This window comes from Nostoc sp. LEGE 12447, assembly GCF_015206985.1.
In the GTDB taxonomy this organism is placed as follows: domain Bacteria; phylum Cyanobacteriota; class Cyanobacteriia; order Cyanobacteriales; family Nostocaceae; genus Nostoc.
In genome coordinates this window covers 1-41,221 of record NZ_JADEXT010000053.1, presented here as the reverse complement: position 1 = coordinate 41,221, position 41,221 = coordinate 1, and the positions used below count along the sequence as shown (strand labels likewise).

Annotated in this window: 28 protein-coding genes, 2 pseudogenes and 1 riboswitch; of the genes and pseudogenes, 17 read left to right on the top strand and 13 right to left on the bottom strand. The window is 41.6% G+C overall.

What is annotated here, in order from left to right; all coding sequences use genetic code 11:
- Positions 1-128: 128 nt before the first annotated feature.
- Positions 129-1,037, bottom strand: a pseudogene (locus IQ274_RS31480) (DEAD/DEAH box helicase); the annotation flags it as partial.
- A 143-nt stretch (positions 1,038-1,180) separates the two neighbouring features.
- Between IQ274_RS31480 and IQ274_RS31475 the strand changes: the two are divergent.
- Both IQ274_RS31475 and IQ274_RS31470 read left to right on the top strand, forming a co-directional pair.
- Positions 1,181-2,482, top strand: a complete 1,302-nt coding sequence (locus IQ274_RS31475) for an adenylate/guanylate cyclase domain-containing protein (RefSeq protein WP_194144588.1) — start codon at positions 1,181-1,183, stop codon at positions 2,480-2,482.
- 296 nt (positions 2,483-2,778) lie between these two features.
- Complete coding sequence (locus tag IQ274_RS31470; protein ID WP_194144587.1) at positions 2,779-5,898, top strand: PAS domain S-box protein; 3,120 nt, start codon at positions 2,779-2,781, stop codon at positions 5,896-5,898.
- A 532-nt stretch (positions 5,899-6,430) separates the two neighbouring features.
- On the opposite strand, the gene IQ274_RS31465 is transcribed toward IQ274_RS31470, so the two are convergent.
- The 3 genes from IQ274_RS31465 to IQ274_RS31455 all read right to left on the bottom strand — a co-directional run bounded on the left by IQ274_RS31465 (position 6,431) and on the right by IQ274_RS31455 (position 9,120).
- The gene (locus tag IQ274_RS31465) at positions 6,431-7,249 is read right to left on the bottom strand and encodes a type 1 glutamine amidotransferase (protein ID WP_163930768.1); all 819 of its coding nucleotides are present in this window, start codon (positions 7,247-7,249) and stop codon (positions 6,431-6,433) included.
- Positions 7,250-7,330: 81 nt separating this feature from the next.
- Positions 7,331-8,668 carry a MurT ligase domain-containing protein gene (locus IQ274_RS31460; RefSeq protein WP_163930766.1) on the bottom strand — a complete coding sequence of 446 codons (1,338 nt, stop codon included), beginning with the start codon at positions 8,666-8,668 and terminating at the stop codon, positions 7,331-7,333.
- A 152-nt stretch (positions 8,669-8,820) separates the two neighbouring features.
- On the bottom strand, positions 8,821-9,120 hold the full coding sequence (locus tag IQ274_RS31455; protein WP_163930764.1) for a hypothetical protein: 300 nt from the start codon (positions 9,118-9,120) through the stop codon (positions 8,821-8,823).
- A 191-nt stretch (positions 9,121-9,311) separates the two neighbouring features.
- On the opposite strand from IQ274_RS31455, the gene IQ274_RS31450 reads away from it, so the two are divergent.
- The gene (locus IQ274_RS31450; protein ID WP_012411093.1) at positions 9,312-9,590 is read left to right on the top strand and encodes a hypothetical protein; all 279 of its coding nucleotides are present in this window, start codon (positions 9,312-9,314) and stop codon (positions 9,588-9,590) included.
- A gap of 369 nt (positions 9,591-9,959) precedes the next feature.
- Here IQ274_RS31450 and IQ274_RS31445 read toward each other — a convergent pair whose 3' ends face one another.
- Positions 9,960-10,421: a hypothetical protein gene (locus IQ274_RS31445; protein WP_163930760.1), complete on the bottom strand. Its 462-nt coding sequence runs from the start codon at positions 10,419-10,421 to the stop codon at positions 9,960-9,962.
- Between the two features lie 558 nt (positions 10,422-10,979).
- Here IQ274_RS31445 and IQ274_RS31440 point away from each other — a divergent pair.
- The gene (locus IQ274_RS31440) at positions 10,980-14,609 is read left to right on the top strand and encodes an AAA-like domain-containing protein (protein ID WP_194144586.1); all 3,630 of its coding nucleotides are present in this window, start codon (positions 10,980-10,982) and stop codon (positions 14,607-14,609) included.
- Positions 14,610-14,696: 87 nt separating this feature from the next.
- On the opposite strand, the gene IQ274_RS31435 is transcribed toward IQ274_RS31440, so the two are convergent.
- From IQ274_RS31435 to IQ274_RS36945, 3 genes are all read right to left on the bottom strand, one after another.
- Entirely contained in the window at positions 14,697-15,440 is a 744-nt protein-coding gene (locus tag IQ274_RS31435) for a cobalt-precorrin-6A reductase (protein ID WP_163930755.1), read from the bottom strand.
- Entirely contained in the window at positions 15,440-15,859 is a 420-nt protein-coding gene (locus IQ274_RS31430) for a DUF1636 domain-containing protein (RefSeq protein WP_163930792.1), read from the bottom strand. Before IQ274_RS31430 ends, IQ274_RS31435 begins: the two co-directional genes overlap by 1 nt.
- A 21-nt stretch (positions 15,860-15,880) precedes the next feature.
- A riboswitch (cobalamin riboswitch) is annotated at positions 15,881-16,046 on the bottom strand.
- A gap of 202 nt (positions 16,047-16,248) precedes the next feature.
- Entirely contained in the window at positions 16,249-16,557 is a 309-nt protein-coding gene (locus IQ274_RS36945; RefSeq protein WP_228058494.1) for a hypothetical protein, read from the bottom strand.
- Here IQ274_RS36945 and IQ274_RS31425 point away from each other — a divergent pair.
- The 4 genes from IQ274_RS31425 to IQ274_RS31410 all read left to right on the top strand — a co-directional run bounded on the left by IQ274_RS31425 (position 16,484) and on the right by IQ274_RS31410 (position 19,242).
- Complete coding sequence (locus IQ274_RS31425) at positions 16,484-16,681, top strand: SemiSWEET transporter (protein ID WP_228058493.1); 198 nt, start codon at positions 16,484-16,486, stop codon at positions 16,679-16,681. The genes IQ274_RS36945 and IQ274_RS31425 overlap by 74 nt on opposite strands.
- Before the next feature lie 143 nt (positions 16,682-16,824).
- Positions 16,825-18,480, top strand: coding sequence for a radical SAM protein (locus IQ274_RS31420; RefSeq protein WP_194144585.1), 1,656 nt, complete (start codon positions 16,825-16,827; stop codon positions 18,478-18,480).
- A 104-nt stretch (positions 18,481-18,584) separates the two neighbouring features.
- Complete coding sequence (locus IQ274_RS31415) at positions 18,585-18,773, top strand: CPXCG motif-containing cysteine-rich protein (protein WP_163930749.1); 189 nt, start codon at positions 18,585-18,587, stop codon at positions 18,771-18,773.
- A gap of 19 nt (positions 18,774-18,792) precedes the next feature.
- A complete protein-coding gene (locus tag IQ274_RS31410) occupies positions 18,793-19,242 on the top strand; it encodes an SRPBCC family protein (RefSeq protein ID WP_163930746.1) in 450 nt (149 codons plus the stop codon).
- Between the two features lie 26 nt (positions 19,243-19,268).
- On the opposite strand, the gene IQ274_RS31405 is transcribed toward IQ274_RS31410, so the two are convergent.
- Complete coding sequence (locus tag IQ274_RS31405; protein WP_194144584.1) at positions 19,269-20,087, bottom strand: SDR family NAD(P)-dependent oxidoreductase; 819 nt, start codon at positions 20,085-20,087, stop codon at positions 19,269-19,271.
- An 835-nt stretch (positions 20,088-20,922) separates the two neighbouring features.
- Here IQ274_RS31405 and crtW point away from each other — a divergent pair.
- The 6 genes from crtW (at position 20,923) to gshB (ending at position 28,370) form a co-directional block, all read left to right on the top strand.
- Complete coding sequence (gene crtW / locus IQ274_RS31400) at positions 20,923-21,684, top strand: beta-carotene ketolase CrtW (RefSeq protein ID WP_163930744.1); 762 nt, start codon at positions 20,923-20,925, stop codon at positions 21,682-21,684.
- A 210-nt stretch (positions 21,685-21,894) separates the two neighbouring features.
- On the top strand, positions 21,895-22,866 hold the full coding sequence (gene cofG, locus IQ274_RS31395) for a 7,8-didemethyl-8-hydroxy-5-deazariboflavin synthase subunit CofG (protein ID WP_194144583.1): 972 nt from the start codon (positions 21,895-21,897) through the stop codon (positions 22,864-22,866).
- A 156-nt stretch (positions 22,867-23,022) separates the two neighbouring features.
- Entirely contained in the window at positions 23,023-24,768 is a 1,746-nt protein-coding gene (hflX, locus tag IQ274_RS31390; protein ID WP_194144590.1) for a GTPase HflX, read from the top strand.
- A 969-nt stretch (positions 24,769-25,737) separates the two neighbouring features.
- Entirely contained in the window at positions 25,738-26,556 is an 819-nt protein-coding gene (locus IQ274_RS31385; RefSeq protein WP_322745398.1) for an XDD4 family exosortase-dependent surface protein, read from the top strand.
- 372 nt (positions 26,557-26,928) lie between these two features.
- On the top strand, positions 26,929-27,192 hold the full coding sequence (gene grxC, locus IQ274_RS31380) for a glutaredoxin 3 (protein ID WP_163934385.1): 264 nt from the start codon (positions 26,929-26,931) through the stop codon (positions 27,190-27,192).
- 212 nt (positions 27,193-27,404) lie between these two features.
- Complete coding sequence (gene gshB / locus IQ274_RS31375; RefSeq protein WP_163934383.1) at positions 27,405-28,370, top strand: glutathione synthase; 966 nt, start codon at positions 27,405-27,407, stop codon at positions 28,368-28,370.
- Positions 28,371-28,968: 598 nt separating this feature from the next.
- Here gshB and ftsZ read toward each other — a convergent pair.
- The 3 genes from ftsZ to IQ274_RS31360 form a co-directional block, all read right to left on the bottom strand.
- A complete protein-coding gene (gene ftsZ / locus IQ274_RS31370; RefSeq protein ID WP_194144582.1) occupies positions 28,969-30,273 on the bottom strand; it encodes a cell division protein FtsZ in 1,305 nt (434 codons plus the stop codon).
- A 54-nt stretch (positions 30,274-30,327) separates the two neighbouring features.
- Entirely contained in the window at positions 30,328-30,618 is a 291-nt protein-coding gene (locus tag IQ274_RS31365) for a hypothetical protein (protein ID WP_228058491.1), read from the bottom strand.
- 553 nt (positions 30,619-31,171) lie between these two features.
- Positions 31,172-32,026 (bottom strand): cell division protein FtsQ/DivIB, encoded by an 855-nt coding sequence (locus IQ274_RS31360; protein ID WP_194144581.1) that lies wholly within the window; start codon positions 32,024-32,026, stop codon positions 31,172-31,174.
- 701 nt (positions 32,027-32,727) lie between these two features.
- Here IQ274_RS31360 and IQ274_RS31355 point away from each other — a divergent pair.
- Both IQ274_RS31355 and IQ274_RS31350 read left to right on the top strand, forming a co-directional pair.
- Complete coding sequence (locus IQ274_RS31355) at positions 32,728-34,059, top strand: P-loop NTPase fold protein (RefSeq protein ID WP_114086114.1); 1,332 nt, start codon at positions 32,728-32,730, stop codon at positions 34,057-34,059.
- 109 nt (positions 34,060-34,168) lie between these two features.
- On the top strand, positions 34,169-39,220 hold the full coding sequence (locus IQ274_RS31350; RefSeq protein WP_194144580.1) for a hypothetical protein: 5,052 nt from the start codon (positions 34,169-34,171) through the stop codon (positions 39,218-39,220).
- Positions 39,221-39,320: 100 nt separating this feature from the next.
- Here the strand turns inward: IQ274_RS31350 and IQ274_RS31345 are convergent, their stop codons facing one another.
- A complete protein-coding gene (locus IQ274_RS31345; protein WP_163934371.1) occupies positions 39,321-39,671 on the bottom strand; it encodes a hypothetical protein in 351 nt (116 codons plus the stop codon).
- 831 nt (positions 39,672-40,502) lie between these two features.
- On the opposite strand from IQ274_RS31345, the pseudogene psbO reads away from it, so the two are divergent.
- A pseudogene (gene psbO / locus IQ274_RS31340) lies at positions 40,503-41,102 on the top strand (photosystem II manganese-stabilizing polypeptide); the annotation flags it as partial.
- Positions 41,103-41,221 lie beyond the last annotated feature (119 nt).

Sequence of the window (41,221 nt, the reverse complement as noted above, 5' to 3'; positions counted from 1 at the left end):
CTTCTCCCACCAGTCCAGCATTGCTTGTCACCTTTAGCACTCGATTGCAATTACTTTACCGTATTTGCGGTGCTGTTTCTTAAATCCTTTATTAGTAAGCCTTTCAAGACTTAACGGGAAAAGTCAGGTCCAGATTGCGATCTAGCACTCATTTGCACGAACATTTGCCAACCTTGTAGACTCCCCAAAGAAATCTTTGATTGCTTCAAAAAGTCGTTGCGGGTTTGAATGAGTTGATTGTATCTTTCTCGCTCAAGTTGCGATAACTTTACTTTAATTTGGACAATTTCATGTTCTGCTAACGCCTGACCCGCCAAATCTTCGGCGCGTTTGCGATATACTTCTTCACCAATCAGAATATTTAAATCAGCGTGTTTACCATCAGTGCGTTCTGGTGTAGCAGAGAGTCCCAGACGATAAGGTGCGATCGCATATTCAGCGATAACCCGATTAAAATCTGTCGGTAAATGGTGACATTCGTCAAAAACAATCAGCGCATATTGGTTCCCCAAGGTTTCGGCGTGAATTGCGGCACTATCATAAGTTGCAACTAAGATAGCTGTTCTATCCCGCGAACCACCTCCCAGCAATCCCACCTCAGCATCGGGGAAAGCTGCTACCAAATGTGCATACCACTGATGCATTAAATCTAGAGTTGGCACCACAATCAGCGTCGTGCGCGGCGTTGATTGCATCGCCATTTGTGCTAAATAAGTCTTTCCCGCCGCCGTGGGAAGCACAACTACTCCCTGCCTACCCGCCAGTTTCCAAGCCGCTAACGCCTCAGTCTGGTGTGGATAGGGTTCCATTTCCAAAGTCGGAACCAAATCTACAGGATAAAATTGCTTGGCCTCATCGATAAAATTCACATCTTCCGCTTGTAGTGCTTCTACTAGCGATCGGTATCTAATTGCTGGAATGCGGAATTTTTCAACTCTATCATCCCACGTAGCATAATCCATCCAACCTTTGCCGCGTGGTGGTGGATGCAAAATTAATGTGCCACGATCAAAATTTAGTGTAGGGGTACGAGCCATTTATGGGAATTGGGTATTGGGAATTGGGCATAGGGATTAGGTTACAGGTGACAGGTGATAGGGAATAATCTGTACCCTGTAACCTGTACCCTATTCCCTTCTTTACTCCCTAGTCCCTTGATTACTAATAACGCAAAAAGTGCATGATTCATCCAAGTAACTCAGATAAAACCCAACTAGATGCGCTCATTAGTCACGGAATGTCCAATCGGCAAACCAACAATAACCTTGCCGAATCCTACAAAGAACAGCGACAGAGCTTTCTACTGAAACGGCTACAATTGCAGGCGCAAATTATGCTAGTAGTTGGCTTGACTTTAATCGCTTTTTCCCTTTGGGAAAATTCATATCTAGAAGCCAAGATATACGCCTTTAAAATTGGGATTGTCGTAGAATTATTCACTCTTATTTGTTGGGGTTTATGTAAAACTCCTATCGGTCGTCGCCATCCTGATTTAATTTTTTTGAGTTTATGCTGGGCTGTAACTTGTGTTGTCCAAATTGATATAGCTTTATTGTTTAATAATCTGGAACCTAGAAGCAATATTTGGACTCTGATGTTTCTCACTCAGGCTACAATTATACCAGTTCAATGGTGGATGCATTTAATATCTCAATTTGGAACAATAATTTGCTATTTAACCTTATATTTCTTATATAATCCTATATTGAAGAATCCATCAGCTTTTTATGCTGAACAAGGATTATACTTTTTTTGGACTTGCATAATTTGTGTATTTTCTGTATTTTTATACGAACGCTTGCGAAAAAAAGAATTTTATGCGCGTAAAGCAATGGAACTGGCGCAGCAAAAATCGGAACGGCTGCTACTAAATATTTTGCCAGGGATGATTGCAGAACAATTAAAACAACAGCCTACAACTATTGCTGATAGTTTTATGGAAGTTACGGTATTATTTGCCGATATTGTTGGTTTTACAGAGCTTTCAGCTCGTACATCTCCTACGGAATTAGTTGAGTTATTAAATACAATATTCTGTTTGTTTGACCAATTAGCAGAACTTCACGGAGTAGAGAAAATCAAGACTATTGGCGACGCATATATGGCTGTTGCCGGATTGCCAAATCAGTCTAACGATCATGCTTCAGCAATAGCTAATATGGCGTTGGATATGCAAAATTCTATAGCTATCTTTAATGCAGAAAATAATCAATTATTTAGCATCCGTATTGGCATTAGTACAGGGCCCGTTGTAGCGGGAGTGATTGGTCTGAAAAAGTTTGCTTACGATCTCTGGGGAGATACAGTAAATACTGCTAGTAGAATGGAATCACATGGAATAGCCGATAGTATCCAGGTCTGTGAAGCAACTTATCAGCTTTTAAAAGATAAATACTTATTCGATAAACGAGGTTTAATTCAGGTTAAAGGCAAAGGAGAAATGATGACTTATATCCTAAAAGAAGTTAATTTTAAAAATTAATTAAAGCTATGCTATTTGACGGATATAGAGAAATATAAAATATATAATTAGAGCGATAAATCTTAGCTATTTAACCTCTGCTAAAACTAAGCTTTAATCCTTTAGATAGATTCACAGCAAATAACTGCTTTAATGTGTATTATTTCGATGCATAATAAATATTGAGCGATGTCTACGACGGGCTGTGACGCTCTCTACGAGACGCTAGAAGCGAACGCAGACTGGCTAACGCATCGCATTCTCTAGCTGATTTTGGGAATAATCCTTTAGCTAGCTGCATAAAAGGAGAAGCCACATTGAAAGGAACACGTTCCCTTCTAGCGCCCTATGCTGTTGCACTATTGGCTGTTGGTAGCGCATTGCTACTAACACTATTGCTACAGCCACTACTGAAACCAACTATTTTCCTGCTGTTTTTTGCTGCCGTAGCGGTTAGTGCTTGGTATGGTGGTATGGAAGCAGGATTGCTGGCTACTGCTTTGTCTACTTTAACTGTTAGCTATTTTTTCTTAGAGCCAGTGTTTTCGCTCTCGGTTGCGAGTCTAGACAACATAAGACGGTTAGGCTTGTTTGTCCTGGTGACAACATTCATCACCTTGCTAAACTCAGAGTTACGCACTGCCAAACAACATCTTCAAATGAGTTTGCAGAAGTTAAAAGTGAGCGAGGCAAAGTTTAGAAGGTTGGTAGAGTCCAACATTATTGGGGTAATTGTAGCCAATATGGATGGGGCGATCGCAGAAGCTAATGATGCTTTTTTACGAATGGTAGGTTATTCGCAAGAAGATTTACTTGCCGGGCGGGTTCGATGGCGCGACATGATCTCACCAAAATATATTGAAACAAACAACAGTGCGATCGCAGAACTCAAAGCCAAAGGAGTATGTCAGCCTTTTGAGAATGAATACATCCGCAAAGATAACACTCGCGTTCCCATCCTGTTAGGTTCTACTTTGTTAGAAAATAATTCTAACGATATTATCTCTTTTGTCCTTGATTTAAGCGAACGCAAACAGGTAGAGCTTGCCCTATGCCAAAGCGAAGAACGCTACCGCGCTTTTTTAGAGCAGAGTTCAGAAGGTATTTGGTGCATTGAACTAGAAGTACCAATTTCGGTGGACTGTCCAGAAGATGAGCAAATTCAACATTTTTACCAATATGTTTACTTAGCCGAATGCAACAATGTGATGGCACAGATGTATGGCTGTTCTCGTGCCGAAGAAATTATCAACGCCAGACTAGGAGATTTTCTCATTGCCTCCGATCCACATAATATTGCATACCTGCGTAATTTTATCCGTTCTAACTACCGATTAATCGATGCAGAGTCTCACGAAATAGATAAGCAAGGTAATTCCAAATATTTTTTGAATAATCTAGTGGGAATTGTCGAAAATGGGTTTTTAGTCAGAGCGTGGGGAACTCAACGCGATATCACAGAACGCAAACGAGCAGAAGCAGCACTGTGTCAACGAGAAGATCAACTGCGGCTAATTACAAATGCTGTGCCCGTCCAGATTTCTTATGTCGATTCCCAGCAGCGTTATCGCTTTAATAACAAGGGATATGAAGACTGGTTTGGGCTTCCCGCTTCCGAAATTTATGGTAAACACATTAGAGAAATTCTGGGAGAGTCGGTTTATCAGTCAATTCTTCCTTATGTAGAAGCAGTACTTTCTGGAGAGGAAGTCACTTATGAAACCCAATTACCTCATAAAGATGGCACAAACCATTACATAAATGTAAGTTACGTTCCCCAGTTTAGTGAGCAAGGAAAAGTTGAAGGATTTGTTGCCCTAATCACAGATATTACACTTCACAAGTTAGCAGAATTCGCTCTAAAACAGAGCGAGAAACGGTTAAAGACGCTCACCGAAAAAGTCCGCATAATTCCTTGGGAGGTGAATGCCACTACTGGAAATTTTACTTATGTAGGGCCGCAAACCGTTGAGATTCTTGGCTATCCATTATCAGACTGGTACATCGATGATTTCTGGCAAAAACACATGCATCCAGAAGATTGCGAGTGGGCTATTCAGTATTGCCAAGAATCTTCGCTGTCACTAAATAATTACGAATTTGAATACAGAATGTTGGCTGCTGATGGCAGAGTTGTGTGGCTGTATGACATTGTTAATGTTGTGCGGGATGAGAATGGGCCACAGCTACTACATGGGTTTATGCTCGATATTACCGATCGCAAGCAAGCAGAGCAAGAACGCGAACAACTGCTTGAGCGCGAAAAAGCAGCACGCGCCGATGCAGAAGCAGCAAATCGGATGAAGGATGAGTTTCTCGCCACCCTCTCCCACGAACTCCGCACACCCTTAAACGCCATATTGGGTTGGACGCAGCTACTGAGAAATCGCAAGTTTGATGAGGCTACTACTGCGCGGGCGCTAGAAACAATTGAGCGTAACACTAAATCCCTGACGCAACTAATCGAAGATGTCCTAGATGTGTCACGGATTATTAGAGGCACACTTCATCTCAGTATCCATCGGATAAAACTTGTACCACTTGTAGAGGCGGCAATCGATACTGTACGCCCAGCAGCTGAGGCTAAAGAGATTAACATCAAGTGTAGATTCGATCCTGAAGTTGGGGTAGTTGTGGGTGATACCAACCGCTTGCAACAGGTTGTGTGGAACTTGCTCTCCAACGCCGTCAAGTTTACACCCAAGGGTGGAAGAGTTGATGTGCAATTAGAGCGGATCGAATCTTCCGTGCAAATTCGGGTAAGCGATACGGGAGCGGGAATTGCTGCCGAATTCCTCCCCCATGTATTTGAACGCTTTTGTCAAGCTGACAGTTCCAGCACGCGATCGCATGGCGGACTAGGATTAGGGTTAGCGATCGTCCGTCACTTGGTAGAATTACACGGTGGCACAGTCTCTGTTGAAAGTCTAGGAATTGGACAGGGAGCGACATTCATTGTCAATCTGCCGATGAAAGCCGTTTATGTAGAGGCTAATACAGCAGAGCTGCCTTCATCTCTGGTGGATGTCCCAGAGGCTAATAATTACCTGCCAAGATTAGATGACTTGCGAGTGCTAATTGTCGATGATGAGGCAGAAGCGCGTCATTTACTCACCACCATTCTGGGACTGTATGGGGCGCAAGTCATAGCAGCAGCATCTGCTTGTGAAGCTCTGCTTGCTTTGCAACAATTTCACCCCCATATAATGGTGAGCGATATCGGTATGCCACAACAAGATGGCTACGCACTAATTCGTCAAGTGAGGGCGCTACCAACAGATCAAGGAGGGCGGATTCCAGCAGTAGCGCTGACAGCCTATGCTAGGGCAGAAGATCGCACGCAAGCGTTGTTAGCAGGCTTTCAACTCCACGTCCCCAAGCCAGTAAATCCCGCCGAGTTAGCAGTTGTAGTTGCCAACCTCACCGGACGCACTTGAAGAATTAAAAATTAAAAAGTAAAAATTCAAGATGAATTTAATATTTCTTTTGCTTTTTACTTTTGCCTTATTTGATGAATTTTTATAATGGTTTACGAGTATTAAAGGCTTATGAATGAGCCTTTAATACTCGTGAACGGAGTTCAAAGGTGGATTCATCCGGTTCAAATACTCGGCGACGGAGTTTTCCTGATTATCCTGCGATCGTAAATTCAACTTAAGTTCTAACGCTTATCCTACAAGCGTTTTACCCCACCCTAACCCTCCACTTTACAAGGCTACGGTGTACACACAAGTCTTCTAGAGTTGCCCCAGAGCCTTTTGATCCCCCCAACCCCCCTTAAAAAGGGGGGCAAAAACCTCTCAAAGTCCTCCTTTTTAAGGAGTATTTAGGAGGATCTACACAATTTTGGTTTTGTATAGAGATGTGTGTACACCGTAGACTTTACAAGGGGAGGGTTAGAGGGGGTGAGAAGGACTTGTGTGTACACCCTGCCCCGACACGGAGAGAGGCTTAATCAGCGAACTGAGGTTAAACTTTCGCTGCCGCAGCACCTGGTAAACTGACTTTCAACCGCTTAAACATCGCTTCTCTTGCTTGTGCAGCGAGGCTATCGTCAAAAGGTTTTAAGGTAATTTCCTGCTGATACTTTAGCCGCAATGCTGTTTGAATTAACCAATCGGCGACAAAGGGATTTTTCGGTAACAAAGGGCCGTGGGAATAAGTAGCGATCGCATTCTGATAAAATGCTCCTTCTGTCCCATCTTCACCATTATTTCCCAAACCGTACACCACGCGCCCTAAAGCTTCCACTTTTCCCAGTTTGGTACGTCCGCCGTGATTTTCAAAGCCTACCAAATACGGTGTAGTACCAGTCATCTCTTTTAAATCTTGTGCTAGGCGTGAAGCTGTCACTTCAATTACCAAGTTACCAATACAGCGCTTAGTATTTTCACCAGGATGAACCGAGACTAAATCGAGTATTCCCAAACCATCAATCCGTTGTCCTAAGCCTGGTTCATAATAATGTCCCAGTAATTGGGGGGAACCACAGGTAAATACTCCCGGTGTTCCATTTTCGATTTTTTCGCGCATTGCATCAGCTTTCGCACCTTGCAAATCACGCATGACAATTTCTTGCTGACGATCTTGTGCGCCACCACCAACTATGACATCTACAGTTTTAATATCTGCGGCTGTGGCATTTTGATCTAGAGGTAATACTTTAACATCGTATCCCCGCCACTCGGCGCGACGTTCTATAGTAATTACATTACCGCGATCGCCATAGGTACTCATCAGCGTCGGATAAAGCCAACCTATTGTTAATTCCAAATTTTGAGAACTCATAAATTTTGGGAAAGGGGAAAGGGGAATTGGGAATGGGGAATTGGGACGAGAATAACTACTGACGAATGACAAATGACAAATTTAAAGAATTTTTCGCCCAGTAAGAACTTCTCGCACTTCTAGCATGGCTGAGTAGGTGGGCAGAATATGCAGAGTTTCATTCTCTGGTGTATGTTCTAATGCAGTTGCGATCGCTTGTCGCAAATCTTCTTCCACAATTAAATTTAAGTTACTCTCAAGGGACTTTTGGCTGTAACGTAGACGTAGTGCCATATCGTAGACGCGATCGCCACTCACTACTAAAGTCCCGCCGCGTTCAACTAATTTCTCGGTATCTACGTCCCAAATCCAGGATACATCAGTGCCATCGGGTGTGCGATCGTTCAATACCAGCAGTGTAGTTTTATCTGTGCTTTGAGTTACTACGCGAATGGTTTCATTCGTCCCTACGGGATTTTTTGATAACAATATTCGCACTCGTTTACCGTTAATTACTAAATCTTCTGCACGACCAAAGGCAGCTTGGAAGTTGTTAATAGTGTCTCTGATCGTTACTTCATCAACTCCTAGCTCAATAGCCGCAGTAGCAGCAGCTAAAGTATTATATTTGTTGTACAAACCAACCAGAATTTGTGACCATTCACTACTTTCTAGAGTCGGTTTACTTTTAGTGAAACCACACTTGGGACAAGTGAAATCTCCCAAATGAGACAAATAGACACCCTTGTAATCTAGAGAATGTCCACATTTGGGGCAATAGATAGAATCAACAGCGTGAGGAATAGCTTCTAGATAGTGTTCTGGTTCATTTAAGCCAAAGAATAACACTCGTTGCGGTAACTGCTGACCAAGGTTAGATAAAGTTGGGTCATCAGCATTAGGAATTACCACCGTTTCTGTTGGTAGGGTAGAAATAACTTTTGTCCAACGTTTACTAATTGTATCTACTTCGCCGTACCTATCAAGCTGGTCGCGGAACAAGTTTAAACAGAGAATAATTCGCGGCTGGAGTGGCTTTAATACTCTTGGTACAATATTTTCATCCACTTCCAAAATGGCGTAATCAGTATTTAGCGTGCCTAGTAAGTTGGTGCTTTCTAACAGCGCCGTCATCAAGCCATTTTCTAGATTTGCACCTGTAGAATTATGAGTGACGCGAAAACCCTTGCGCTCTAGGATTGTGCATAAAAGCAGGGCTGTAGTGGTTTTGCCGTTAGTACCAGCAATTAAAATCACTCCATTTTTAACTTGCTGACTCAATAATTGTAAAAGTCGGGGTTCAATGCGACGAGCAATCGAGCCTGGTAATACACTAGCAGCACCCAGACGGAGCGATCGCACTATAAACGTCACACTTTTTGCCACTGACACTGCGAAACCTAATCGCAGCCTATCTATGAATTGAATTTTGTTTCCCACATCTGTACCCTAGTCTTCTGGCGTTGCTAATTGAAAGTATTTAATTGCAAATTTAATATGCGTGAGTTTAGCGAATCCTGACTGAAAAAGCCAGCTTCTTAATTTTGAGGTAGGGGGAAGGGGGCAGGCTTTCAAGGGCAGGTTTTTATTTTTTAGGCAGAAGAGAAGTAGAGATTAGTAGTCCAAGGTTGAGGGAAAAAGTGACCAAAAGGGAGAGGCTGACCCAATAACAAAGCAACGATAACTTTGATGAAACCACGACGGAAACAACTCAAAAGGCGTGTGGGTTGGAGAGCAGGCGGTAAATTATGTGCCACATGATTTGCTGCTTCGTCATCATTCCCAGATCCATTACTCCACATTGCCAGTACCTTCGCCTGTGGCTGACTTAAGTGTGGTAGCTTTGCGCTAACGATCACTATCCAGCTGTTTAAACCTGAATACTCGTTCATGACCTGCTTTATGTCACGATGTTTTATTCTATCTTTTACCCTTTTCTAAAAACCTGCCCTTGAAAGCTCATCCTCCCACTCTGTCTACTATTACAAGAGGTAAAGATTAAGTAGCAACTTTGGCAACTGCGGAGACAATGTAGAGTATCTCCTAGTAATTTAGCAAAGTTATAAGCATTGGAGCAAAGCAAATGAATGCTAAACTGATCGCTTTCTCTGGCTTTGTGACGGTATTTTTGGGTGCAGGAATTGGTTTTATTGCTGCTAATTTACTTCCTTGCCCCTACACGAGTCAAATGTATCAAGATTTGGAGCAAAAATACGTCCTTGTAGGTGCAGTTGCTGGTTTGCTAATTGGTTCTAGTCAGGAAATGATTAGAGAACTCAAGCAAGAGCGGGATGCGGAAGAAGACTTGCTCCAGGATTTGAATAAAGCTATTCACTCAAGTAAAAACCCAAAAAATTACTGAGATGTTAGAGGTTGTTTGAAAAGTGTTTTGCTGTGACTTTGGGATAAGCCAGAAAGCCCTCATGTAGAGACGCGATTTATCGCGTCTAAAAGACTGATACGTTAGAGAAACGCGATTTACCGCCGTCTCTACAGAGAATGTACTTGTCAATTATTCCTTATTTACATAGGTAGAATACCCTCCGGCTACTCCGTTGGAGAACTTGTAGAGTAGCCGCTTTACGTCAATTGCCCAATTGCCCCTACAATGGGATATTTTTTGTTGGAATGTCCCTAAATAAGAGTCTGAAACTCTCTTCAATTCTCTAAAAGAGGCTGCGCGAACAATTTTAAATTAGTTAATAGTTTTGTTAAATTAGCAGTAGCAGAGTTATAAATTAAAAGCTTTCTTCAAATTTTCTGGCTGCGTTACTGCCAAATATTGAGCCGACATTTCCGGTGTGAGTAGTTCTATCATGACTGTGTTTTCCAACCAGAACTCAATAACATCAAAAAAAGAATCGCGGTTACAACGTAACACTCTCCAACCTTCACGTTTACCAATCAACTCAATTTTTTCTTGACTAGAAGAAACTGAAATTGCTGCATGAGTAGCTGTGAACCCAGAAGAAGTAGGATTTTCTGCAAATGTACACTGGTTATCTCCTTCACCAGGCATTAGCTGAGTTTTTAACGGGTAAACTTCAATCCCTGTTCCATATTCATCAAGTGGAAAAACCATATAGCTGCCTGGGTGAGGGAAAAAGGGAAAAGCTTGGCCATTCAAGACTTCAGCTAAAACCTCGGCAACGTGCTGGGGGTTTTTAACAGAAATAGATATGTGATGAATCATACTTAATTACCTCGTACCCCATAATCATAATGAGGCTTATAAATTTTTTGTTTTGTGGAGTGCTTATCTTCCACGAGCAGCTTAATTATCTTTCATCCCATTTTAATTAATTTATGCAGAGAATAAAACAAATTTCCATTTAATTGAATTTGGAAAACCTTGCTTATATTCCTCTATCCTAGTAAGTGATAGCTTACACATGAGTCTTGTAGAGTTATCACAGACGCTTTTATATCCTCCCAACTCACACTACGTTGCCATCTATCACTATCATTTATGGTAATACTCGATCAAACTGCTAAAAAATCCTAACCTGGCAAAGATATACACGAAATGTAGGCACAATTCATGTAGACGCAAAGCGTCTTCTCGTATGGTATTGTTCCTATCTGAAAGTCTTTCTTTTCAGCTATTGTTTACGTAAGTAAGTTGGCACAATAAAATCAAACTATGTAAAAAAATGAACTAGGCTAAAACCCTTATATCTATTGCCTTATCTCAACGACAATTATTTCCGCCCACTTTCTTAAACTCTGTATTTGATAATTACACTTCAGTATGAGATACCAAGTAGGAGGTAGTCTCCGCAGTGACGATCCCACGTATGTTATCCGTGACGCAGACGAAAAACTTTATACTAGCCTGAAAGCTGGGGATTTTTGTTACGTTTTCAACTCTCGCCAGATGGGTAAGTCATCCTTACTACAGCGCACCAGTTATCGTCTTAGAGAAGAAGGCTATAGCTGTGTTTATTTGGATATGACCATCTTAGGTATTGAGGATACTACGCCAGAACAGTGGTACAAAGGCATCATTATCAGCTTGTTCTACAGCTTAAATTTAGCAGAACAGATCAACTTTAAACGTTGGTGGGAGACGCAAAAAGGTATTTCCTCAGTACAAAAACTACACTCTTTTGTTGAAGAAGTTTTACTACCAAACGCCAAAGCCGAACGCATTTTCATCTTTATTGATGAGATTGATAGCCTACTTAGTTTAAGTTTCCCAATTAACGACTTTTTTGCTTGGATTCGTCAATGCTATAATCAGCGACCAGAGAATTCAAACTTTAATCGCTTGGGATTTGCACTATTTGGTGTGGCAAGTCCTTCCGACCTCATCGCTGATAAAGGCCGCACACCCTTTAACCTTGGTAAAGCAATTGAGTTACACGGCTTTCAACTCTATGAAGCTACTCCTCTGCTTCAAGGAGTAAAGGAAGTAGTCAGTCAACCACAAGCAATACTGCAAGAAATTATTCATTGGACAGAGGGACAACCGTTTCTCACACAAAAACTTTGTAACTTAGTTATTCAACTTGCTGCTGAAAATGCTACAGGAATGATTAGCCTCATTCCAGGTACAGAAGCATTTTGGATTGAGCAATTAGTGAAAACGCATATTATTCAAAATTGGCAATCACAAGACGAACCAGAACATCTACGTACTATAAGAGATCGCCTATTATTCAACGACCAACGAGCAGGGCGGTTGTTGGGTATTTATCAAAAGGTGTTGCAAGCAGAGGAGCAGTTTAGTAGTGGAGGCTTCTCCCAGAAGGAAATGTCATCGAGTAGGGGAGAAGAGTTTTTCACTTTGCCTCATCTTCCTGTTCCGATTGATGATAGTCGAGAACAAACAGAGCTTTTGTTATCTGGTTTAGTAGAGAAACACAACGGCTATCTCAAAATTAAAAATCCCATCTATCGGAGTGTTTTCAATACCGAATGGGTGTTAAAACAATTAGACAATCTCCGCCCTTATTCGCAGACATTTAATGCTTGGGTAGCATCAGGGTATAAAGATGAATCGCGTTTATTGCGAGGACAGGCTCTCAAAGATACTCAAAATTGGATACAGGGCAAAAGTCTAAGCAATTGGGATTATCAATTTTTAGCCGCAAGTCAAGAATGCGAACAGCGCGAAGTGCAAACAGCATTAGAGGCAGCACGGGCGAAAGAGGTAGAAGCACGACTAGCACAGGAGCAAAAAACTGCTAAATTTCAAAGGTTTTTACTAGTTGCAGTGTGTATTGGTTTGCTCGTCTCCAGCATTTTGGGGGTGGGAAGTTTCATTATGTATCGTCAAACCAAAAAAAGCGAAAGTCAAGCTAAGAGCAGCGAAATTCGAGCGCTTGTATCTTCTTCTGCTGGACTGTTTGCTTCCCAACGGAGGTTAGATGCACTTGTAGAAGCAATCAAAGCCAAAGACAGACTGCACAAGCTAGGAACAACTAACTCAAATCTTGCACCTCAAGTTGAAAACGCACTCAGGCAAGCAGTTTATGGAGCAGATGAATACAATCGGTTTTCCGATCATACAGCAAGTATTATGGCGGTAGATGTTAGTCCTGATAGTTCTTTAATTGCCTCAGCCAGTATAGACAATACAGTTAAGCTTTGGCGACGTGATGGTACGGAAGTTGCAACTCTCAAAGGTCATAAGGGAGCAGTTAGAGCAGTAGATTTTAGTTCTGACGGTCAGTTCCTCGCCTCGGCGGGTGAAGATGGCACTATTAAACTCTGGAAACTAGATGGTACTCTGCTCAAAACTTTTAAAGGTCACACCGCTTCAGTTTGGGGAGTAGCATTTAGTCCTGATGGTCAGTTCCTCGCCTCTGCTAGTTGGGATGCAACAGTGAAACTCTGGAAGCGAGATGGTACTTTGCTCAAGACATTCCAAGGTTCTAAAGGTGCGTTTTGGGGAGTCACTTTTAGTCCTGATGGCCAGACTATTGCTGCTGCCAGTCTAGACAGGACAGTAAAACTCTGGAAACGAGATGATTCAGGCTGGCAAAACGCCAAGCCTGTACAAACTCTCGAAGGTCACACTGCTTGGGTTGTAGGAATAGCTTTCAGCCCTGACGGACAGACTATTGCTTCAGCGAGTGAAGACAGAACTGTTAAACTTTGGCGGCGAGACAGCATAAGTAAAAGCTACCGCCTTGATAAAACTCTGCAAGGGCATGATGCCGGAATTTCGGGAGTAGCATTTAGTCCCGATGGCCAGACTATTGCCAGTGCCAGTCTCGACAAAACAATTCAACTTTGGAATATTGATGGTACAGAACTGAGGACGCTTAGAGGGCACAGTGCATCAGTTTGGGGTGTAACTTTTAGTCCAGATGGTAGCTTTATTGCTTCGGCAGGTGCAGAAAACGTTGTCAGGCTCTGGCAAAGTCAAAATCCATTTCAAAAGTCTATCGTTGCACATAAGTCCGGGATTTGGTCAATAGCGATCGCCTCTGATAGTTCAACTATCGCTACAACCAGCCACGAAAATATGGTGAAATTTTGGAGTCGTCAAGGCAAATTGCTCAAAACTATCACTGAAACCAAGGGCGAAGTCTCCGAAGTTTCATTCAGTGGCGATGACAAGTTAATCGCGCTTTTCACTTCCGATGATTCGGTAAAAATCAAGAAGCAAGATGGCACTTTAATTGCTAGTTACAAAAATGTTTACAGCAAATTGACATCAGGGGTGTTGAGTCCTGACGGGCAAACAATTGCAATGGCAGGTGTTGACAAAAATATTCAGATATGGAGGCGCGATCGCCTCTGGCGGGGCGTAGCCCATCGCACCGCGACTTTGCAGGTACTCAAAGGACATCAGGCGGAAGTTTGGCACGTCGTATTTAGTCCAGACAGTCGGCTCGTTGGTTCAGCTAGCAGTGACACTACTGCTAAGTTGTGGACGCTTGACGGCAATTTGTTTAGAACCCTTGTAGGACACTCGGCGGCAGTATGGAGAGTTGTTTTTAGCCAAGATAGTAAAATGCTAGCTAGTGGAAGTGGCGACAACACCGTTAAGTTGTGGACGTTAGACGGCAAGTTATTGAATACATTCAAAGGTCATAAAGCTGGGATTTGGGGAATTGCATTTACTCCTGATGGAAAAATTGTTGCTTCTGGCAGTGTTGATGCCAGCATCAAACTTTGGAAGCTAGATGGTACGGAAGTAACAACCCTCACCGGACATACCGCAGGGATTAGGGTGGTTGCGATCAGCCCTGATGGAACTTTGCTTGTTTCAGGGGGTGATGACAACACGCTCATTCTGTGGAATTTGCCGCGAATTCTTAATCTAGATGTACTGAATTATGGTTGCACTCTGGTGCAGGATTATTTGAAAACTAACACCGCAGTGGAAGAGGGCGATCGCTCCCTTTGTAATATGCCAAATAAATAATTTCTCTCGTTGGGGTGGGTTTTTATTGATGCGATCGCGTTTCGTCTACCAAATTCTCTTGTTTTAGATGGAAAATTTGTACTATCACTAGTTCTGCAATTTGTCAAATAGCCATGCCAAAGCACCTTCAACATCACTAACTTGCTCTCCTGCCGGTATGGCTGGACGATTTACCATCACAACCTTCATGCCCAGTTCTCGTGCTGCAATAATTTTGGGCTTTGTGGCATCGCCACCGCTATTTTTACTCACTATGGTATCAATCTTGTGATCAATCAGGATTTGCCTTTCATTATTGAGGGTAAAAGGCCCGCGATCGCACAATACCATCCCCGGTGGCACTAAGGCATCATCAACAGGAGGATCAATCATCCGCATCAAAAACCAAATTTCCTTTAGATGAGCAAAGGCGGCGAGTTCTTGTCTGCCAACCGTCAAAAATACCCGATGTGCTTGGTTTTGCAGTGATGCGGCGGCGGCTTCAATGCTATCAACTTCCATCCAGCGATCGCCAATTCCTTTTTCCCAAGGCGGGCGTATTAACATCAGACGGGGTACTCTGACTTCATTTGCAGCATCTGCCGCATTGAAAGAAATTTGACTAGCAAAAGGATGGGTTGCATCAATTAATAAGTCAATTTGCATTACTCGCAGATAGCTAGCCAATCCAGCCACACCACCAAAGCCTCCAACCCGTAAATCGCCCAAGGGAACTGATGGTTCACGGGTGCGGCCTGCTAAAGACGTGATTACATCTAACCCTTGAATAGTAGCGACTCTAGCGGCTAGTTCTGCGGCATCTCCTGTACCACCCAGAATCAAAACGCGCATTAGTGAGATAAAGGTGGAATTTTGGCTAAAATGCCCTTCTTCAGGGCTTCTGGACGCTCCGACCAAGGCAGCAAACCATCTGCTTTGACATAGTATTGACTAGCGCATTTTAGTATCGCAGATGCACTATCATCAACGGCTAAATCACCAAACAAATATGTTAATTTACCTTTGGCAGCAAAAGCAACCACACAGGAACGATTACAAGCACTCATGCATTCAACTTCTTGAATTGGGAATTCATCTCGTAACTCCCAATCTTGTGCAAGTTGCTGAAGTTGGTGTAGAAGTTTTTCACCACCACTTTCACCCAAGCGTTTTCCCTCTTGCCAAACGCTAGCACAAGTTTTGCAAACAAATAAAGTATGGTCAGCAACACCCAAGGGATTCGCTGGGGAAATATTCACAGTAGTAGTCATCTGTACCTCGCAGATATGTGGAACTAGTAAATCTATTTCGGCGGGCATCCTGACTCACTCAATTTGAGATATTTAGATTACATCTCAAATTGGTTTACAGTTGCGGGACAGCGCCGGATTTGCACCGAACTTTCCCCGTTACCTCTGGTAGCTGCTCCCCACCAGAACCGAATAACCTTATCGATCATACACTAGGGTTATCTAAGAAAAGGATATAGGACTCATATTTGATTCTTGAAAAAATTCAGTATAGCTCAAAGACCCTTCTTTCCTCTTTCCTATTGCCTCTTGCCTTTCTAGGCAAGTAAGCCACCTTGTGCGAACAAAAATCAAATCGGATTCCTATATTACCTATGCAACAAAATTACAAAAAGCAGCTTCTAAATTTTTCAATCAGTAAAAACTTTATCGAAACAGAATTCAGGAGTCAGGAGCCAGAATACCCTTTCAGGGAAGCAAGCTACAGAATGAATTTTGTGCGACTGGTGGATAGCGCTGGCGGCAAGCGAGTCATCAAGCGTCTTCATTCTGACTTCTGAATTCTTCAATTTATAGGTTTGTATCGCAATGGATTTTTTGACAATTCTAGGATTAGCAGCTGCCACAATAACCACAATCTCTTTTTTGCCACAGATGTTTAAAACATGGCAAACAAAATCAGCAAAAGATGTTTCTTTCTTAACGCTGATTACATTCATAATTGGTATTTTTTTGTGGTTAATTTATGGGATATATCTACAATCTTTACCAATTATTCTTGCTAATAGCGTGACATTGCTTTTTAACTTGATAATTCTATGGCTTAAAATTAAATATAGATAACCCTGCTCATAACTAAAACCTCTGACAGGATAAAAAGGATATATTCTGTGAATAGCAGGAAGAAAAACAATTAATGCTGCCTGTATATAATCTGACTCTAACTGTATTAATTACGAATTACGAATTACGAATTACGAATTATCATGACCTCATCTGTATTTGACTCTGAACGCCTCCTTTTCACCCCCACCACCCCAGACACCAACGCTATTCCCATAATATTCGCCTTTCCCAATGAATATAGCGTAGGTATCACTAGCCTTGGCTATCAGGTAGTTTGGGCAACCTTGGCAATGCGTGATGATGTACAGGTGAGTCGCCTGTTTACAGATACTCACGAACAACTCCCCAGAACGCCAGAAATTGTGGGATTTTCGATTTCCTGGGAATTGGATTATGTGAATATTTTAAATTTGCTGGAATCTTTAGAAATTCCTATTCAAGCAACTTCTCGTGATGATTCTCATCCGATAATTTTTGGTGGTGGCCCCGTTCTCACAGCTAACCCAGAACCTTTTGCAGACTTTTTTGATGTAATTTTACTGGGAGATGGCGAAAATTTACTGGGAAATTTCATTGAGGCGTACAAAGAAGTAAGAAATGCTTCTAGACAAACTCAACTCAAAAGACTTGCACAAATCCCAGGAATTTATATTCCCAGTTTGTATGAAGTCGAATACCACACAAAAGATGGTGCAATAAAGTCAATTAAACCAATTTCTCCAGAAATTCCCGCAGTGGTGCAAAAGCAGACTTATCGGGGAAATACTCTATCGGCTTCGACTGTAGTCACCGAAAAAGCCGCATGGGAAAATATTTACATGGTGGAAGTGGTGAGAAGTTGTCCAGAAATGTGCCGCTTTTGTTTGGCAAGTTATCTCACACTGCCTTTTAGAACAGCTAGTCTGGAAGATTCTTTAATTCCTGCGATCGCAAAAGGTTTAGAAGTCACAAATCGGCTAGGATTATTGGGGGCTTCTGTAACTCAGCATCCAGAGTTTGAAGCTTTGCTAGATTATATAAGTCAGCCAAAGTATGATGATGTCCGTCTCAGTATTGCCTCAGTGCGAACCAATACTGTAACAGTCCAGTTAGCAGAAACTTTGGCAAAACGAGACACGCGATCGCTTACCATTGCAGTAGAAAGTGGTTCTGAGAAAATCCGGCAAATCGTCAACAAAAAGCTGCATAGCGACGAAATTATCCAAGCTGCGATAAATGCCAAAACTGGCGGATTAAAAAGCTTGAAACTCTACGGAATGGCAGGAATTCCTGGTGAAGAAGCAGAGGATTTAGAGCAAACGGTGACAATGATGCGTAATATCAAAAAAGCTGCACCAGGATTACGCCTAACATTTGGATGCAGCACCTTTGTACCCAAAGCGCACACACCATTTCAATGGTTTGGGGTAAATCGTCAAGCAGAAAAGCGGTTGCAGTTTTTGCAAAAACTGCTAAAACCGCAGGGAATAGAGTTTCGCCCAGAAAGCTATAATTGGTCGATTATACAAGCTTTGTTATCGAGAGGCGATCGCAGACTATCCCAACTTCTTCAGTTAACTCGTGACTTTGGCGACTCCTTGGGTAGCTACAAACGTGCTTTCAAACAACTAAAAGGACAAATCCCCGATTTGGATTACTACGTCCATGCTGATTGGTCTACAGAACAAGTATTACCTTGGAACCACTTGCAAGGGCCTCTGCCACAGTCTACACTACTAAAGCATTTGGCTGATGCTCAGAGTTATATCAACCCATCTCCAAAGGAATTACAGCCAGTATTGGGGATTAGGGACTAGGGACTGGGGACTGGGGAATAGAAACTAGGAATTAAAAGTTAATACCCAGTACCCAGTACCCAATACCCATTACCCAGTACCCAGTACCCAGTACCCATGAATTGATGCAAAACACAGCTGAGTATTACTGCGCCTATTGCGGCGAACCGAACTTAACTTTTATTGATTTGAGTGCTGGAGGGCAGCAATCTTATGTAGAAGATTGTCAAGTTTGCTGTAACCCAAATATTTTGTATGTCCGGATTGACGAAGATACCCTAGATATCGAGATTGATACAGAATCAGAAAGTTGAATTTTAGGTTTTTCTTTCCATGCTGCACTTTAAACATTCCTCAGTAATTAATGCCTCACCAGAAGTAGTTTGGAAATTTCACGAAAGGCCAGATATTTTGCAAATACTGAATCCACCTTGGCAGCCAGTCCAAGTGGTTCGTCGTGAGGGGGGGCTGAACGTGGGCGCTATCACCGAATTTCGCCTGTTTCTCGGCCCATTACCATTAACTTGGCTAGCGCGTCATACTGAATGCGATAAATATCGCCTGTTTACCGACGAACAAATATCTGGCCCCTTTGAGTCTTGGGTGCATCGACATGAATTTGAACCGGAAGCTGGCAAAACTAGGCTGACTGATGCTATTTCCTTCTCTATGCCTGGTGGAGAAACAGTTGAATTTGTTAGTGGTTGGTTAGTACAAGTGCAACTAGAAGCAATGTTTCGCTATCGCCATTATGTAACCAAACGAGAATGTGAGTCACGATAGGAAAATATTTTGTTTGGTAGCAAAAATCAATTATCTTGATTCTTCAACCCTTGCCGCGAAACCCACTTTATCAACCCAGGAAACAAGCGATACAAAGCTTGTGAGAAATTCGCCGAACCAACCATCACTTCTGACTTCTTATTCTTGACTGCATCCCAGATAGCATTTGCTACATCTTCAGGCTTCTCCACCACCGGATTTTTCAGCACATTCTCAAGCTGTCCACGACGAGTATGAGTATCTTGCTCATCCTTGCCTCGAAAAACTGCCCGTTCCATTAAAGTACTCTTAATTAAATTCGGATAAATCCCACAAACATGAATACCTTTTGGCTGTAGTTCTATTTGTAGCGATTCCGTCAACCCTGTCACGCCGAACTTACTAGTACAATAGGGAACCAAATAAGCACTTGGCACCTTACCACCGATGGAACTTAAATTAACTATAGTTCCACTTCGACGCTGGAGAAAATGAGGCAGAAGAGCATTAATAGTGTGGATATATCCCCATAAATTAGTGTCTATAATTTGATGCCAATCACTAAGAGAAAACTGCTCTACTGGCCCCGATGCAAAGATGCCGGCATTGTTTATCAGCACGTCGATATAGCCATAATTTTCTAATGCCTTTTGCACTAACGCGTTTACCTGAGATGAGTCAGTGACATCGCAAGTAAGCGTTAATGGTGCTGGATAGCCAATGCTTTGCACTTCCTGCGCTAAAGCCTCCAAGCGGTCAGCATGACGAGCTGCAAGTACCAAGTTATATCCTTGCCGCGCAAATAAAAGAGCCGTTGCTTTGCCAATGCCTTCAGAAGCACCTGTAATTAGTACCCTAGGAGCCATACTTTAAGTTTAAAAAACCTATTTACTATTTATTAGTCTGGATAATAACACTTCAAAAACCTTCTAACTTTCGTTGGATTTTTGATTGTATCCAAAATAGATTTTTAGTGAGATTACAAGTTTTTAATAGCAGTTGTTTGGTAAAAATACCTCTGAGCGATAGGCTAATAAAAGCTATTATTGATCTTTTGTTAGATAAATATTTTCTCAACTCCTTAAAATCTCATTCTTTAGAGTTGCATTTACTTTGAAACTAGAGACAGATAGCGTCAAAGAGATAAGTTAAGTAATATGAAGAATGTAATTAGCTCCTTAAGGTAACTTAATAATTGCACTTTATCTTAGTGATAAAACTAAAACCTCGTATCAATAGCAAAAACTGCAATGCTGCTGAACGTGTGCTGACCCCTCACTCTGAAATTTGGAACGACCACCTAAGTATTATTCGTTTTCTAGCTTACCTACTTCGGGAACACCTACAGCCGAGTGCAGTATGCATCAGTACTCATTTCCCCTACCCCTCATTAATCTGACTGTTTTTGTTACAGACTGATTATAAAGGAGCAAAGAAAAGACCCTGGTTATTGCAGATACCAGGTTGAACACTGTCCTCGCTCATATCACCCAAGCTTTTAAGGGAAAACAGTTTTTAGAATAGCAGTTGCTTGTGCAATAATAGTTAAAGTATCTTAATGTTTGTACATATTATTAGAGTATTCGCACTGTCCAATTTAAAACACTGACCACTAATAGAGTTTTCTTGATGGTAGTTAGTGCTTTTTCTATTGACTATAATTTTAGGAATTTTCATCGGAATATTAGGCGGAGTAAAAGCGTGATTCAATTAGAGCAACCACCAAGTCATCAAACAAAATTGACCACATTAGGGAAAAATAAATTTCAGTTCAAGGCACTTTTCATTGCTACGATTATTGTTACTACATGGGTCATTAGCCTGAGTTTATTACTTTCCCTTGACATCTCCAAATTAACATTTTGGATGCTCTTGCCTAGTATACTTTGGCAAACATTCTTATATACAGGATTATTTATTACATCTCATGATGCTATGCATGGGGTAGTCTTTCCCCAAAACACCAAAATTAATCATTTTATTGGGACATTAACTTTATCTTTATATGGTCTTTTACCCTATAAAAAGTTATTAAAAAAACATTGGATACATCACCATAATCCTGCAAGCCAAATAGACCCCGATTTTCATAATGGGAAACACAAAAATTTCTTTGCGTGGTATTTTCATTTTATGAAGGGTTACTGGAGTTGGGGACAAATCATTGCCTTGACTATTCTCTATCACTTTAATAATCACGTCCTCCATATACCCACTGCTAATTTAACTTCCTTTTGGGTGATTCCTTCGCTTTTAAGTTCATTCCAATTATTTTATTTTGGTACTTTCCTACCCCATAGTGAACCCATAGGAGGTTATATTGAGCCTCATCATTCACAAACAATTAACCGTCCAATTTGGTGGTCATTTATCACGTGCTATCATTTTGGCTACCACGAGGAACATCACGAGTATCCCCATGTCCCTTGGTGGCAGTTACCAGAAATTTACAAAACAAAATAGTTCTTGTTTATCTAAATATTTTGGCAACAAGAATGACACGGTAATCTCTAGCATTACCAAAGCATTACCAAATCATTTTTTTAAATTTCTATTGATTCTTCTCTCTGTGTTATCTGTACCTCTGCGGTTCATTAAAAAAGTAATTCTCACAACTCAGATAGAATTGCTACATATAGCTTAAACAAGGCATTCTTTGAGATTATCCTAATTATGCCAACTAATAATTCTCGTCTTGTCACCTATAGCCCTGCTTATACAATCGTTCCCACTTACGAGTGCTTTAATAGGTGTAGTTACTGCAACTTTCGTAGTGAACCTGGTAAAAGTCCCTGGATGAGTCTTTCGGATGTAGAAAATAGTTTAAAATCACTTCAAAACGAAAAAGTCTGCGAAATCCTCATACTCAGTGGTGAAGTGCATCCCCATTCGTCAAGGCGTGAGGCGTGGTTCAAGCGAATTTATGATTTGTGCGAGTTAGCACTTTCAATGGAGTTTTTACCACATACCAATGTAGGGCCATTGAGTTTTGATGAAATGCAAAAACTCAAGCGTGTTAATGTTTCGATGGGGTTGATGTTAGAACAGTTAACGCCAACATTATTAAATAGTGTACATCGACACGCACCGAGTAAATTGCCAGAAGTTCGTTTACAACAATTACAATGGGCGGGAGAGTTGCAAATTCCCTTTACAACTGGCTTACTGTTAGGAATTGGAGAAACCTCTGATGATTGGTGGGAAACTTTAGAAGCTATATCTAACTTGCACCAACGTTACCATCACATTCAAGAAGTCATCCTGCAACCTCATAGCCCAGGAAATCAGCAAACTTTTGATGCACCTCCTTTTAATTCCCATCAATTACCAGAAGTAATTGCTAAAGCACGTAAGATTTTATCGCCAGATATTACTATTCAAATTCCGCCGAATTTAGTTAAGGATAACTTCTGGTTACTCGCTTGTATCGAAGCTGGTGCGCGAGATTTAGGCGGAATTGGGCCAAAAGATGAAGTGAATCCTGATTATCCCCATATTCAGGAACAGGCTTTGAGAAATATTTTACAACCTGCTGGGTGGGAATTAGTGCCGCGATCGCCAGTTTATCCGCAATTTGATAGCTGGCTATCGGCAGAATTACAAACAGCAGTGAAGCGATCGCGGAATGCTATGTTATTGGTTTAACATTGCTAGACCCATACCACCAAAATAGGTTCAAATCAAGACTATAGGCGATAAATTCCCAATGCATCCCTCAGAAGATATAGATAACAGCCTAAACCCTGTTGTAAAATAGACATAAGAAGGATTTGGGGGGCCATTTACTGGTCATAAACGCCTATAGAAACTATCTACGGAAATCTTCAAGGTTTAAAGTCCAGCCAGCTGAAACAACTACAGCGGCTGTATCACCAGCGTATACCAGGTGATCGCATCACCACGCCTGAGTTTTCCCAGCGTCTGGCAGCAATTAGCACAGAAGTCAATCAGCCTGTTTGCGCCTACATCAACCGTCGCGGACAAGTGATTCGCGTCGGGGTAGGCACACCGCGTCAAACGCAAATACCACCGATGGAATTGCCCCGTTACGGTGCAGAACGACTCAGTGGTATTCGTTGTATTGCCACCCATCTGAAGCCAGAACCGCCCAACGAAGCGGCACTCACGGCTATGGCCCTGCAACGCTTAGATGCCCTAGTTGTCCTAAACATTACCGGAACCGGATTTACACGGCGGGGAGGCGGTGCAACTGGATATGTCAAAGAAGCTTATCTAGCTCATCTAATACCCCAAGAGTCTCGCACCCTGATTACTAGTCCTGCTGCTTTCAAAGTAGAAGAGAGCAAAATTCAAACCCCAAGTTGGAATATATCGCCACCTATGGGTTTGGATGATTTGGCAGACCAGGATTTAGTAGACTTGGTAGAAAATCTGGAAGCAGAATTTCAGCGAGAATTTATTGCCCAGGAAGTAGATGCTGACCACGATCGCGTGCTAATTGTGGGGCTGATGACCAGTGAGGCAACTCCCCTACAATTCCAAGACACCCTAGCAGAATTGGCACGTTTAGTTGATACTGCCGGGGGAGATGTATTACAGACAATACAACAAAAGCGATCGCGCGTTCATCCCCAAACAGTAGTTGGCGAAGGTAAAGTGCAAGAAATTGCCCTAACTGCCCAAACCCTAGGAGTCAATCTTGTCGTCTTTGACCGCGACCTCTCCCCCTCCCAAGTCCGTAACTTAGAAATGCAAATTGGTATCCGGGTGGTTGACCGCACCGAAGTAATTTTGGATATCTTTGCTCAACGCGCTCAATCCCGTGCCGGTAAATTGCAAGTAGAACTAGCACAGTTAGAATACATGCAACCGCGACTGGCTGGTAGAGGTCGCACCATGTCCAGATTAGGCGGTGGTATTGGGACTCGTGGCCCTGGTGAAACCAAACTAGAAACTGAACGCCGTGCCATTGGGCAGCGTATTTCCCGACTCCAAAAAGAAGTAACTCAGCTGCAAGCCCATCGTTCACGGTTACGGCAACGAAGGCAGCATCGAGAAATTCCCTCAGTAGCTTTGGTTGGATATACTAACGCTGGTAAGTCTACCCTGTTAAACGCTCTCACAAATGCAGAAGTTTATACAGCCGACCAACTATTCGCCACTCTCGATCCTACCACCCGCCGCCTGGTGATTCCTTATGGCGAAACCAATGAACATCAGGAAATTCTAATTACAGATACAGTAGGGTTCATACACGAACTGCCTGCATCATTAATGGATGCCTTCCGCGCCACCTTGGAGGAAGTCACAGAAGCTGATGCCCTACTGCACTTGGTGGATTTGTCTCACCCAGCTTGGTTGCGTCATATTCGCTCAGTCAGAGAAATCTTAGCGCAAATGCCAATAACTCCTGGCCCGGCGCTAGTTATTTTTAACAAGATCGATCAAGCCAATAGTGAGACACTAGCTTTAGCTAGAGAAGAATTCCCCCTAGCGGTATTTATTTCAGCGAGTCAGCGCTTGGGATTAGAAACCCTACGTCACCGCCTTGCTCAACTAATTGAATATGCCGTTGATAGTAGGTAAATGTTGAGTAACTAATTCAATGTTCGCACTTTATAATTAGTGCCGTGAATATTTAACTTTGGGGAAGGCGATAAATTGCCTTCCCTTATTTATTGCATTTTTATAAGGAATAGTAGAAAAGTTGAATTATGCTTTTAAACTTTAATTCTCTAGATATTTTTAAAGCATCATTTTAGCATTGCCACACCAGTACCAATACGGCTCAGTTAGCGCCAAAAAACTTAAACGGCGTAGGTTGAGTGGAGAAACGAAACCCAACATTTCCGGGACTTTGTTGGGTTGCGCTTTGCTTAACCCAAGCGTATTGACACCAGTACAGTGGTTTTATAACTCCTGTCTGATTGTTGTTCGCGCACCACGCAAGAGAGATAGGCAGGGAGTAGGGGTTCGGAAGTAGGGAAAAAACCTTTTTGAGTTCTAGTGAGTTTTTTCAAAACTTAAATCTGATTTTGAACAATATTTTAAATAAAACCCTGATAAAGCTGGCTTTTCATCTCAGTATGTTTTCAAACATCAAATAGGAGTCCTATATTTAATTTAGCTCATGTACTTAGTGAAAGATTAAAACATCTACTTGTGTGGATTGGCGTGAGATACCTAGTGCAGGCTGGTTTTCTACAGGGCAACACTGCGCTCTATCCAACCTACAACTCTTCCTCATAGGATAGTCAATATCTCCTAAAAATCTGTTAATTAAGTAATAATATCGTGAAACCAAATATTGATTATTCAGCGTGAATATAAACAATTCTAATTTAAAAAAATATATCAAGTGTAAATACTGAAAATCTCCATTAATTCATAAAAAATATATTGATAATTCCAAATTTAAATTTTTAGCTAACCTCGCCAAACAACGTAGACAAGTTGTATTTATTTGTGTAAATTTAGACATTGGTAACTTCCATCAAAGAGTTATTTTGAGAGGTCTTAAATATCCTCAATAAAAAGAAAAGGAGTTTCAATCGAGTGTCTCAACCATATTCCAAGAAAATAGCGGGTTATGCAGTCTGTTGTATATCAGCATTAGCTGTAGTGACATTTTCACAGATGTCCCAAGCAGATGCAGCCTCTATGACTTTCTCAGTCACAGGAACTAACTCAGCATCGAATAATGCTCTAGCATCATCAGTCGTGTTTGATGACTTACTCAATCCAGGTAAGTTGACAGTCACCCTGACGAACATGAAAAATGTTTCAGTCCCTTCTGATGTTCTTACATCAGTCTTTTGGGACTATGCTGGATCTCCCTTAAACTTATCGTTAATTTCAGCAACAGCTGCAACGGTCACTCAAAAAACCTCCTCTACCACTACAAATAATGTAAATCTTCTCAATACTCCTACTAATGGCAAAGAATGGGCATTTGCATCTACTACCAATTCCGCAGGACTCAGTGGAATAACCCAAGACTACGGTTTAGGTACTGCCGGCTTGGGTATTTTTCAAGGTCTTGGTGGACAGCAGCAATTTAATTACGGCATTATTGACGGCTACAATGCTAATGCAAATCCAGCAATCAAAGGGGGAAGTTTTGTTGACAATTCGGCCACGTTCGTTTTGTCAGGACTGCCCACTAACTTTGATATAAGCAAAATTGGTAGTGTTCGCTTCCAATATGGCACCAATTTAAGTGAGCCTAGCATTATAAAAGCACAAGGGAATTATTACAGTCCTCCGCCTCCTCCACCAAAACAAGTACCTGAACCTGGGACAACAGCCGCCCTTGGTTTATTTGCAGTGGGTGCATTCAAAGTGGTGAGGAAAAAATCTTTAGTAGTAGCCTAAGTGACAGTTTTCTAGTTTTTAATACTGAGAAACACCAGATACTTCCATAAAAGGAAATACTGTTTTTTAGAAAATCAAGTGTGCATACCCTATATTCTGTAAAAATTGATTAAGTACAACATGGTGTAAATAGGCTAATAATTATAAATCGTTGCAAAGCTTGCATTGTTTCTAGGCTTTTCAACGATTTTTCATTTTCCATAGTTCTGCACAAAAAGCTGGCTAACTGTAGCGGATCTCGAAGGAACTCAGCGAAACCAATAACTGAATTTAGTTAGACACTTCTGAAAGTAAAGTCAAAACGGCATAGAACACCTACAGCCAGTTGCAACGTTCTAAAATTAAAAAGTATTAAATCAAGTTGAGGACATTATGGCTGCAAAAGTAGAAATTTACACTTGGAGGACTTGCCCGTTTTGTATCCGTGCCAAAAGTTTGCTGAAGAGTAAGGGTGTTGAATTTACAGAATACAGCATTGACGGAGATGAGACAGCCAGAAATAAAATGGCTCAAAGAGCAAATGGAAGGCGCTCTTTACCGCAAATTTTCATCAATGATGACCATATTGGTGGTTGTGATGACATCCACGCTTTAGACAGTCAAGGCAAGCTAGATGAGCTACTAACTTCCGTGTAAGTCTAGAAGATATTGCACTAGCGACAAGCCACTGCAAATTACACGGCAGTCGCTACAACTCTGTTTACGAAATTTTTCTCGCAAAAGTATCTGTCCACAAGATTTTACCCTCCAGTTCCTACTCAGCAGTACAGATGTACGTCAATTAGTAAGATCATCAAGAGATAATAATTGAACAACCATTTAATTTCTTGGTGATTGAGGTGTAAAGGGTGAAACTGGCTTTTATCATTGATCCGATCCATCTGCTTGACCCGTGTCATGATACCAGCATTGCCCTGATCGAAGCAGCGCAAATCCTGGGACACGAAGTTTGGGTAACTCAAGCAAATCTGCTGAGTGTGGTGGAGGGCAAAGCTTGGGCTGTCCTACAGCGAGTTGAACTTGTACCAGTACAGTTGGTGGAGAGACGCTGGATAGCGGCGAATCCTTGGTATAAATTAAGTGATTCCTCCTTAACTTCTTTAGAGACAATGGATGCCGTATTTATGCGGACAGATCCACCTGTCAATGATTCTTACCTCTATGCCACGTACATTCTGGATTATGTTGACCAAAATAAAACTCTACTGATTAACAGTCCTAGCGGCATTCGAGGGGCAAATGAAAAAATGTATGCCCTCCAGTTTACCAAAGCGATTCCAGAAACGATTGTCAGTGCTGATAAGCAGTTTATTCGGCAATTTGTCGAAGCAAAGGGGGCAACTGTTCTCAAACCACTGGGAAACAAAGCCGGGGAAGGAATTTTATTTTTGCAATCGAGCGATCGCAATTTTAACTCCATTGTCGAACTCAGTACCCTCCAAGGTCGAGTGCCAGTAATGGTACAAACTTATCTACCGGAAGCAAAAGAAGGAGATAAACGCATTATCCTGCTCAATGGCGAACCGATTGGTGCGCTCAATCGCCTCTCTAGCGGAAGTGATTTTCGCAATAATATGGCAACTGGTGGTACAGTCGCTCAAACTGAAATTACCCCAAGAGAACATGAAATTTGTACCCAAGTAGCCGAACAATTACGTCAAGACGGTTTGATTTTTGTGGGTATAGATGTTATTGGTGGCTACTTAACTGAAGTTAACGTCACCAGTCCTACGGGAATTCGTGAAATTGATCGTCTAGATGGTACTCACCTTGGTTATCAGGTTATTCAATGGATTGAACAGTCATTGAATTGAAGGAGGCAGGAAGAATAAATCAGCAGTGGTCAAATCCCCTGCTGATTTGAAGCCACTGAACTAGAGTTCAGTCAATGTCTTCTCTACTACTGGTGAAGGCAGTTCTAAAGTACAAGCGGTTTTCCTCTTGCCTTCATTGATAAATGTAAATTATTTTTACTTGGTGTCCTATTTTCTAAAAAATAGAATTACTTCGGGTGCTTGCGTGGGCAACTCACCCACGCAGCTTTGTTTATACAGAATATAAGTTTAATGAATCGCGGAAGTAGATGTAGCAATGTCTACGACGGGCTACATTTAAGCATTCCTAGTTGGCTAGGTCTTCTGATTTATTTGTTCCAAAAGCAAAGCTAGACATGGGAGCCAGCAGAACCCTGCCCAAGTTAATTTTATAAGTAGCGTTAACAAATTTCTTTACCAATTAGCAAAATTAGGGATGGCAACGGATTGCTTATCCCTGCTTTTGGTAAACCCTGAAACTAACAGATTTTATACAGCACTCAGCCTAACCTGAGACTGCTAATTTAATCTAAAATCTCAAATCGTTCGACTGAGCGTAGCCGTTCGCGTAGCGTTCCGCAGGAAAGTCCAAAATCTTTTAATTCCGTGGTCTTTGTCGGTTTCTCAAGAAGTCAGGTATATCCAATCCAGGTTTTTCTTTTGGTTCTGGAGTTGGAGTTGAACTTGGAGTTGAGGTTGGGGGATTAACTGCGGGTTGTTGTGTTGTTGGCCGCTTGGAGGTATTAGGTGCTACTCGAACGCTAGCTACGCTTTGTTGTACCGCAGCTTGCACTTCACCTGTAAACCCGGTGGCAATTACAGTAATTCTGACCTCACCTTGGAGTCTGTCATCAATTACAGCCCCAAAAATAATATTGGCGTTGGGATCAACTACTTCATAGATTGCTTCTGCGGCTGCATTCACTTCATGTAAAGTAAGATCAGTACCACCTGTAATATTAAAGACAACTCCTCTAGCACCTTCAATAGAACATTCTAGTAATGGTGAAGAAATAGCCGCGATCGCAGCTTCTCTGGCTCTAGATTTTCCAGAACTAACGCCAATACCCATCAATGCCGATCCCGCATCTGCCATCACAGCCCGGACATCAGCAAAGTCAACATTTACCAAACCGGGAATTGTGATGATATCAGAAATACCTTGCACCCCTTGACGCAACACGTCATCTGCATAGCGAAAAGCTTCTTGCACAGGTGTTTGTTCGGGGATCACTTCCAGTAGTTTGTTGTTAGGAATAATAATCAGTGTATCTACCCTACTTTTTAAGCCTTCAATCCCTTGTTCGGCTTGGCTGGTACGGCGGCGACCTTCAAAGACGAATGGACGTGTGACTACCCCAACAGTGAGAGCGCCCATTTCTTTGGCTACTTCTGCCACGATTGGGGCTGCACCTGTTCCAGTACCACCGCCCATACCAGCGGTGATAAATACTAGGTCTGCACCCTCTAAAGCTGTAGCAATTTCGTCTCGTGATTCCTCAGCTGCCTTTTGACCAATCGCAGGATTACCACCTGCTCCTAAGCCCCGCGTTAGCTTTTGTCCAATTTGCAATCTACTGGGAGCGCCTGCCAGAGTTAAAGCTTGGGCATCAGTATTTATTGACCAAAACTCTACACCAGAGACATCAGATTCGATCATGCGGTTAACGGCATTGCCACCGCCGCCACCGACACCAATCACTTTGATGTTGGCAACCCGACCAGGAACAATCTCCCCAATACGGCTATTTTCCGTAAAAATCTTCTTATTATCGTGATTTTGTCCGAAGTTCATCCCAGAGTTATTAAAGGGATTGGTCGAGTTAACTGCCAGAGAAAACCCAGGCTGTCCCGGAGATTGGGAATTTTTATAGGTGAGTCCTTGGTTATTATCAAGTGTCATTGGATTTGTGAGAGGGTAGATAAACGACTTTTCCAGGTGCTATTCACTTAAGAGTCAACTATAGTTTGACACTGCCACAATACTATGGCACTGTTCTTTATTGTTTTCACTACTGCCAAGCCTAACAGAATTGGCGGGATGAAAATTTGCTATGAGATCAGCTTTTAATGCAGCTGATCGCACAGCCAATTCTAGAGAAGTATACCTATATTTATCCAAAAGTGACCTGTATAACTTCAGCCAGACATTAATCTCTTCATTCTTCTCATCGGAGAACATAACTTCTAAAGACACACTACAGCGCATCTTATCTGCCTCAATAATATTGTTAATAGGTTTCACCATTGGGGATAATTGCAACTTTAGACACAAAATTTACCTGATACTTACTTATTCTTAAGGTTGAAGTAAGCAAGAATTTACTTGTCAGACTATACCTGATTAATTTGTTGTTTGGGGAGTCTTAATGGACACTTTGTTGAAGCAATAGTCTATCTTACGAGAACCCTCACTAGTGTGGTCAACAAATCAAGATTTTCCTAGAGGTTTCGTAACCCAATTAAGAAATATGGTACAGAATAGTCCAAACTGATTACCCAAAAGTAGCCTTTACGCAACCTTTTGTAGTACTTTAATTTACAGCTTTGGGCTTCAGTAAACTGTCTTTGGAAGTATCCTCAACAGACCAAAGTTAGATTGTCAGACATCTTGCACCCTAATGTTAGGGTAACAATTTGAGAGTGTTTTACTCACAAGAGAGATTTCATGATTGATCTTCTCATTTTAATTAGAAGTTAATGCCGATTTTCGCGCAGTTGCTGGAAAACTGAAAATAATAAATATATTTATCAGCATAAAGCTTCTTAATTTACTAAGAGCTATCAATACATTAAACACGCTAGATATTTTTAGGGTTTTTGGGAGTTAATTTTTGGTCTTTTTGGTTCATTTGTACTAAGGGAAAATCGGGATTTTTCAGATCAATATACTCTATTTGACCAGAATCGAGTTTCGCTGATAAATGGCGCATTTGGGCAAGTACCTTAATTTGTTCAGACAACAGAGTACTTGGAACGCCAAGATGCACATTTCCTAGTTCTGTTTTCAAAATTAAATTCGCTGGATTTTGGCAATCAACTTCCATTACTTTCACAGTACTTTGGCTGATAGCTTGATGAATTTGAGTCCAGTTGAGACAGTATTGTTTGGGCGATCCAATTACTCTGAGATTGGGTAATTTCCTAGTGGGATTCAGTGATGTGTATTTTTCTAAAGGTATCCAGGCCCCACTTGCATCTAATAAGCCGATTGTGACTTTTTTATTGCCAGTGCCCTGATTTGCCCCACTTGCTGTTTGAGTCATTGCGACAGGGACTCGTTCTTGGATTTCGATGTTTAATCCGGGAGGAAACAGGCGACGTCTCACGATCGCTTGAGCAATAGTTGGTTGTTTTTTCAAAGAGTTTGCGATCGCTGCTGGTTCAATCCGCCACAAAGATTGGGGGTAAGATAGCACTAATAGGGATTGAGTTGTCTCATATGACAGTAATTGATTGCCTGATTTCATCACTACTTGTTTGGGAGTTTTTAACACCCATACTGGTTGAACTGCTACCCACAGCAATCCACCCGCCAAACCGGTAATGGCAAAGGTTCGCCAAATAGCTTGAATAATTCTCATCTGCCGTCGCCGACGTAATTTTTTACGACGCTGGGCAAGATCCGTACGGGAAACTGATATTATGCCAGCCATTCAAACCCCTTTCTGGTTACAATCCAAATTCCTTGACGCGCTTGTATCATTATTAATTTCAGTAAACACTGTCGGCATCTGTTAGCCGCTCTCCTCAAGACTTTTTTTATTTTTAGTAACACTTTACAGTAAGTACACAACGAAGGTAGTCTCTAGTCATCCTTCCTATTAAAGTTTCCGGTGTCCATTCTTAACTCACTGTTGTCTTTTTGACAAGGGACATAAAGCATTTTTCTTTAAAGATTACAAAATCTTAATTTAAATATTTCTGATTTTGTTTTATTGACAAATAGAATGTGAAGTGATAGATAAGTCTTCCTTGATCTCTGTATAGATTGCTATAATTCATACTAGTCATGTCTCATCAACTATACAAACAGGGAATAATATAATCGAGTAGCTTTTTTTACTGATTAACTCCGTCATCAAGCTTTGTGTCAGGTTAAAGAAAAGCTATGAGATTGTCAAAACCTCAATAGTAGGTGTAAAAAGGACAGATATGTTTAAGGTTATTAGGGTCAATTAAATCTCTATCATACTACTGACAGATACTGACAGTGATCCTGTAATAAGTGCTGTCTTTTGCAAGACACTACCAACTTGCGAATTAATTGTGTGCCTACAACAAAGTTAGAGATTGTTTGTATAAAAAATACGATTTAACTGCATCTACACACGCGTCTACATACACCTATACATACATGAAAACGACATTCAATTTGTCACGTTTTTATAAAGCATGTAACCCAAGCTACACGCTTAATATAAGCAACGTGTTAGATCGCCAGTATTACATAGATTTTGCTGATGTCCGTGGTTGTAAGATTGTCGAAGAATTGCAACGGACTATAGTTCGGATTTCTCCTGATGAGCCAACCTGTCAGTTATTTACGGGTCACATTGGCTGCGGTAAATCAACGGAATTGCAGCGCCTCAAAACAGAACTAGAATTGGCAGGATTTCATGTGGTTTATTTTGAGTCCAGTCAAGACTTAGACATGGCGGATATTGATATCAGCGATATTTTGCTGAGTGTAGCCCGTCAAGTCAGTGCCAGTTTAGAAGGCATTAACATCAAACTCAAAGGTGGTTACTTTACCAATTTGTTTAAAGAAGTAGGCGATTTTCTACAAAGCCCCATAGAGCTTTCTGGACAAGCAGAATTATCCTTGGGTATTGCCAAAATTACCGCCAAAACCAAAGATAGCACTCAGATGCGGAATCAACTGAGGCAATATTTGGAACCACGTACCAATAGTATTTTGCAAGCGATTAACGAAGAAATTTTAGAAAGGGCTATTGAACAGTTAAAGCTGCGGGGTCAAAAAGGACTGGTAGTGATCGTAGATAATTTGGATCGAGTCGATATGCGTCCCTTAGCATCAGGGCGATCGCAACCAGAATATCTCTTTATCGACCGAGGCGAACAGCTACGCCGACTCAAATGCCATCTAGTTTACACAATTCCCCTAACACTAATTTTCTCCAATGAGTATGAAACACTAAAAAATCGCCTGGGGGGAGGTATTGCACCAAAAGTACTGCCGATGGTATTAGTGCGGCAAAGAGATGGCAGTGATTACGAACCAGGGATGTCACTAGTACGCCAGTTAGTCTTAGCAAGAGCTTTTCCAGAAGTTTCTTTGAATGAAAGGCTTTTATTAATTACAGAATTATTCGATCATTCCCAAACCTTGGATCGGATATGTCGCGTTAGCGGTGGCCACATTCGCAACTTATTGGGTTTACTTTATAGCTGCCTGCAACGACAAGATCCACCTTTTTCTAGAGAATGCTTAGAAGCTGTGATTAAAGACTACCGAGACGATCTGCTATTAGCTATTGATGAATCCCAGTGGGAATTATTGTTTGAAGTAGTGCAACAACAGAGAGTTAAAGGTGAGTCTGACTATCAAAGCTTACTACGAAGTATGTATTTGTTCGAATATCGTGACCCTCTGGGGCGCTGGTTTGGCATCAGTCCAGCCCTAGCAGAAACAGAAAAAGTTTTAGCTTGGCAACAAAACAAGTAATAGTGCTGGGTAAGTTAATAGTCATTAGTCCTTTGTCCTTGGCCATTGGACTAATAACTAATGCCCAATGCCCAATGCCCAATGCCCAATGCCCAATGCCCAATAACAAATGACTACTGACAAGCAGCTACACGTCTCCACAAAAGAAAATCAGCATACATTGCAAAGATTGATTAGAGCGATCGCACTTTCTGAAGGTCAATTTGCCCTAATTTTAGTTCGGTGTAACTATGGGCAATTACGTGAGCAAATGTTAGAAAATATTCGCTCCATCACCAAAGATACCAATATCAGAGAAATCGTCCTCAATTTGTCAACAACTTCCTTACATAACACAATAGTCACAGAGCTATCCTTAGATAATCCTGCTGTCCTCACAGACTCTTTGCCAGCTGCTGTTATGGTTTTTGGTATTGAGTCAGCAATCGACCTAGAAAACTTACTTACAGGCATTAACCAAGCGCGAGATATATATGCCGCAACTTTTCCATTTCCAGTAGTGTTGTGGCTACAAGATGAAGTTGCATCATTGTTGTCCAGGTTAGCACCTGATTTTAAAAGTTGGGCTGCAACTACGATTAAATTTGAAATGGCAAAAGCAGATTTAATTGCTTTGATTCATCAAGAAGCAGAATCTCTATTTGCCAAAGTTTTAGAAGCAGGTGCTGAAACATTTTTATCTAATGCCTCTCTAGATTTAGATCCTAAGTCTCAACACCGCCACGAAATAGAATCAGCCCGTAATGATTTGCTGCGTCTATATAGTGTTCAATTAACACCAGGATTAGAAGCTAGTTTAGAATTTGTGTTAGGAAGAGATAAATATGCCAACGATCAAATTAATGGTGCTTTAGGCAATTATCAAAGAAGTCTAGCATTATGGCAGCAGGAAACGAAGAGAGTAGCTGAGTTGGAGAGTAACTCTTCTTTACCTCTCTCATGTCCTCACCCTACTCCTCCTTCGCCTTTACTCAAGCAAGCAATAGTACTATTCCACTTAGGGCTGTGTTATCACCGCATGGCAGACCTACACAATAATAGTAATAGTAGGTATTGTGAACATGCTCTCTTGTGGTTTAAACAATGCCTGGACGTATTGGAGGAGGTACAAAGAGAAGACTTAGTTGCTAAATTTATTTTGCCTGCTTGTGAAATGCTGCAACGTTTACAAGCTTGGGACGACTTAAAAAAATTAGCTCAAAAGTCATTACTTCTAAATAAAACCTATGGAACTCCTGCACAAATTGCTCAAAATTATGGTTTTTTGGCAAATGTAGCAATTTCAGAGTCGAATTGGGTACTAGCTCATGAATTTGCGAATGCAGCACTTTCTATTTCCGAAGAAGCAACAGAAGTTTCTCTGCGAGATGCTTTGCGAACACGACGACAAGAAAGTTGGTATCTTCTGTTGCTTGCACGTACACAACGACATCTAGGTGAATCAGAAGAAGCGATAAATAACCTGGAATGGGCGAGGGTAGTTTGTGAGCTACAACATCAGCCATCACTATATTTAGAGATTTTAGAGGAACTGCGATCGCTTTACTTTTTTGAGCGTCATAACTATACAGAAGCCTTTAAACTCAAGCAAGAAAAGATTCAGATAGAACATCAGTATGGGTTTCGCGCCTTCATTGGCGCAAGTCAGTTACAGCCGCAACGATCTAGAATTAACCCAGCATTGGAACTTCAAAAAATACCGTTTATTCCTGAAGGAGTTGCCCAAGAAATATCAGCTTCAGGACGACAGCAAGATGTCAATCGTTTGATTGAAAGAATTAGTCGTGCTGACTATAAACTTACAGTAATTTATGGGCCATCAGGCGTAGGTAAAAGTTCAATTCTCAAAGCTGGTTTAGTCCCAGCTCTGACAGGAAAAGTTATCGGAGAACGCATTCCTATACCTATTGTTTTGTCTGTTTATACTGATTGGCTGACAGTCTTAATAAGCAGTCTAAACCAAGCGCTGGCATACACAGGAATATCAGTTAATCCTGACTCTACATTCAATATACTGTTAGAAAAAATTCGTTTGGCAACCGAGCGCAACTATACAATAATTATCATATTAGACCAGTTTGAAGAATTGTTTTTTATTAGTAATCCTCCTACGCAAAGAATAGAATTTTATCAATTCTTTAGTGAGTGTTTAAATATTTCATTTGTAAAAATTATTCTTTCGTTAAGAGAAGATTACTTGCATCATTTATTAGAATTTGAACGCTTGAGCCAAAAAAATAGTATTGGACTATATGATTTAGGTGTAATTAATAAAAATATTCTTGATAAGGACATTCGCTACTATCTAGGAAAATTCTCTAGTCAGGATGCTAACGCTATAATTCACAGTCTTACTCAACGTTCTCATTATGAACTTAGTGATGAATTAATTAACCGATTAGTCCAGGATTTGACAGGAGAACTAGATGAAGTACATCCAATTGAATTACAAATAGTTGGCGCTCAACTACAAATAGAAAATATTACTACCCTTGGACAATACAAGCTTTGCGGCGGCTCGGCAAAATTGGTTGAACGCTGGCTAGGGGAAGTCATCAAAGACTGCGGCCCAGAGAATGAAGAGTTAAGTTGGAAATTATTATTTGAGTTTACTGATGAAAAAGGGACGCGACCTTTAAAAACTAAAGCTGATTTAGCGGCTGCATTAATTAATAACCATGATATAGAAACAATATCAAGCTTTAACACAGTTGGGGAACTGATTTTAGAAATATTGGTGGGTTCAGGTTTGGTGTTGCGAGTCAGAGAAGAATTAGGCGATCGCTACCAGCTAGTTCACGATTATTTAGTTGAACCAATTCGCCAAAAAAACAACTATGGTATGCTCGCCGAGTTTGAAAAAATCAAACTCGAAAAAATTAGAGCAGAAGTAGCTCAACAACTGAGTCAAAAGCAACTCAATTTGATCTTGCAACGGCGGCTGCGAGAAGCACGGTTTGTAGGCGTAGTGCTGGCAATAATGGGGGGAACAATAGCGACATTATGGTGGCAAGCCAACTTGCAAAAAACAGCAGCAATTCACCAGACTCTACGAGCTGAACGCAGTGAAACCAACTTGAGGATTAGTGGAATCACAGCTGCTAGCGAAGCTCTATTTGCGTCTAATAAAGAGTTTGATGCTTTATTAGAAAGTTTGCGGGCTTGGAGAGAACTGAAACAGGCAGATGGAGTGCAACCAGATACCCGAATGCGGGTGGTAACAGCCCTGCAACAGGCGGTTTATGGGGTAACAGAAGTCAATCGCTTAGAAGGGCACACTGATATTGTCTGGGGAGTAACTTTTAGTCCTGATGGTCAAACCCTAGCATCAGGTAGCCGAGATCAGACTGTGAAAATTTGGCATCCTGATGGTACTTTACTCCAAACCCTCAAAGGTCACACTGATGCTGTTACCTGTGTAAGCTTCAGCCCAGATGGTCAAACCCTAGCGTCCGCCAGCCTCGACAAAACAGTACAAATCTGGAGTAAAAACCCGGTTACAGGTGAATTTGATCCCAAGCCATATAAAACCCTGAAAGGACATAAAGATTGGGTTTATAGCGTTAATTTCAGTCCTGATGGCGAGTTGTTAGCTACTGCCAGTAAGGATACAACTATAAAACTCTGGCGCAAAGACGGTACATTAGTAAAAATCCTGAGAGGACATCGAGGGTGGGTTAACTGGGTAAACTTTAGTCCCGATGGTCAATTAATCGCTTCGTCCAGCGATGACAAGACAGTGAAAATCTGGCGACGGGATGGTAGCCTGGTTACAACTTTGCAGGGACATCAGCAGGGTGTGACTGTAGCTGTTTTCAGCCCTGACGGTAAATTTTTAGCGTCAGCAGGTCGAGACAAGACAGTGAAACTTTGGCAGAGAGAGATTAACGATACTAAAGACGGTTTTGGCTTTCGTCTTTACAAAAATTTACGGCAACATAGCAGTACAGTGTGGAGTTTGAACTTTAGTTCTGATAGTAAAAAGTTAGCTTCCGCAGGCGAAGACAATGCCATAAACCTCTGGAGTATAACTGGTACTTTACTCAAAACCTTCAAAGGACATAGTGATGCTGTTGTTACTATCGCTTTCAGTCCAAATAATAAATTGCTGGCTTCAGGAAGTTTCGACAAAAGCGTGAAACTATGGAGCTTAAATGCCCCAACACCGTCTACTCTTCAAGGGCATCAAGATCGAGTTTTGAGCGTTACTTGGAGCCCCAACGGTCAGATGCTGGCTTCTGGTAGCAGCGATCGCACTGTAAAACTCTGGAAGAAATACACTAGTAATGGCGAGTTCAAAACTCGACTTTACAAAACTTTAGTAGGGCACACAAGTAAAGTTCCTAGTGTCAGTTTTGACCCCAAAGGTAAAATGCTGGCTTCAGGAAGTTATGACAAAACCGTGAAACTTTGGCGGCTTGACGGTACTTTAATCATGACTCTTCACGGACATAGCGATAGTGTGATGAGTGTGAATTTCAGCCCCGATGGTCAGTTTTTGGCATCAGCTAGCAAAGATAAAACCGTGAAACTTTGGAATCGTCAAGGTAAGTTACTCAAAACCTTAGTGGGGCATCAAGGTTGGGTAAATAGCGTAAATTTCAGCCCTGATAGTCAGATTTTAGCCTCTGCCAGTGATGACCAAACTGTAAAACTGTGGAACCGTGAAGGCAAATTGCTCAAAACTTTTTCGCCCCATGACAGTTGGGTGTTAGGTGTCAGCTTTAGTCCCACTGATGAGTTGCTGGCTTCTGCCAGTTGGGATAACACAGTAAAACTGTGGCGACGGGATGGTACGTTGTTAAAAACCTTATTAAAGGGGTATAGCGATAGCGTCAACGCTGTAACTTTCAGTCCCAATGGTGAATTGCTTGCCGCCGCCAGTTGGGATAGTACAGTAAAACTTTGGAGTCATGAAGGCAAATTAATTAAAAGTCTGAATGGGCATCGTGCCCCAGTGTTAAGTGTCAGTTTTAGCCCAGATGGTCAAACACTAGCATCAGCTAGTGATGACAACACGATAATTCTGTGGAATTTAAATCTTGACGATCTGCTTGTTCGTGGTTGCGACTGGGTGGGTGATTACCTCAAGCACAACCGTAATCTTGAAGAGCGCGATCGCTTTCTTTGTAATGGCATACCCACTAAAAACTCTTTTTAATTATGAATTAAGTTGAAGCCTCAATGAGCAACCGCTCTTGGTTTAGCGGTTGATGAGGCGATCAGGGTTGTTAATTCAAAGCTAGAAAATAATTTTCGAGCTAATCAGCAAAGGAGCGATCGCTCTCTAAAACTTCACGGCTATTTTCTGGGGAAGCCTCTTGTGGCAAATTCGCTAGAAAAGCTTGTAGTCTCATGCGCTCGATATAAGGCCAGCCTCCCTCAGACTCAATATCTTTTAGGAGTGAGTAAAGTTGCCGACGGTTAACAGGCAAACTCTCTTGAAAAACCCCATCTCGGATCTCTCTGTGTAACTGTTCCAATTGCCTAAGCATTGCCAAAAGAGCTACAGTCTCACCTTCACAACCCTGTACGGCATCATATACCACAGTTGCGATCGCTTGTAGTTTACAGGACAACTCCCCTGATTCCAGATTTTTGTTATGGTTCATGCCAACTTTTCCGTATAAATGAGGCCAACTCAAATTTACCGGAGATTTTTAATTTTCCCTAGTTTGCCAGTAGTTACTCTAGAGATTGAGCCCAGAAAATAAAGCTACTGTAGGCTTTTAGATGGTTTTTTGCTAGACTCAGCGCCTTTGCTCTTCACTGCACTTACCTAAGTAAGAGTTGAATATAACTAGATTTGTATCTTTATTAAAAGCAATTGCGATCGCTCCTAAAAGAGCGTAGTAACCTTTAGCATAGCCTCCACATCAGCTAGATGTGATCGGGACGAGACTTTGTTAATTAAGAGTACTTTGATTTTGAGTTAAAAAAAATCGTATGATCTGGCTAATTTACCCATCAAACAATGGGCTGTATGTAGTAGCGTCACATACATGATACAAAAAGACTTGGGCGACGCTGCTTTTGCAATTGGCAAAAGCAAAGTGCAAAGCAGACAACTCTCTTCGCACTCTTTGAGGCAAGCACTTATGCTGCTCTGTGTAGCGCTTACTCATCCCCCCGCCCAACTCTAACAAATGCCACCAACAGTAAAACTGCTGGTTTTTTGCCCCCTAGTTACACACATCCAAATAAGGATACAGTGTGCTACTTATTCTGGGGTTTACTCCCCAAGCTCAAGAGAACGACACGTTTAACTACGTTTAGCAGAGAAAAGTTTGACTGGCGACTTCCAGCCTATACGCCCTGACATTTGTTTCAATTCTGGTAATCAGAGCAACGCAGTGTCAGTTCGGAGATGGCTTTTCGTCAGAAATCAAAGCTTCGATGCAGTTTTACAACTTAGATATTAATTTTTGAGATTGAGGTTGACCATGAGGTATCGCGCTTTAATTGTTGCATTCTTGGCTTTGTGCCTGGGACTAATAACTGCTTGTAGTGATGCTCCTGCTACTAGTAGTAGAGATGTACTTACTTACGACCAAATTCGTGGCACTGGCTTGGCGAACAAATGCCCCCAACTAGCAGAAACAAGCCGTGGCTCCATTCCCATTGATTCTAGCCAGTCTTATGCCATCAAAGAACTTTGCTTAGAACCAACTAGCTTTTTCATCAAAGAAGAACCTGCTAATAAACGCCAAGAAGCAGAATTTGTTGCTGGCAAATTGTTAACTAGATACACTTCCACTATTGACCAGGTGCAAGGCAACCTAAAAATCAACTCAGATAATAGCTTGACCTTTGAGGAAACTGATGGTCTTGACTTCCAAGCCATAACCGTACAACTTCCTGGTGGTGAGCGAGTACCTTTCCTCTTCACCATCAAAAACTTGGTTGCTCAAACCCAACCCAGTTTGAGCAGTATTAACACCTCCACGGACTTTGAAGGCACTTTCAAAGTTCCTTCCTACCGTGGTGCTGCCTTCCTAGATCCCAAAGGTCGTGGTGTCGTCAGTGGCTACGATAAGGGACTTCCAGAAAATAAACTATTCCATCACCAATAATGATAATCATTTTAGAGGGGAATGAAGGGGCTGCCGTCGGCAGCCCCTTCATTCCCCTTTTGTAGTAATTTAAATAATGACGCTTGTTT

What these genes read in the sequence shown, in the direction of transcription:
- IQ274_RS31475 (WP_194144588.1), top strand. Translation starts at nt 1,181, where the DNA reads ATGATTCATCCAAGTAACTCAGATAAAACCCAACTAGATGCGCTCATT.
- IQ274_RS31465 (WP_163930768.1), bottom strand. Translation starts at nt 7,249, where the DNA reads ATGAGTTCTCAAAATTTGGAATTAACAATAGGTTGGCTTTATCCGACG.
- IQ274_RS31455 (WP_163930764.1), bottom strand. Translation starts at nt 9,120, where the DNA reads ATGAACGAGTATTCAGGTTTAAACAGCTGGATAGTGATCGTTAGCGCA.
- IQ274_RS31450 (WP_012411093.1), top strand. Translation starts at nt 9,312, where the DNA reads ATGAATGCTAAACTGATCGCTTTCTCTGGCTTTGTGACGGTATTTTTG.
- IQ274_RS31445 (WP_163930760.1), bottom strand. Translation starts at nt 10,421, where the DNA reads ATGATTCATCACATATCTATTTCTGTTAAAAACCCCCAGCACGTTGCC.
- IQ274_RS31440 (WP_194144586.1), top strand. Translation starts at nt 10,980, where the DNA reads ATGAGATACCAAGTAGGAGGTAGTCTCCGCAGTGACGATCCCACGTAT.
- IQ274_RS31435 (WP_163930755.1), bottom strand. Translation starts at nt 15,440, where the DNA reads ATGCGCGTTTTGATTCTGGGTGGTACAGGAGATGCCGCAGAACTAGCC.
- IQ274_RS31430 (WP_163930792.1), bottom strand. Translation starts at nt 15,859, where the DNA reads ATGACTACTACTGTGAATATTTCCCCAGCGAATCCCTTGGGTGTTGCT.
- IQ274_RS36945 (WP_228058494.1), bottom strand. Translation starts at nt 16,557, where the DNA reads ATGAATGTAATCAGCGTTAAGAAAGAAACATCTTTTGCTGATTTTGTT.
- IQ274_RS31420 (WP_194144585.1), top strand. Translation starts at nt 16,825, where the DNA reads ATGACCTCATCTGTATTTGACTCTGAACGCCTCCTTTTCACCCCCACC.
- IQ274_RS31415 (WP_163930749.1), top strand. Translation starts at nt 18,585, where the DNA reads ATGCAAAACACAGCTGAGTATTACTGCGCCTATTGCGGCGAACCGAAC.
- IQ274_RS31410 (WP_163930746.1), top strand. Translation starts at nt 18,793, where the DNA reads ATGCTGCACTTTAAACATTCCTCAGTAATTAATGCCTCACCAGAAGTA.
- IQ274_RS31405 (WP_194144584.1), bottom strand. Translation starts at nt 20,087, where the DNA reads ATGGCTCCTAGGGTACTAATTACAGGTGCTTCTGAAGGCATTGGCAAA.
- cofG (WP_194144583.1), top strand. Translation starts at nt 21,895, where the DNA reads ATGCCAACTAATAATTCTCGTCTTGTCACCTATAGCCCTGCTTATACA.
- grxC (WP_163934385.1), top strand. Translation starts at nt 26,929, where the DNA reads ATGGCTGCAAAAGTAGAAATTTACACTTGGAGGACTTGCCCGTTTTGT.
- ftsZ (WP_194144582.1), bottom strand. Translation starts at nt 30,273, where the DNA reads ATGACACTTGATAATAACCAAGGACTCACCTATAAAAATTCCCAATCT.
- IQ274_RS31365 (WP_228058491.1), bottom strand. Translation starts at nt 30,618, where the DNA reads ATGGTGAAACCTATTAACAATATTATTGAGGCAGATAAGATGCGCTGT.
- IQ274_RS31360 (WP_194144581.1), bottom strand. Translation starts at nt 32,026, where the DNA reads ATGGCTGGCATAATATCAGTTTCCCGTACGGATCTTGCCCAGCGTCGT.
- IQ274_RS31355 (WP_114086114.1), top strand. Translation starts at nt 32,728, where the DNA reads ATGAAAACGACATTCAATTTGTCACGTTTTTATAAAGCATGTAACCCA.
- IQ274_RS31350 (WP_194144580.1), top strand. Translation starts at nt 34,169, where the DNA reads ATGACTACTGACAAGCAGCTACACGTCTCCACAAAAGAAAATCAGCAT.
- IQ274_RS31345 (WP_163934371.1), bottom strand. Translation starts at nt 39,671, where the DNA reads ATGAACCATAACAAAAATCTGGAATCAGGGGAGTTGTCCTGTAAACTA.